We start from the raw sequence: 48177 nt of genomic DNA on the forward strand, positions 1-48177 counted from the left end.
TATTGGATTTATATCTTTTTAATAATCTGGAACAGGTAAGGAGAATAACCGAAGAATGGTTAACGATTTATAACACCGAAAGACCACATGAGGCATTAAATAACATGACACCAATTGAGTATAAAACATTAAAACAAGCAGCATGATTTTCTACGTGAGTTGTGTACTAAGTTTGGGATATTTACAGTATCGCTTACGCTCTACCTGCCCTAGGGCGGAAATACAGGCTTACCAAGTTCCATTATTATCACACAAATAATTAAGATGCTGTCTGTTCGCCGATAGTGTTATGATGACGTATCCCCAATCTAAAAAGAGATATTCAACTATGTACCTTTTGGTTAGAGCTTGTCAGTAGCTTAAGCTCTTCAACTATCACGACGTTTATCAACAGTTCACTTACTTTTATCTTTTTATTTAGCCTAGCCCCTCATGGCATGCTATTTGCCATTACTTAATGTTACCTCACGGTACGCATTAAACTTGCTATTTTCAAGGGGGTACATTGTCAGGAAGCTCCGCACCAGATCGTTACCAGTCTCGCACTTTCACCTAATTTATAAGCAATTGTGCTTCAACAATGATAATAACAGCTTATGCACTTATAACTTCACAATAGGTCAATTCTAGCTTAAACTATACGCTGATAGGTTCTTTCGTTTCCTTGGTCGATTCAATAAATTCTTATCGAACTCCTTGGAATCTTCCAGAATATCAGATATGATTAATTGAATTGTCCAAAGAATTGTTCTTTAAAGTATGAGAGTTGTCTCCCATGGACTTTAATATATTCTTTACCGAGTACAGGTTATACAATATCCTTTCAGACATGTATAACGCCCTACTCGGATATTGTGAGGGTGGCTAATTAAAGTTGTTCACCTTAATTAACCCAACTAACTTTTTTATTAAAAATCAAATAGTTAGGTGCAATAAGTGCGCTCTTGTCGCACTTAGATTTTAGTTGTGAATGTACGAGCAATAACGTCGCGTTGTTGTTCAGCAGTTAGTGAGTTAAAACGTACTGCATATCCAGAAACACGAATGGTTAATTGTGGGTATTTTTCTGGATGTTGAACAGCGTCTTCTAAAGTTTCACGACGAAGAACGTTAACGTTTAAATGTTGACCACCTTCAACTTTAATAGTTGGTGCAACGTCTAATGGTACTTCACGATATTCGAATTGACCAAGTTCTGCAGTTGGGATAATTTGGTCTTCTTTATAAATTGATTTAGCTGCAACACAACGAGCTTCTTTAGTTGTGTCATCTAATAACCAAAAAGAGTTAAGAAGTGCAGCGTTGTTTGCTTTAGTAATTTGGATACCTGTAATCATTTTAAATCCTCCTAACGGGCTTTATTGCCCTAAAATAACTAAGGTTAATATAGCACTTTAAAAATTTGATTAAAGTCAAAAAAAGCTATTGATTCGATAAGTAATACCTTTAGTTTTAATTTTTGCTTTTGTTGGGTTATTATGTCTTAAGCTGAATTAGCTTTTGCTAAGCAATATAGGCATTATCAATAAGTGGTATAAAATATGACGACAAATTTAACTTGGCATGATGTTATCGGGGGTGAAAAAGAAAAGCCCTATTTTCAACAAATAATGCAATTTGTGGCTTCAGAGCGAGCCAATGGCAAAGTTATTTATCCTCCTCAGCATAATGTTTTTAATGCGTTTCGGTTTACGCCATTTGATAATATTAAAGTGGTTATTATTGGTCAGGATCCGTATCATGGCCCTAATCAGGCTCATGGTTTATCTTTTTCTGTGTTACCGGGTGTTAAGCCACCACCATCGTTATTGAATATTTATAAAGAGCTATCAACAGATATTGATAGTTTTGAGATGCCTTCTCATGGTTATTTAGCTTCTTGGGCAACTCAAGGTGTGTTGTTGTTAAATAATGTACTAACGGTTGAAGCAGGGCAAGCGCATTCTCATGCTAAAATTGGTTGGGAAACCTTTACCGATCATGTTATTGCGACAATTGATCAGTATCTTGAAGGCGTTGTTTTTTTGTTGTGGGGATCACCTGCACAAAAAAAAGGGCAATTTATTAATCGGCAAAAACATCATGTTTTGACCTCTGTGCATCCGTCACCGTTGTCTGCACATCGTGGCTTTTTTGGTTGTAAACACTTTTCTAAAGCAAATGATATTATTGTGCAACAAGGCAAAACACCCATTGATTGGCAACCAAAACTACCGGAAGATCATAAATGAGTGGGAATAAAAAACGTCGAACAAGTTTGCAAGAGATCGCCAATTTAATTGGGATTAGTAAAATGACGGTAAGTCGTTTTTTGCGTGATCCCAATTTGGTCTCTAAACATCTTCAATTACAAATTTCAGCTGCGATTGATGAGCTTGGTTATATTCCTAATAAAGCACCTGATATGCTGTCTAATGCAAAAAGTAATGCCATCGGGGTTGTATTTCCTTCTTTAACCAATCAGGTTTTTGCCGATATTCTAAAAGGTATTGAAATGGTGACTGATGCTAGAGGGTATCAAACCATGATTACTCATACTGGATACAGTGCAGAAAAAGAAGAGTCCCGTTTGCGTTCATTACTTTCGTATAATATTGATGGTTTGATTTTAACCGAAAGAACACATACTCCCGCAACATTAAAGATGATCGAAATGGCTGGCGTGCCAGTGGTTGAGATTATGGATAGTGTTTCGCCTTGTATTGATATGGCGGTTGGGTTTGATAACTTTACTGCTACTAGAAATATGATCCATCGCATGATAGCTAAAGGGCGGCGTAATATTGTTTATTTTAGTGCAAGGCAAGATCAGCGTAGTATTATTCGTCAAAAAGGTTATGAAAAGGCTATGGAAGAGGCCGGACTAACGCCAAGAACGTTAGCGACTAAGGAAGCATCATCTTATAAGTTAGGGGCTAGATTTTTACAGCAAATTTTAATCGAGTTCCCTTGTGTTGATGGTATTTTTAGTACTAATGATGACTTGGCTTTAGGTGTATTACTTGAGTGCCAACGAATGGGAATTGAAGTTCCAAAACAAATAGCGATTGTTGGTTTTCATGGACATCAAATTGGTCAATTTATGAATCCGAAATTAGCTTCTATACAAACACCAAGAGTTGAAATGGGGAAAATTGCCGCAGAACTGTTATTAAAACGAATTAATGGTGAAAAAGTAGAGCAAAAAGTGATTGATTTGCCTGTTGAGTATTTAGATGGAGAAAGTATTTAAAAGGTAGGAGATAATGTTGATAATGATTTAACCTTACCACGTTTAGTGATAAGGTTATTAGTAAATTATAACCCTTTAGGGTTTTCACCGTATTGGTTACTGCCAGGTGTTGAATCAAGGCATGCAAAAACAAATAAAACAATTGAACCAATCAATGGAATAATAACAATTAATAGCCACCAACCAGATTTATCTATATCATGTAAACGTCGTACTAAAACAGCCAAACCTGGAATAAATAATGCTACCGAAGCGACAAAAGTAATAATATTTGCTACTGGCATTAAAGAGGTACTAATTGAAACAAGGATCATGTTGACAATAATCAAAGCAAGATTTAAAAGAAAATTAAAAAGAAAAAACATCCAATATTCTTGACGACGCGCTCGCCCATTAAAATTTGCATAATTTTGTGTAATACAACTAATAAACCAATTCATCCTTATATATATCCTTTTTTGATAAGTTTTGTAAAATAATTTAGGTTTGTTATTTTAATGAAAAAAAATCGAAAATAAAACTGATTTTTATCATTGAATTAAATATTTTTTATTTTTTATCAAAATTTAATTGCCATTGACTTGTTGATTTCCAGTTTTTATAAAGTGGATATCTATTTTTAAAATTACCGCTCAGTGGTTATTTATACCAACTAATGCCATAAAATTGGCTTAATGTGTGAACAAGATATTAGTACCAAAAGAGTTTTGCGATCTTGATATAGTGTAGTTGGTTGTTTGCTAACGATAAAGTAACAGTAGGTCTACCAAAAAATAACGGTAGTTTGGTGACTAGGCTAATTAACAAACTACATCCCTTTAGGGTTTTCGCCATATTGGTTAGAGCCCGGAGTTGAATCGGTACACATAAGTTTTAATAGCGTATAAGGTGTTGCAGTCCAAAAGTACCGACCCAGTTTATCAACATCATGCAAACGGCGTACTGTAACTGCGAAATGAGGAACAAATAAAGTCAACACCAAGCTCAAAGTTAAAACGAGGTTATTTTTCATCATATTATCAATAATTATCATCAAAATAATTAGAACAATATAGATCGAAGAGAATATCCAATATTCTTTACGGCAAGCGCGCCCATTAAAATTTGCATAATTTATTGTAATACAATCAATAAACCAATTCATTCCCTATCCCTTTTTATTTAATAACTGACAACGATTCTAATGAAAATAAAACGAAAATTAAACTGATTTTTATTGTTGATATTTTTACTAATATTTACACTGTCGATAAACCTGTTGATTTCATGTTTTCATAAAGTGGGTATCTATGCTAGAATTACCGCTCAGTGGTTATTTATACCAACTAACAGATTATAGAAAATAACACTGAGGTTCCCCCCATGAAAATAGTTGAAGTTAAACATCCCCTCGTTCGTCATAAAATTGGTTTAATGCGTGAACAAGATATTAGCACTAAAGACTTCCGCGATCTTGCCAGTGAAGTTGGCAGTTTATTAACGTATGAAGCCACAGCGGATCTTCCTACCGAAAAAGTAACCATAAATGGTTGGTGTGGACCTGTTGAAGTTGAGCAAATTAAAGGTAAAAAAATTACGGTTGTGCCTATTTTGCGTGCGGGTTTAGGTATGATGGATGGTGTGCTTGAGCATATTCCAAGTGCGCGTATTAGTGTTGTGGGTTTTTATCGTAACGAAGAAACGCTTGAACCAGTTCCTTATTTCCAAAAACTAACCTCGGATATTGAAGAGCGAATGGCTTTAGTTGTTGATCCAATGTTAGCAACAGGTGGGTCAATGGTGGCAACCATTGATTTGCTTAAAAAAGCAGGTTGTAAAAATATTAAAGTATTAGTGTTAGTGGCAGCGCCAGAAGGTATCAAGGTATTAGAAAAAGCGCACCCTGACGTTGAACTTTATACCGCATCGATTGATGAGAGGCTGAACGAAAAAGGTTATATATTGCCAGGACTTGGCGATGCTGGGGACAAAATTTTCGGCACAAAATAAAATCTCAATTTTTAGACCGGTTTATCCGGTTTTTTTATGCTTGTAAATCAAGCAAGTTAGATAACAAACTTAGTTAAGTAAGAGAGGCGAGATGTGAACAACATCACAACAAATAAAACAAAAAATATAACATCACAGCATAAGCATTCATGGCAAGATATTTTTACCGGCGCACAGATGTTATTTGTCGCCTTTGGGGCTTTGGTATTAGTTCCTCTTTTAACAGGATTAAACCCAAATGTCGCTCTTTTTACTGCTGGTGTTGGTACGTTGTTATTTCAACTGACAACTAAAGGGAAAGTTCCTGTATTTTTAGCGTCATCATTTGCTTTTATTGCCCCTATCTCATTTGGTGTTGCTCAATGGGGCGTTCCTGCCACTTTAGGCGGTTTAGTGGCTGCGGGTTTTGTTTTTATGTTTTTTGCTTTTTTAGTAAAAATCAATGGTAGCCATATTATTGACCGTATATTACCACCAGTTGTAACTGGTCCAATTATTATGGTTATTGGTTTATCACTTGCACCTGTTGCGGTAGGAATGGCAATGGGTAAAGATATTAAGGTGCCAGTCGAAAATTATCAATTAATTATAATATCCATGAGTTCATTATTAACGACTTTAATTGTGGCAATTTGGGCAAAAGGGTTTTTAAAATTATTACCTATTATTGCGGGTATTGTAGTTGGATATACGCTCTCTTGTGTGTTTGGTATTGTCAATTTCCAGCCAGTTATTGACGCACCATGGTTTAAAGTACCCGATTTCACGTTTCCTGAGTTTCATTGGCAAGCAATTTTATATATGATTCCAATTGTTATTGCACCAACCATTGAGCATGTAGGTGATATTATGGCGATTGGTTCGGTAACGGGTAAAGATTATACTCGTGATCCCGGTTTGCAACGCACATTATTAGGTGATGGATTTGCAACTTCGGTTGCCGGCCTTTTTGGTGGACCACCTTGTATTACTTATGCTGAAGTAATTGGCGCTGTAACCTTAACCCGAAATTTTAAAACTCGCGTAATGACATGGGCAGCGGTTTGGGCTATTTTAATGTCTTTTGTTGGTAAGATTGGTGCATTTTTAAGTTCAATTCCAACGGTGGTTATGGGCGGTATTATGGTGTTGCTATTTGGCTCTATTGCATCAGTAGGTATTAATATTTTAATCAAACATAAAGTCGATCTGTCTGTATCACGTAATATGTGTATTGTTTCACTAGTTTTGGTGTTTGGTATTGGTGGTATGATTTTTGACTTTGGATCATATGCATTACAAGGTATAAGCTTGTGTGGAATTTTAGCCATTGTATTAAACCTGATCTTACCTCATCAAGAAAAGTCGACTAATACTCATTAAATTCCTTATATATCGTTGGTTATTTTTATAGCCAACGATATTGATAATATCACTGTATTAACCTGTCACTTTTTGGCTTTTCCATTTGTTTAGGGTAAGTCAGTTTTATGTATTTTTAATTGAATGGTAGTTATGCCTGTTTTAACAAATAACTGCTGTAAATTAATAATAAATCACGAAACGGTACAGACTCCTGAATATTTTTTACAAGAACATGATCTAAAAAATAATTAGTTGTTTGTTAAAACAATTTCAGGAAAGTATGTGTTTGAGTATAAAAACACACTTATCAAAAAATAAGTGTGTTTTTAGTGATAAGCGGTTTTATTTGATTGGACGCATGGTTGGGAATAAAATAACGTCACGAATCGTGTGACTATTAGTAAATAGCATCACAGTACGGTCAATACCGATCCCAAGCCCTGCCGTTGGCGGTAAGCCGTGTTCAAGTGCGGTGATGTAATCTTCATCATAGAACATCGCTTCATCATCTCCGGCATCTTTTTGTGATACCTGATCGGCAAAGCGTTGAGCTTGATCTTCGGCATCGTTAAGTTCTGAGAATCCATTGCCAATTTCACGACCACCAATAAAGAACTCGAATCGGTCTGTTACAAATGGGTTTTCGTCGTTACGGCGAGCAAGCGGTGATACTTCTGCTGGGTATTCGGTAATAAAAGTTGGTTGAATTAAGTTTGATTCAGCCACTTCTTCAAAAATTTCAGTCACAACACGACCAAGTCCCCAACCTTTTTCAATTTTAATGCCAATTGACTGTGCAATAGCACAAGCTTTATCAAAATCATCTAAGTCTGCATTATTGGTTTCTGGACGGTAATGGCAAATAGCCTCACGCATGGTCATTTTGACAAAAGGTTTACCAAAATCAAAAGTATGATCGCCATATTGCACAACCGCATCGCCTGTTACTGCAATTGCTAAACGACGGAATAATGCTTCTGTTAATACGATCAGATCTTTGTAATCAGCATAAGCCATGTACATTTCCATCATGGTAAATTCTGGGTTATGCCTTGGCGATACACCTTCGTTACGGAAGTTACGGTTGATCTCAAATACTCGCTCAAAACCACCTACGACTAAACGTTTTAAGTAAAGTTCAGGTGCAATACGCATATACATGTCTAAATCAAGCGCATTGTGATGTGTAATAAATGGTTTAGCTGATGCACCACCCGGAATTACCTGCATCATTGGCGTTTCAACTTCCATAAAGTGGTTTTCAATCATAAAGTTACGAATTTCGCTGACTACTTTTGAACGTGCTTTAAACGTTTCTCTTGATTCTTGATTGGTGATAAGATCTAAGTAACGTTGACGATAACGCATCTCTTGATCAGCAAGTCCATGAAACTTATCTGGTAATGGGCGAAGTGCTTTGGTCAGTAAACGAATTTCTTCACAGTGAATAGAAAGCTCACCTGTTTTAGTTTTAAATAGGTAACCTTTAGCACCAACAATGTCCCCTAAATCCCACTTTTTAAATTGTTCATTATAAAAACCTTCTGGTAAATCATCACGGGTAACGTAAAGTTGGATTTGCCCAGCAACATCTTGTAAAGAAACAAACGAGGCTTTACCCATAATACGACGCATCATCATACGTCCTGCCACCGTTACGGTAATTTTCTGTTCAATAAGCTCTTCGTTGGTTTTATCGCCATATTGTTGATGAAGATCGTTTGAAATCGCATCACGGCGAAAATCATTAGGAAATGCAATACCTTGTTCACGAAGCTGTGCGAGCTTTTCACGACGTACTTTTAGTTCGTTATTTAACTCTTCAATTTGGTTTTGTTGATCTTGCTGCTGTGTTGACATAGTTTTACCTTTTATTTATAACCAAGCGGTTTATAAACCTGCTTTTAAGCTTTCTTCAATAAATTGATCTAAATCGCCATCTAATACGGCTTGCGTATTACGGGTTTCGACGCCTGTGCGTAAATCTTTAATGCGTGAATCATCAAGCACATAAGATCGAATTTGACTTCCCCAACCAATGTCAGACTTGTTTTCTTCCATTTGCTGTTTTTCGGCATTCTTTTTTTGCATTTCAAGCTCATACAGTTTTGCTTTTAACTGTTTCATGGCTTGATCTTTATTGCTGTGTTGTGATCGGTTATTTTGGCACTGTGTTACAATGCCTGTTGGAACATGGGTAATACGTACTGCAGACTCGGTTTTATTAACATGTTGACCACCAGCTCCCGATGCTCGGTAAACATCAATACGAAGATCGGCTGGATTAATATCAATATCAATATCGTCATCAATTTCAGGATACACAAACACTGAAGCAAACGAAGTATGACGTCGATTACCCGAATCAAATGGACTTTTTCGTACTAAACGATGAACCCCTGTCTCGGTGCGTAACCAACCATAAGCATAATCACCCGATACTTTAATTGTTGCTGATTTGATGCCAGCAACATCGCCATCTGAAACTTCCATTACTTCGGTTGTAAAGCCTTTTGATTCAGCCCAACGTAAATACATTCTAAGTAACATTTCAGCCCAATCTTGCGCTTCTGTGCCCCCAGAACCTGATTGAATATCCAAATAACAATCTGCACTGTCGTAATTGCCTGAAAACATTCGTCGAAACTCAAGCCCTGCTAATTTTTTTTCTAATTGTTCAAGTTCGAACAGGGTTTCGTCAAAGGTGTCTTGATCTTCGGCTTCGATAGCCAGTTCAAGCAAGCCTTCTACATCATCAAGACCTTGATTTAACGAGTTGATCGTGTTGATGATTTCGTCAAGTGCAACGCGTTCTTTACCTAATGCTTGTGCTTTTTCAGGATCGGCCCAAACTTCGGCTTGTTCTAGTTCGGCATTAACTTCTTCTAGCCGTTCTTTTTTGACATCATAGTCAAAGATACCCCCGAATCACAGCAGTGCGCTCGGTAAGTTCAGCTATTTTGGTTTTTACTGGATTAACTTCAAACATATTTTTATTTGGATTTTATTGGCTTTGATTTTTTTAAGAATCGCTCATTGTAGCGGATTTAGGCATGATTTAGCAATGACCAATTTTAGGTCTGTAAGGTTAACTTATTGATAAATTAAAAAATAAAAATGACGCATAATACGTCATTTTTAATAAAAATTTATTTTTATAATAATTATTATTTAGCTTGAGCATAAAGTTCGGCAACTTTATCCCAGTTGACTACATTCCAAAAGGCACCGATGTAATCAACACGGCGATTTTGATATTTTAAGTAATAAGCGTGTTCCCAAACATCAAGCGTTAAAATTGGCGTACCAGAAACACCCGCAAATTTTTCGCCCATAATTGGAGAATCTTGATTAGCAGTAGATACAACAGCAAGTTTGCCATTTTGTAGTACTAACCAAGCCCAACCTGAACCAAAGCGAGTGGCTGCCGCTGCTGCAAATTTTTCTTTAAACGCATCAACCGAACCAAAATCCTTTTCGATTGCTGCTTTAAGTTCACCTTTAAGCTCGGTACCAACTTTTAACAGTTCCCAGAATAAGGTGTGGTTAACATGTCCACCCACATTATTTTTGATAGCGGTTAATTTGTCAGCGGGGACTTTATCTAAATTTTTTAATAATTCGCTTGGGCATAATTCTTTTAGTTCAGCAGACAATGATTCAATCGCCGCATTCGCATTATTCACATAAGTTTGATGATGCTTGTCATGATGAAGATGCATGGTTTCTGAATCGATATAAGGTTCTAATGCATCATAAGCATAAGGTAGGGGCGGTAAAGTATAAGCCATGGTATTGTTCCTTTCTGGTATTATTAACTGCTTTATTTCAGCAGTATACGGGCTATTGAAATTACTAACAATCTATTAGATAGATAGCTAATGACTATCTATTTTATTAACTTTCATTATTTTTTAAATAGGGTACATACATCATAATGGCGTGATTTTCACTAATTAACTTTTCTTCAACATGATTGTCAATTAAATGTGTTTTACGTTGCCATATTTTATTATGTCTGGTGTACCCTCCCCACCATTGTTGTTCAATGCGGTGATCGGTCTCAAAAACTTGATAAGTATAAGATAAAGGCGTATCAGCAAGTAATTCGCCATGTAAATATTCATCATCAAGCCAAAGATTAAGTCGATAAGTGGTATTGGTTTTGTTTAGTAATTGTAAATCCACATAGTTATACGATAAAGTTGCACCACAGGCGAACGGAATGGTACGATTAACATCAGGAAAAACATCAAAGCTATGTCGCCAACGCTCAACTATAGTCAAATCAGAATGTAATACAATCCAATAAATTAAGTTACCTAATTGGCACAAACCGCCGCCAATATCTTTACCAATTTGTCCATTATGCAGCGATAATCCTTCTAGAAATCCTCGACGTTTTGATGGGCGTCCTACTTTGTGCCAGATCGAAAACCGTTGATTCGGTTTTATGATTGAGCCATTGAGTTTTTCAATCGCTAAACGAAGATTTGTGACTTTGTTGTACTGTAAATACATATCAACGTCTTTTAATTGGCGTAACAAAACAGACCGGTGTTTTTTATGTGAATAACGGCATGTATTGTCATTAATATCAACCACACTATAGGATTTGCGCTGTCGCCACCAATCAAGTTTGCGTTTTAATATAAAGTACTCTTTGCCTAATTTTAGTCTTAAATTGCTGCGTTTTTCTGGTTTTTCAACAGCACTATTTTGCATAATATTTAATTTCCTTATCTGTAAATATCTAAAGTTTTATTTATTTAATGATGCTTGATAGTGTTGGCTTAGCTTATTAAGAAATTTGTAAAGTGTTTGATTCATTTCAGTGTAATCATGAGAACGAAGCTTATCTGGTGTATCAACAAAGCGATATTTTTCAGCTTGGCTAAGCTCTTTTTGTGAATGAGCAATAAGCGCTTCAACGATATTTGGGGTAAATTCCAAATGGCATTGAAAGCCATAGACAAGTTTATCATAAGCAATGATTTGACGAGGACACCCTTCACTATAAGCGATGATTTGGGCGTTATTGGTTAAACCTGGCATATCATTGTGCCAATGTCCTACCGCTAAGGTATGATCAAAGTCAGCAAATAGAGGATGTTCTTTGCCGATTTGCGTTAATGTAATCGGGAATTTACCAATTTCTTTTTCGGGACTTTGAGTATGACTTGCACCTAATGCCTCACCAATTAATTGTGCCCCTAAACACACTCCAATAACCATTTTACCGGCATTGATTGCCGATAAAATAACGGTTTGTTCTGCCTGTGAATCAAAATAAGCACACTCTTGTTTGGTTGTTGATGGAGATTGAGGACCACCCATGATAATTAGTAAATCAATACCATTAACGCTTTTCGGCAGTGATTCGCCAAGATAAACACGAGAGTAAGTTATTGTGTGATGATGATTTATTGCCCATTGCTCATAAGCCCCCGGTGCTTCAAAATCTTCATGAATAATAAAATGGATATGCATTGGTAAATTCTCCCGTTCTATCAATATGATGATTGGATAAAATCTATATCGTTAATTTTGATAAAGTTACTAAAATAGTATGAACAAGTTATTTACAAATACAATAGTATTTTTTAGATAAATAGAATAAATAATTTTTAAGAAACAAATCGATATTTTGATAGTTTTTATGGGAAAATAAAGGAGGTTAGTTTTTTGAAAGTTGGCTCCTCCAACAGGACTTGAACCTGTGACATACGGATTAACAGTCCGCCGTTCTACCGACTGAACTATGGAGGAACCGAAATGTAGCGCGCATATTATAGATTTAATGGCGCTATGTCAATAGTTAAATTATTTGAAATGCTTTTTTGTGTAAAATTTCCTCTTTTTATTATTATTCAAGTGTTAGGATTGTCTTGAATAAATGGCGTTGTCTGAGTAATTGTTGTGGGTGTGATCCTAGTTCTTGTTGTGGAATAACCTGATTTAGATCTCGATAATAATCAACCCAATAAGACAAAATTTCATTTGTTGTTAAGTCATTAAAATTCATCGGATATAATGCAAAATAGTCATTACCTTGTTCAGTTTTAAAGGCATAAGTAATCAGTTCGCTACAATAAAAGCCATCTGCATTGGGATGAAAGCTGTGATTGTAAGGTGAACCTAAGCATTGTTTTACTCGTCTTAGTGCATTTTGAATAACAACTAAGTCATGGATTCTACCAATGATATTGTGCTTAGCTGCACAAATAAAATTAGTCAATGATTGTTCAATCACGCCATAGTTTTGTGTTGCTTCAATGACAATATTATTTCCAACGTATAAACCAACATGATTAATGCTTTTGGTTATTTCATCTATGTTTGGTACTGCTCCTGAACGGCTTACAGCACCATTAAAAGCATTATTTTTTTTAAGGCTTTGGAAGATAATATCTCCGCATTGGATATTATTGTTTTTTAGCACGATAACGCCATAGTGAAAACATTACACAAGTCGCGATAATAAATTTAAGCGCATCAACACCAACAAATGGCAGATACCCCACTTTTAAAGCGTCAATAAGCGTAATGTGTAAATAACCCATTAAATAGACAACACCAAATACAAATAACAATTGATGCGCGCAAGCGAATGCAATTAATCCTAAAATAAAGTGACGATCATAACCCTTTTCAGCTGCAAAACCTGCTAAATAGGCACTAAATACATAGCCATATAAGTAACCTGAAGAAGGTGATGCTAACGCTATAATTCCACCACTACCATTGGCAAATAGTGGTAACCCAATCGCCCCTAAAAAAAGGTATTGAATTATTGTTAATGCACCTAACTTACGACCTAAAAAAGCGCCAATTAACAAAACGGCTAATGATTGTAATGTAAAAGGCACGGGATAAGTTGGTATGCTAATATTAGCTGCCAGTCCTAAAAGGAGCGCTGCACTGGTGGTGGTTAATAGTTTACGTTGCCAAGAAGATAAATTTACCAGGGTTGTGATAAATGTTGGATAATATGAAGTGGATTGTTGTTTCATTGCTTTCTACCTTTGATATATAAATAGTAAATCAATAATAGCGCAATGCATTTCAATGTAAACTGTTTTTTGTTAAAATTGTTTACATTGAAATTAAAATAGTTGTTATTCCCTATAAAATAAAGGATACGATAACAACGTGAATATTTAATTTAAACTAAATAAGGATTGCTGTTCCGTTCATAACCAAAACTTGACATTGGGCCGTGTCCTGGTACAAAAAGAAAGTTATCACCAAGTGGAAATAACTTATTTTTTATGGACGAAATTAAATCAGTATAGTTACCACGAGGAAAATCAGTCCTCCCTATACTGCCTTTAAATAATACATCACCAACAAAGGCTAGTGTGTCTGAATGATTAATAAAAACAATATGTCCCGGTGTATGTCCCGGACAAAAAAGTACATCAAGTTCAATTTTACCAACTTGAATTTTATCGCCTTCCTTTAACCAGTGATTTGGTAAAAAACTTTCAATATGAGGAAAGCCAAATTGTATACATTGTTGTGGCAAATTGGTGAATAGAAATTCATCTTCGGCACTAGATCCCATTATTCTTACATGATAATGTTTAGCCAACTCGGCTGCTGCACCAACATGATCTAAATGTCCATGGGTTAATAAAATTTGCTTAATATTAACACCTAGCTTCTCAACTGCTTTTTTCAAGAGTTCGGGTTCGCCACCGGGATCGATAATTGCACCTTCCATCGTTTCATCACACCAAATAATGCTACAATTTTCTTGAAAAGCGGTAACGGGGATGATTTGGTATTGGAACATAGATTTATCTCCTTGTTTCTTGGTGATGAGTGGTTAGATTTTGTCCGTCTTCTTTTTTTAGTTGTGCGAAAATAAAGCTTGATAGCACTGTAACTACTCCAAGTATAACAAATGTTAATTGAAATGCGTGAAGAGTACTCGTTGAGTTGCTAATCAATCGCAGTAAAACTGCGCCAAAACCTGTACCAAAACTGATTGCTAATTGTTGATTTACTGCCATTAAACTATTGCCACTACTTGTGTTATCTTTTTCTAAGTTAGCAAGAGTTATGCTATTCATGGCAGTATATTGCATGGAATTGATGCCGCCGATACAAAATAGCAATAAACTGATAAGGATAAGAGGTGTCGATAAATTTAACTGGGACATTAAAACAATCATTACACCAGCTAAAATTGTATTGGTAACGAGTACGAAGCGGTAACCTAAACGCGCTAAAATACGTGGAATAAATATTCGGGTACAAAGTGAGGCAATAGCCATTGGCACTAGCATAATACCAGCAAAGATAGCAGAGTAGCCAAATCCTATTTGTAATAATAACGGAATTAGAAAAGGTACACCTGATATTCCTAATCGGCAAACTAGATTGCCAATAATACCGATTTTGAATGTTCGAATCTTAAAGAGTGATAATGGAAATAAAGGGTTGTGTTTCTTTCTTGCATACCTGCGATAAATCAATAAAAATAGTAGGCAGATTATTGCAAGTAGTAATGGAACAGAGTATGTCTGATCTTGGCTTAAAATTTCGACACTTAACGTGGCACTTATAAAGCTAATAACAATAAAGATAAAGCCAAATAAGTCAAAAGGCATATGTTGACCTTTTAAATTAGGCATATATTTCCAACTGATTATCACACCTAAAATACCAATGGGTAAATTAATAAAAAATACCCAATGCCAACTGACCACATCAACCAAATATCCCCCCAAAACTGGTCCTAAAACAGGACCAATTAAACCTGGAATTGTGGCAGTATTTAAAGCCGCTAAAAAATCACTACGCTTAAAAGATTTTATCAATACTAAACGTGATATAGGTACCATCATCGAACCACCAATACCTTGAATAACACGTGATATATCTAAAAAAATTAAAGAATTGGATAAAGCGCAAAGTAGTGAACCTAGCGTAAATAGTGAGACGGCCATGACAAAAATATTTCTAGTACCAAATTTATCCGATAAAAAACCACTAACAGGAATAAATAAGGCTAAGGTTAAAGCATAACTTATCACAGCAGACTGCATGTTTAAGGGCGACTCATTAAGATCCTTAGCCATGACCGGTAGTGCGGTATTTAATATCGAGGTGTCGAGCGATTGCATAAAAAAAGCAAATGCCGCAATCCATGGTAATATGCGATACACAAAAGGGGAAAACTGTGATTCACTATTCATTTTAATTTAGCCTAAAATAATTTAAATGCTATGGTTTGGTAAAATAATTCTGTAACGTTTATGAAGTTATTTTAGCTTTTTTTTATACTATTGATTCTGTTAAATAACGTCAAAGTGTTTGTTAAAATTGTGTTGAGTATGTGATCTGACGGCTCATTGCGTAATTGCGTTAAGATCTTAAACACCTCGGTAATGTATTCAGGGCGATTTGGTTGACCTTGGCGTCCACTTAATGGCATATCCGGTGCATCTGTTTCAAGTACTAGGCTTTCAAGTGGTAATTGAGCAATTGTGTTGCGAGTCTTATTTGCTCTAGAATAACTAATTACACCGCCCACTCCAATATAATAACCGAGTTTAACAAATTGCATTGCTTGCTGATAGCTACCTGAAAATCCATGTATCACGCCACGACAAGGTAAATTGGCTCGATGTAGTTCATGATAGATAATATCATGTGTTTTACGAGAGTGAATCAAAACAGGTAAATCAAACTGTTTAGCAAGCGATAATTGTTCCCTGAAAATTATAAGTTGCTCTTGCCAATCGATAGTTAAATTGTGTCTATCTAAGCCAATCTCACCAATGGCGACAAGTTTTTGGGGATTAGTTTTTAGTATACTTATTAATTGTTGTAGATCAGCCTGAGTATGCCGATAAATAGGATGTAAGCCTAATGCTGTATAAATTTCATCATAAGTTTCAGAAAGCTGTAAGATTGTATTAAAGTGCGAAGCTGAAACAGCGGGAATAATTAATCCTGTAATATTCGCTTGTTGAATCTGATATATCGACTCAGCAATATGCTGTGTAAACAGTGGAAAATTAAAATGGCAATGCGTATCGATAAACATTATACCTCCTATTCTACTGCTTTTTGATGTAATAAAATTGGCAATAAAAATCGCTCAGCAGCAAATATAATTTGCTCAATGAGTTTATCGGTTAATTCAGGATAAAGACGAGTATAATAACTATCACTCTCAGCGGATTGATTAAATCCTCCTTGCCATGAATTTAAAAGCTGATTGATAGCCCTATCGCTAGCGATAATTTTACCTGTTTTTTTGTCATAAGCTGTAATTAACCAACTCCATGAACTTTTTAATGGCATTAATAATGGTTCATTGATACCTTGTAAATAGCCTTCAACTAAATTAGTTAATATAGTTAAAGCTTGATCTGCATTTAAATGTGAAAATCGCCATTCATTATCTTCTCTACCATATATACGACTTTGACTCTCAATTTTATTGGGATTTAAAATGCAATAAACCAAATGATCAATCCATAATGAAATACCATCACGAATGGAAAGCTTAGATGGCTGCCATGTTAAAATACCATCTTGTTGAATATGGGTTAACCAACCTTGTAATTGGTAATGTTGTTGATTCAGTAAAATAGTCAAATTAACTTCTTGCGTTGTCATGTCCAAGCGTTCTTGGCAGATTTTATCAGCTAATGATTGCATTGTTTCATTTTGCTCATGGTAAATAATCTGACCAAATGCACCGTCAGGTAAATCACCCGTTAGTGCTAAATGTTGATATAAATCATCTGAACGTTGAGGTTCTTTGGCAATAAGTTGATTTAAAATCTGCAAATTCAATTGGTAACGCTGTAAACTATCAAGATTAAAGTTTTCCGCATCTGGTAACGTATCATCAAGATAGTTAAGATAAAAATTAAAGCGCTTTTGTAAAAATAGTCTAATTGGATGTTGGTAAAATCGTTTTAACTCATCAAGACTGATATTATCGACACTGATAGCGGGTATTTCACTAATAAATTCCTGATTTTTCCCTTGCTGTAATGCGGCTGGTAACCATTCATCGGCATAACTCTTGGGATTTTCTAGAAAATTTAGGGGATTAAATGGTGTACGAGTGTGGTTGACCCGTAAAAAATCCAAGTTGTTAGTAATGTTATCAATCTGATTTACAGGAATATTATAATATTGTGCAATATATTCCCAAAATTCATCAACGAGTATTGAGGGATAACGTTCACTATCATCTTTTATATCTCGTCCAATATAACTGATATAGAGCTGATTTTGCGCCGATAAAATGGCTTCTAAAAAAAGATAGCGATCATCATTACGACGACTGCGATCGCCTCGCCTTGGGTGATGAGCAATAAGATCAAAATCAAGTGGTAGTGATGTTCTTGGATAATCACCATCATTCATACCCAATAAACAAACAACTTTAAATGGAATAGAGCGCATTGGCATCATAGTACAAAAGTTTATTTTACCGACTAAAAAACGATGTGCTAAATGATTCTGTTCTAAGCGGGATTGCATAGCATCATGCAAAATAGTGATAGAAATATTATCTAAATAGTTAGCCGATAAACCACTATTGATTAGTTTTTGCCATTCTTCTTCGATCATCATTAAAATAGATTCACGTTGATGATTACTGACAAAAAAATCGTTGATCAATTCAAGACAGCAACTTTGCCATTCAATTAATGGTTTATCTTCACTTAGGATCGTGAACCATTTACTTACGACTTTAATAAACTCTGCCAATTGACCAATTAATTCCGCATCTAAACCTGTTGCACCATCATACGGCAATATTTGTTGCCAACCACCTTGTTCGCTATTCATGGTGTAGCCAAGTAATAATCGCTCAAGTCCAAATAACCAACTATGTGCGTTTTCAAGACCAAAGCGAATACCGGATTCAACAATCCATGTGCGCAACAATGTTAATTGAGATTCACTAATTGCAAATTTTTCTGAAATTGCTGGTATTTCTAATAAGTTAAACAGTTCTTCAGCCGTAAATCGACTTTGTGGGAAATCTAGAATAGTAAAAAAACCTTGAACAATCGGATCAATATTTCGGGCTTTTTGATCAGAAATAGTAAAAGGCAAATAACGCTTTCCATAAGCATTACCAAAAACAGCCCGAATATAAGGAACATATTTATCAATATCGGACACCATCACAATGCAATCGCGTAACTCTAGTGTAGGATCTTCATCAAAAACAGATAAAAGATAATCATACAGTACTTCAACTTCACGTTGTTCACTATGACAAGCATGAAACGATAGTGATTTATCTATGAGTTCAATTGGTTTTTGAACATCAGCTATTGGATAAAGTTCAAGAATATCTTGCTGAATTGCATGTAATAGACAATCTCGGTTTTGATCGACAAATACATCAATATCTTGTTTATCATTAAATTCTTGTAACAAAAACAGATTATCACGTCCAAGTTTTCCCCACGAAGTTAAAAGTGGATTAGGGATTTTGTCTGGGGTGTTTAATATATCCGACAACTGCTTTTCAACAATATCACCCCAATACCATTTACACGGATTATTAAACATTAAATGCACATCAATATGTTTTCCTAGTGCTGCAAGAAGTGAAAGGTAAATCGGCGGTAGCGAGGTAATACCAAAAATAAAAATACGATTGGGTAACGAATTTAAACGTGAGCGATCAAAGCTATCATCTGATAAAATTTCAAGCATTTGTTGATAAATATTAGCACGATGATAAGGTTGACTGATTGATAGCAACTTCCTCCACAGCTCTGCTTGCCATACTTCATCAGAATGATTGTTTAATTCAGCTACAGTTTGGTTTGCTTCCCATTTTGCTAACCAATCAGGACGATAAACTAAATATTGGTCAAATAACCGAGCGATTCGTATTGCTAATTGATACTGTTTTCTATCTTGTTTATCAATATCAAGATAATGTTTAAGTGAAGTAAATTCAGGTTGTTTAATAACTTGAGGCAACAAATAATACAAACGCCAGCTCATTGATTCAACATTATAACTATTTTCAATTGGTGCCTCGGGTAATAATGTTTGATAAAGTTGCCAAATAAACTGCGTTGGAAAAAGAAAATCAACATTAGCCACAATACCTAAATCATCTGCCAACGCAATTTGTAGCCATTGTGACATACCTTGGCTTTGTACCATAACAATATCGGGCGTAAATACGTTCTCTAATGGTTGCCTACGCATTAACTCGCTCACGAGTGATTTAAGTAGATCGACTTGATTTGAATGGTAAATGGTAAACATAGTTGTGTTAATGTTGATAAGATTTATTTAGATTATCGCTGATAGCAACCAATAAATCTAGTTAGTGTTACGTTTCAATCTAACTTTGGTAAGCTAAAATTAAAAAAGGTTACTTAGCAATGTAAGCAACCTTTTTATATATAGTAGAGCATCAAATGTAAATTATTGACCTATACGGCGCGTTAATTCTATAACACGAATTTTTGCTAAAGCTTTTGACAGTTCGGCAGAAGCTTGGGCAAATGTCATATCATCACTTAGGTGATTGATGTGTTCTTGTGCTTGTCTCACTGCTTCTTGTGCTCTTGCTTCATCTAGGTCTTCGCCACGAATCGCTGTATCTGCTAAGATGGTTACGATATTAGGTTGAACCTCTAAGATGCCACCGGATAGATAGATAAACTCTTCTTCGCCATTTGCCTTCACAATCCCAACCATTCCTGGTTTTATGGTTGTGAGTAGGGGAGTATGCCCAGGGTAAATTCCTAATTCACCTTCTCTACCTGTTACTCTGATTCGCTGAACATCACCTGAAAATAGGTGAGATTCAGCACTAACAACTTCTAATTGATAGGAAGTTAGTGCCATAATACGATCTCCATTAATATGATCTTAGTTCAATGAATCTCTTAGAGAGATTTTGCTTTCTCAATTGCTTCATCAATTGAACCAACCATATAAAATGCTTGTTCAGGGATATGATCATAATCACCGTTCATGATTCCTTTAAATGCACTAATAGTGTCTTTTAATGGTACATATTTCCCTGGTGATCCTGTAAATACTTCTGCAACAAAGAATGGTTGAGATAAGAATCGTTGAATTTTACGAGCACGCGCAACGATCAATTTATCATCTTCTGATAGCTCATCCATACCAAGAATTGCAATAATGTCTTTTAATTCTTGATAACGTTGTAGAATCGATTGAACGCCACGAGCACAATCATAATGTTCTTGCCCAACAACTAAAGGATCTAATTGGCGACTTGTTGAATCTAATGGATCTACCGCAGGATAGATACCTAAAGAAGCAATTTGACGACTCAATACGATTGTTGCATCTAAGTGCGCAAAAGTTGTTGCTGGTGACGGGTCAGTTAAGTCATCCGCTGGTACATATACCGCTTGGATTGATGTGATTGATCCCGTTTTTGTTGAAGTAATACGTTCTTGTAATAACCCCATTTCTTCGGCTAATGTCGGTTGGTAACCTACTGCTGATGGCATGCGACCTAATAGCGCGGATACTTCGGTACCTGCTAAGGTATAACGGTAAATATTATCAATAAATAATAAAACGTCTTTACCTTCGTCACGGAATTTTTCAGCCATGGTTAACCCTGTTAACGCAACACGTAAACGGTTTCCTGGTGGCTCATTCATTTGACCATAAACTAACGATACTTTATCAAGTACGTTTGATTCTTTCATTTCATGATAGAAGTCATTACCTTCACGAGTACGCTCACCTACACCAGTAAATACAGAGTAACCAGAGTGTTCGATCGCAATGTTACGGATTAGCTCCATCATGTTAACGGTTTTACCTACACCAGCACCACCGAATAGACCGACTTTACCACCTTTAGCAAATGGACAAATTAAGTCGATAACTTTAATACCTGTTTCAAGTAATTCTGTTGAGTTTGCAAGTTCTTCATAGGTTGGTGCTGCACGGTGAATCGCCCAACGTTCTTCTTCGCCAATTGGACCTGCTTTATCAACAGGATCACCAAGTACGTTCATAATACGACCTAGTGTTTTTGTACCAACCGGCACTTCGATGCCGTGACCTGTGTTTACTACGCTAAGTCCACGTCTTAAACCATCAGATGAACCCATTGCGATACAACAAACAACGCCACCACCTAATTGTTGTTGAACTTCCAGAACTAATTTCTCAGTGCCTGTTTCCACTTCTAATGCATCATATACCTTTGGTACAGCATCTTCTGGGAACTCGACATCAACCACCGCACCGATGATCTGGACAATCTTTCCAGTAGCCATTTTTAATCCTCTACGTCTTTTTCTTAACTATAAGCCAATATTTAGCACTAACCTGAAACAGCAGCTGCACCCGATACAATATCAATTAATTCATTCGTGATAGCACCTTGACGGGCTTTGTTATACACAATTTGTAATTCATTGATTAAGTTTGCACCATTATCTGTTGCTGCTTTCATGGCCACCATTCTTGCTGCTTGTTCACTCGCTAAATTATCAACAACTGCTTGATAGACTTGTGATTCAATATAGCGACGTAAAATTACATCTAATAATGATTTAGCATCAGGCTCATAAATATAATCCCATGATGAAGCTTTAAGCTCTTTATCCTCTGATGGCGGTAATGGTAATAACTGCTGGATTGTTGGCTTTTGCGACATGGTATTAATAAATTTATTAGTAACAATATATAATTTATCAATTTTACCGTTATCGTATGCCTCAAGCATTGTTTTTACCGGGCCAATTAAATCAGATAAAGTTGGTTCATCACCCAAGTTAGTTACTTGAGTCAAAATATTTGTTTTTACTGATGTAAAAAACGAAACACCCCGCGAACCAATTAAAGCAACATCTGCTTCAACACCCTTTTCCTGCCATGCTGACATATCAGCAATGACAGTTTTAAAAAGATTGATATTTAAACCACCACATAAACCACGATCGGTTGAAATGATAAGATAGCCAACTCGCTTTACATCTCTTTCTTCTAAATAAGGATGTTTGGCGCCTATCTGAGCTAACGCTAAATGTCCAATTACTTCACGAATCATTTCGGCATATGGTCGACTAGCAGCCATTCTATCTTGTGTTTTACGCATTTTAGAATTGGCAACCATTTCCATCGCTTTAGTGATTTTTTGCGTACTTTGGATACTGGCAATTTTTGTTCTAATCTCTTTTGCATTAGCCATTTTTTACCTCACCCTTACCATGTTTGAGTTGATTTAAAGCTTTCGAGTAACTCTTTTAGCTTAGCTTCAATCTCATCATTGTAATTACCTGTTTCGTCAATTGATTTGACAAAATCGGCATATTGACTATGGGCATAAGCAAGTAATGCTGTTTCAAATGGTAATACTTTAGCCAGTTCAACATCTTCAAGATAACCACGCTCAGCGGCGTAAAGTACTATTGATTGTTCAGCAACTGTCATTGGTGAGTATTGCTTTTGTTTCAATAGTTCAGTGACTTTTTCACCGTGGCTTAATTGGTTTCTTGTTGCTTCATCTAAGTCTGATGCAAATTGAGAGAACGCAGCTAATTCACGATACTGTGCAAGTGCAGTACGAATACCACCTGATAATTTTTTCATTATCTTAGTTTGTGCTGCACCACCTACACGAGAAACCGAAATACCAGGGTTAACTGCAGGGCGAATACCTGAGTTAAATAAGCTAGTTTCAAGGAATATCTGACCATCGGTAATTGAAATTACGTTAGTTGGTACGAATGCTGAAACGTCACCAGCTTGAGTTTCTATGATTGGTAATGCTGTTAATGAACCTGTTTTACCTTTAATTTCGCCTTTGGTGAATTCTTCAACATAAGCTTCGTTAACGCGCGCAGCACGTTCAAGTAAACGAGAGTGAAGATAGAATACATCACCAGGATAAGCTTCACGTCCAGGTGGACGGCGGAGTAATAACGAAATTTGACGATAAGCAACGGCTTGTTTTGATAAATCATCATAAACAATTAATGCATCTTGACCGCGGTCACGGAAGTATTCACCCATTGCACAACCTGCATACGGTGCTAAATATTGTAACGCAGCCGATTCTGAAGCAGATGCAACAACCACAATCGTGTTCTTAAGTGCGCCATGCTCTTCAAGTTTACGCACTACATTAGCAATAGTTGATTGTTTTTGACCAATCGCAACATAAATACATTTAACGCCTGAATTACGTTGATTGATGATAGCATCGATTGCTAATGCGGTTTTACCTGTTTGACGGTCACCGATAATAAGTTCCCGTTGACCACGGCCAATTGGAATCATTGAGTCAACCGCTTTATAACCAGTTTGTAAAGCTTGGTCAACAGATTTACGATCGATAACACCAGGGGCAACAACTTCTACTGGCGAGAAACCATCATGTTGAAGCGATCCTTTACCATCAATTGGTTCACCTAGTGTATTAATTACACGTCCTAATAAACCTTCACCAACGGGTACTTGTAAAATACGACCAGTACATTGTACTTTCATACCTTCAGACAAGTCTTCGTATGGTCCCATAACTACCGCACCGACTGAGTCTCTTTCAAGGTTAAGTGCCATTGCATAGCGCCCCCCTGGTAATGCAATCATTTCGCCTTGCATTACGTCGGTTAATCCGTGGATTCGAAGAATACCATCACTTACAGATATGATAGTCCCTTCATTGTGAGCATCACTCACAATATTGAACTGAGCTATTCGCTCTTTAATTAGTTCACTTATTTCAGTTGAATTTAGCTGCATTATCAGTCCCCTTAAGACTGTAGAGCGTCATTTAAACGATTTAAACGCCCTCTGATACTACTATCAATAACCATATCGCCCGTACGAATAATAAAACCAGAAATGAGCGATTTATCTATATGACATTTTAGTTTTACTTTTCGTGATAAACGTTTTTCGACAGCGACAGAAATTTTATTAAGTTGTTCATTTGTGAGCTCATCAGCAGAAATAACATCTACATCTGCTTGAGAATCTCTATCCAAACAGTATTGTTCAAACAAAGTTAGCACTTCCGGAAGAAGTGATAATCGTTTGTTCTCAGCCATAATTTTAATAAAATTGGTACTAAACTCATCCAACACGTCTTTACAGATGTTGATGAGTAGGTTAGCCACCGAATCAGTTTTCATGTCAGATGTTAAAATACTTCGGACTTGTGGGTCTTGGCTCACTTGTGAAGTTAACACCAACATTTTATGCCATGATTCGATGCCGTTTTTTTCTACCGCGAAATCGAAAGCAGCTTTAGCATAAGGGCGAGCAATTGTAATTAAGTCAGCCATTGCTCTATTCTCCTTATAGTTCAGCTACGAGTTTATCAATGATGTCGCTATTTGCGGCTTCATTAACAGAGCGTTGAATAATTTTTTCTGCCCCAGCAATAGCAAGTGTTGCAACTTGTTGTTTGAGTTCTTCTCTTGCTCGTTTGCGTTCGGCGTCTACTTCGGCAAGTCCTTGAGCAACAATTCGCTCTTTTTCACGCACAGCTTCTTGCTTTGCTTCCTCAAGAATAGCTGCTTTACGTTTGTTTGCTTGCTCAATAATTGCATTAGCCTCAACCTTAGCCTGTTGCATTATGTCAGATGTATTTGCTTTGGCTAATTCCAAATCTTTTTTTGCTGTTTCTGCTGAAGCAAGGCCATCTGCTATCTCTTTTTGGCGTTTTTCAATCGCACTAATAACTGGCGGCCAAACAAACTTCATACAGAACCAAACAAACAATACAAATGTAATTGCTTGGCCGAGGAGAGTTGCGTTCATATTCATGACACGATTCCTCTTAAATTTTTATTAACCTGCAACAGCAAAGATAACGTAAAGCGCAATACCTACACAGATCATTGGGATTGCATCAACTAGACCCATAACGATAAAGAATTGAGTACGTAACATAGGCATTAATTCAGGTTGACGCGCAGCACCTTCTAAAAACTTGCCACCTAATAAGCCAATACCAACTGCACCACCAATTGCAGCTAATCCCATCATAATGCCTGCGGCTACAAATAACATACTATCCATTATATACTCCAGTTTATTAACAAAAAAATATTAAAATTAATGATCTTCCGTTGCCGACGCCATAGCTAAATAGACGATCGTCAACACCATAAAAATAAAAGCTTGTAACGTAATAATTAAAATATGAAAAATGGCCCATGGTAACGATAGTACCCATTGTGACCACCAAGGCAATAATGCAGCGATAAGGATGAAGATAAGTTCACCTGCATACATATTACCGAAAAGTCGAAGCCCTAAAGAAACTGGTTTAGCTAAAAGGCTGACTAGCTCAAGCACTAAATTGATTGGTGCAAATGCCCAGTGATTAAAAGGATGTAAGGTATATTCTTTAATAAACCCTGAAATTCCTTTGTATTTAATTGAATAAATTATAATAAGTGCAAATACCCCTAAAGACATTGACATAGTAATGCTAACATCTGCCGTTGGTACTACTCTTAAGTGTGACAAGCCTAAATATTGACCTGCATAAGGTAGAAAATCAACTGGGATAAGATCCATTAAATTCATCAAAAAAACCCAAATAAATACCGTTAATGCTAACGGAGCAATGAGCTTATTTTGACCAGTAAACATGTCTTTGACTGTATTATTGACAAATTCAAAGATCATTTCGACTGCACATTGTAATTTACTTGGCACTCCGCTAGTTGCTTTTTGGGCAACACGATGAAATACCCATAGAAAGATAACACCAAGCAGAATTGAAAAGAACAACGAGTCAAGATTTAAGGTCCAAAAACCAGAACCTACTTGCAAGTTCTCAAGATGGTGCTTGATATAAGCTTGTGGTGAAGCTGGAGAGGAAACTGACATATAACCCTCTTAACCTATTCCTAAAAATAAAACATTGCTTATATTTTGTTTAAAAAAATATAAGCAATCGCTGCAACAAGAAGTTACTATTTTAAACCTAATTGCCTATATTAAGTCAACCTTTGATTAACCAAATTAAGAATTTAGACACTTTTTACTAAAATTATGTAAATATTTACAACTTCAATTATTATTTTACTTCTAATATCGTGCTATTGATGGTTCAATTAATGGGTATAAATGACGCTATTTTTAGGCTTTAACTGCTATAGCAATAGCCTCGGCCAATTTTTGCACTTCTGTTTCGTTATTTCCCTCCACCATTACGCGAATAAGCGGTTCTGTTCCTGATTTACGGATCAGTACTCGCCCATTGTTACCAAGTTGTTTTTCTGCTTGTGCTATTGCCGATTTTACCTGAATACTATTTAGTGGATCATGTTCACCTGAAAATCGAACATTAATTAATACTTGTGGTAGCATTGTCATGCCACTGCATAAATCTGCTAATGACATATCATTACGGACCATTGCCGCAAGTACTTGTAAACCGGCAACAATACCATCACCTGTTGTCGTTTTATCTAATAATAAAACATGCCCCGAATTTTCAGCACCTAGACGCCAGTTTTTTTCAACTAGTTTTTCAAGCACATAACGATCCCCAACTTTGGCCCGAACAAAAGGAATACCAAGATTTTTAAGTGCTATCTCAAGCCCCATATTGCTCATTAATGTACCGACAACACCACCTTTTAATTGACCTTGCCTTAATGCCTCACGGGCAATGATATAAATAATTAAATCACCATCAATTTTTTGACCTTTATGATCAACCATAATAATACGGTCACCATCACCGTCTAAGGCAAAACCTAAATTTGCTTTTTCGTCAATAACACGTTTAGCAAGTGCTTTAACATCTGTTGCGCCACAGTTTTCGTTGATATTAACACCGTCTGGCTCACAGCCAATTTTAATTACTTGTGCACCAAGTTCTCGTAATACTTTAGGCGCGATGTGATAGGTGGCGCCATTAGCACAATCGACAACAATTTTAAGTCCAGCTAAACTTAAATCATGATCAAACGTGCTTTTACAAAATTCGATATAACGGCCTGCGGCATCGGTGATACGGCTTGCTCGTCCAAGTTGTTTGGATTCGACGCAGTCGATCTCCTTTTCAAGTTCAGCTTCGATTTCTAATTCAATGGCATCATCAAGTTTTTTTCCTTCGGTTGAAAAAAACTTAATACCATTATCATAAAAAGGATTATGTGAGGCAGAAATAACAACGCCGGCATCAGCACGAAAGGTGCGTGTTAAATACGCAATAGCAGGTGTTGGCATTGGCCCAGTAAAGGCTGCTGCAACTCCTGCCGAGGCAAAACCAGCTTCTAGTGCTGATTCAAGCATATAACCTGAAATACGGGTATCTTTACCGATTAATACTTTTTTAACACCATCTTTAGCTAGCACACGACCTGCTGCCCAACCTAATTTGAGTGCAAAATCTGGTGTGATAGGATACTGTCCAACTTTACCCCTAATCCCATCTGTACCAAAATATTTTCGATTAGACATTCTATTCCCTCACACTAACATTTGTTATTTTTAACCACGTTGTTAAACAATAATGCTTTGTTTTAAAGCTATATAGCACTATTTTTTAAAAAACGACTTTTTGATAAACAGTATATTTTAATTTGTAAAAAAACTTCAGAAAAATACACCGGTTAATATAAAGTTATTCTCGATTATCATTGGCAAATTTTAATAATCCTTGACTCTCTTTGATAAAGCGATTGGCATAACTACCAAACCACTGAGTAACTTCATTAAAGTTCTTTATAAACTTAGTTTTGTCACGTTGTTCAATTAAATTAACCATTTCCCCAAAACATTCATAATAACGTTTGATTAATTCAATGTTATCATCAGATGCCATGATAATATCAGCATAAAGTTCAGGATCTTGCGCAAATAGGCGTCCAACCATCATCAGTTCAAGCCGATAGATCGGTGACGATAATGCAATAAGTTGTTCCAAATCTGCTTGTTCACGTTGTAAATTTACACCATATGAAAAAGAGGTAAAATGGCGTAATGCCTGAATGAATGACATACATTTATCATGCTCTTTGGGCGTAATTGCACATAGATTAGCGCCCCAGATCCGTATTTGCTCAATTAACCATTGATACTTCGCCTGTTCGCGTCCATCACAATAAACAATGATTTGTTTAGCTAAGTTTGGCACATCAGGACCAAACATTGGGTGCAAACCAACCACAGGGCCTTGATGCTTATCAAGCATTGCTTTGAGTGGTTTAGTTTTTATGGATGTAAAATCGGTCAAAATACAATCTTTGGGTAATGGTGGTAATTGTTTAATGATTTCGCAAGTTTTATTGATTGGCACGGTCACAATAACAGCAATTGCATCGGCAACAACTTCGGCTGCTTGATGCATTGTTTTTGAACCCAATGTTTTAACCTGATAGCCCGATAAAGTAAATAACCGAGCAAATAACCGACCCATTTGCCCATTACCGCCAACAATCACGACAGACCCTTGACCTGTATAGACTTTTTTAAAGCCCTTGTCGTTTTCGCTAATATAAGATTCACGCATCAAACGGCGTAAAATATCTTCAATTAAAGCAAGAGAAACACCTTGCTTTTCAGCCTCTTGCCGTCTTTTAGTGAGCATATCGGCTTCACGTTTAGGATCATAAATGGGAATACCATGCTTGCTTTTTACTTCGCCAACTTCGGCAACTAACGCTAATCGCTTTGCAATTAAAGATAAAATAGATTGATCAACTTCATCGATTTTATCGCGTAAGGCAAGTAGTTCCGTAGACATATTGGGTAGTTCCTTATTATCACAAAGAGTTGCTTTTTCTGTAATAGCTTAACAGTATAACGTATTTTTGGTACGATGCGTATTTAGAACATCAAATCCAAGACAATAAATCAACATGAATGTTATCTCATTTAATATTAACAGCCTTCGTGCTCGAATTCACCAATTAGCAGCTATAATTGATAAATATCAGCCTGATGTAATTGGTTTACAAGAAACGAAAGTTCATAATGATCAGTTTCCTATTGCTGAGCTTGAACCATTTGGTTATTACCTAAACTATCATGGACAAAAAGGACATTACGGAGTTGCTTTACTAACAAAGCAAAAACCATTGTCAGTGCAATGTGGTTTTCCAACCGATGATGATGAAGCTCAGTGCCGTTTAATTATGGTTGAATTACCTACTAGTAAAGGAAATTTAACCGTAATTAATGGTTATTTCCCGCAAGGCGAAAGTTTACATCATGAAACTAAATATCCAGCTAAACGTAAGTTTTATCAAGATCTGGTTTGCCATTTACAAAAGCACCAATTAAATAATCAATTAACTTTAATTATGGGCGATATGAACATTAGCCCAACGGATTTGGATGTTGGTATTTCAGAAGAAAACCGTAAACGCTGGCTTCGTATGGGTAAATGTTCATTTTTACCGCAAGAGCGTGAATGGATGAGCAATTTAATGTCACTTGGCTTTATAGATACTTATCGTAACGAACATCCAACAAAGCAGGAATATTCATGGTTCGATTACCGCTCAAAAGGGTTTGAAACAGATACAGGACTTAGGATTGATCTAATTTTAGCTAGCCAAAAATTACTATCACATTGCCAACAAACAGGGATTGATTATACTATTCGAGCAATGGAAAAACCCTCAGACCATGCACCTATTTGGGCTAAATTTGATTTAGTATAAATCTGTATCATCGCAACAAAGGATCATCACATGCAAAACAGCTCGGTTTTATCGGTCAAAGATCTTAATCAAATTGTTAAAGATTTACTGTCTGATGCAATTGGGCAGGTCTGGTTAGTGGGCGAAGTTTCTAACTTTTCACGCCCATCATCAGGTCATTGGTATTTTTCGTTAAAAGACGATAGTGCACAAGTACGTTGTGCGATGTTTCGCAACAGTAATTTTCGGGCTGGTTTTACGCCACAAAATGGGCAACAAGTTTTAGTTAGAGCAACAGTAACCTTATACGAAGCTCGTGGTGAATATCAACTGGTTATTGATAAAATTCAGCCCGCAGGTGCGGGGTTATTACAACAAAAATTTGAACAGTTAAAGAAACGACTTTCAGATGAAGGGGTATTTGATGCCATTTATAAAAAACCACTTCCTGAAAATATCCGCACCGTTGGTATTATTACATCATCAACGGGGGCTGCGTTGCATGATATTTGCCAGATATTAAAACGTCGTGATCCAAGTTTGCATTTGATCATCTACCCAACGCAAGTACAAGGCATTGAAGCGGCTGAACAAATTGCTAAAATGATTCAAATTGCCAACATTCGTCAAGAATGTGATGTCTTAATTGTTGGGCGAGGTGGAGGATCGATTGAAGATTTATGGTCATTTAACGAAGAAATCGTTGCAAGGGCTATATTTGCAAGTCAACTACCGATTGTCAGTGCGGTGGGGCATGAAATTGATTTCACCATTGCTGATTTTGTTGCCGATATTAGAGCTGCAACACCATCGGCCGCTGCCGAATTAGTTAGCCAAGATAGCCTAGAGCAGGTCAAGCGCTTACAAGTTCAACAGCAGCATTTATCTATGGCGATGGATTACTACTTAATACAGAGTCGAGAAAAACTAAATAAATGGTATCATCGGTTGCAAACTCAGCACCCACAAACAAAGTTAGCAAAACAGCTAAACACGCTGCTCACTTATCGCCACACATTATACGATAATATTCAGCAATATTTGCTCAGACAATCAAACTACTATAATCAATTAGATAAACGGTTATCACGTGTTTCGCCACAAAATAAAATTTACCATTTTCAGCAGCTTGTTAGTCAAAAGCAGCAACAAATTATTCATTTAGTACAGCAAAAACTGACTCAATCTCAACACCAATTTGTTTTACAAACCTCCCAACTTAATAGCGTCAGCCCACTTGCGACACTTGGAAGAGGTTACTCTGTTACGACAAATCAAAATAACACAGTGGTTCGCCTTCCTGAAGAAGTTGCTGTTGGTGAATTAATTATTACAAAGCTAAAAAAAGGCAGTATTGTTAGTCAAGTTACCCAAATTGATAAGTAAAAATATTATTTAAAAATGATTTATGAGTCGTTTATAAATCGTTTATTACTAAGTGTTTGTCTGATTTTTGCAATTTAGGTGAGCATTAGTATATAATCCAAGCAATAAAAAATTGCGATATTATTCAGAGAGTTTATGCATTATCCAATCGGTATTGATTTAGGTACGACAAACAGCTTAATTTGTGTTTGGCAAGATGGCAAACCAGTCCTTATCCCTAACTCAATTGGTGAAGTTATTACACCATCTGCAGTAAGTATTGATGAAGACGATTCTATTTTAGTTGGACACGCGGCGTTGTCTCGTTTAACTACACATCCTAATCGTAGCGCAGCGGCTTTTAAACGTTTTTTAGGTTCAAATAAAGTATTTGAATTAGGTGACAAAAAATTTACACCAACTGAACTTTCAGCCATGGTTTTAAAATCACTTAAAGCTGATGCCGAAGCGTTTTTAAAACAAGAAATTAATGATGTGGTCATTTCGGTTCCTGCTTATTTTAATGATGAACAACGCAAACAAACACGGTTTGCTGCTGAGTTAGCAGGATTAAATGCGGTACGTTTAATTAATGAACCAACCGCCGCAGCCATGGCATATGGATTACACGAAGAACAAACTGGCAATACATTAGTATTTGATTTAGGTGGTGGCACATTTGATGTGACTGTACTTGAATATGCCATGCCGATTATTGAAGTGCACGCTTCTGCTGGTGATAACTATTTAGGTGGTGAAGATTTTACGCATGACCTTGTTAAAGCTTGTTTGAGTGAATGGAACCTTAAAAAGCAAGATATTCCGACCGATGATTATGCTCGCTTATTAGATTTAGCCGAACAACTAAAATGTAAATTAAACGGTGAACAGTCACACACCTTAACTTGGGTTTGGCAGGATAAGCAGTGGCAATTTTCTTTAAACGAAAATCGAGCTAAAACGCTATGGTTACCATTACTTAATCGCTTACGAGCACCAATTGAACAAGCATTAAATGATGCACGCTTAAAACCTAATCAGCTTGAACATATTGTCTTAGTGGGCGGTTCATCACAATTGGGTGTGGTACGTGAGCTAGTGACCAAATTATTTGGCAAATTACCGTATCGCCATATCAATCCGACAACGATCGTGGCACAAGGTGCTGCAGTTCAAGCGGCGTGTCGATTGCGAAATGCCGACGTTGAAGAAGTTATTTTAACTGATGTGTGCCCTTATACGCTCGGGATTGAAAGTTGTTCAAATAATGTCAGTGGGTTATTTTCACCCATTATTGAACGTAATACCATTGTACCGACATCAAAAGTAAAAACATTTTACACAACACACCCTCAGCAAAAAGTGATATGTATTTCGGTTTACCAAGGCGAAAACCCTCGCGTTGAAAACAACGTTTTAATTGATGAGTTTGAAGTGCCCCTAACGCCGATGGAAAGAACACAAGGAATTGATGTTCGCTTTAGTTATGATCTAAATGGCTTATTAGAAGTCGATGTGGTTTTGCTTGAAACCGGTAAGCAACATGGCAAAGCGATTGATCATAGCCCAATAGGCTTAACAGACAAACAAAAACAAGACAGTCATGAGCGCTTGAAAGCACTTAAAATTCATCCTCGTGATGAAATGCCAAATCGTACTTTATTGGCAAGGTTAGAACGTGCATGGGCACAATCACTGGGTGATGAACGACTATTAATTGGGTCATATATCGAAGTTTTTATGGATGCATTAAATAGACAAAATCCTGAAGAAATTAACGAAATTCGTTGTGAAATTGAAGCTAATTTACAAGATTTGAATCGATAACCAATAAAATTTTAAAAATATAAAAAGTCCTCTTTTTTAGAAATAAAAAGAGGACTTTATTTTGTTTACTTTTCCTTTTCTTTGGTTGCTTTTTCTACTGGCGGTCCAAAACGGTTAGTGTATTTGATGCCAGAAATCCAAAATGGCGCAAAAAATAAGAGATAAGTCAATATTTCGGCCACAAAACCGATGAGTGGTTCTCCTCTATTGATATCATTAAAACGTCGTTTTAAAGCAAAAACCATATTGGTCACAGCAATGGAATAACAAATCATAGAAAAAGTAGGACTATTCAATTCAAAATTGTTGTTAAGTACGTTCATCAAGCCTAACACGATGAAGCTACAACATAATTGTATAATAAAACCTTTTATATTGGTTCGCCCTTTCCAACGCCAAAACTGCCACCATTTATTTTTAGGTAATGACTGTGATTCCAGTTTTTGTCGATTTTCATTATTTTTTGCTATAAGTAATGACGCACAAAGCCGTAAGACTAAATCATTGTCACTACTGTTTTTAAACTTGTCTAATGTTTCAAGTTCATCGTCATCACATATACCGTAATAGCTAGACAAACAACGTTCAGCAAGGTTTGTTATTTTTGTTAATTGTTTAGGATAACTGTTTTTTTGGCGATCAAAAGATGGTGTAATCCAATTCTTTTGTAGAGCTTTGGCTATTTTAATTAACTCTTTATTATCACCAGTAATATTTTGTAACATTGTATCTAATTTATTTTTTTGCTCAGGTTTATTTAGTACAATTATGTACAACAGCATTAAATAAATTGGATCTCTATTCGCCAGTTTTTGTGTCCATATTTGCTCTATTTTTTGCTCAATATCGTCAAAATCAATGTAGTTAGGTGAATCAATATACCATTCAATAGAATCTGGGTAATTAATTAAAACACAATTAATTAGTTCACTATCATTATTTATCAGGTTATATAGCTCTGTTTCATTTTGCCAGTTGCCATGCTTAAATATCTCTATTAATGGTTTAAACGGGTTATCTTCCTCGATAATAAAAGTATTGTTTTCTTGTTGAAGAAATTTTGCCATTTCTAATGGAACCCAATTAATGGCGACAATTAATAAATAACGACGATACCATTGCCAATAAGCTTCTTTATTATTAGCGATAACCGAAAGTTCTGGGGATTTTGGTAATTGATAATAATCATTGAATTTTAAAAATATAGACCAATCAAACATTTCCATATTTGAATAATGAATGCTTTGATATAAATGTGACTTAGCAATATCAGGAATATCGTTAAACCTATCTAACCATAAACGGCCATATAAAACTTGCTTACCATCTTTATCGGGATCGAATTGGGGCGGAATTTTGGCTTTTTCATTGTTATCAAATAACCATGCCTTAAATTCTTGCACGGGTGAAAGCTTTGTAAGCCATGCAAGATGTTGCCTTGCTTGGCGTTGCAAATGTTGCAAAATAAATTGTTCAAATGGATCATCGCTTTGATCGTCTAAAATTTCTTGTAATAATATTTCATTACCGTGACGTAACATAATGGCATGTCGATATAAACGATATAATCGATTATTGCCGTCATCAAGTAACAATGTTGATAAGACTTGTTTGTAATTCCAGTTTGTATCCAAAGCCCAATTAACAAAATCGATAATTTCTTTTGGATACTCGTCAATATTCTCTAATGCGGCTAATCGTGCTGTTGTGGTTGCCGTTATTTGCGGGATAGTATGTAAATAATTTTCTGTTTTATCGACAGCGACACAATAACTATTGTTCAGCGCCATAACTAATAATGGGAAGTAATTTTTTTCAAAATAAACACACCACCCCGCTATATAGCTTTCTGCTTTTTGTTGATAATGACCTGAATAATACAACTCTAACCAAGCTTGTAAGGCATTTTGTTTGTCTTCGAGCAAAGTATATTGGATAGCGGCAATATATTTCCATTCGATAATAATACTTTCGTCTTCATCGCCTTCATCAATACATTTTAAAGCATAATCCAAAATAGATTGATTTTTTAGGTTCGCACTACTATACCAATGAGAAAACTCAAGCATAAATTTCTTATCGTCAGGAAGATAAATAACTGTATCTTGAGATAAAAATGCACAAACATTTTCCGAACTACGTTCCCAAAATAACCATTTGGCATAAAATATATAATCGATAGTTACATTTTGTAGTGTTTTATTGGTTGTTGGCAAGCATGTGTAATCAAATAAATCACCGCGATCAATGTTATTTAAATAATTATCATATTTTTCATATTCATCAGTGAATTGTGTCATGAGTTGCTGACGCCAGCGTAAATTATCAGCTAAAATTTTGACACATGACTCAGATATATCTGTTGTTTTGTAACTTAATTCTAATAGTCGCCATTTTACCGAATCTATAACTGTCATGGGATAGTCATAGAATGAACCGATAAATTTTTGCCATTCATCAATGTTATAGCATCGCATTGGATCGGTTAACAGGGCTTGATAAGCCTCGCAAATTTCATTTGCTTTGATTTGTTCTTCTGTTAGTTGTGGCGCTGTTTGTTCTGAATTCTGTGTCATTTCATCAACAGCTGTTTCGGGCGATTTAGCATAATTCATTGCCGATTCATAAGCTTCACGCAGTGCTTTAAAGCCATCGGGATCCGTTTCAGGATGATATAACGGTAACTTTACACGATATGCTTGACGAATAACCGCGGTGTCTGTTGTTTTTTCGATGCCTAATAATTGCCAAAAATTTGTACTCATGACCAATCATACTCCGCTAGTGATTCTGGTTTTTCTAGTTCGACGATTTCTGTATACCAAGGTAGGCGATTACAAGGTGAATCCTTGTCGTTAGTTAATATTTTCATGGTATATGTTTGTGATGATCGGGTTAATTCGCAGCGTAATGCTTCTAGATCTTCTTTATTGTTGAGATTTTCCCAATATTGAAACCCAATCGACCAACCAGCAAAATAGTGATGCCAAGAACTATAAAAATATTGAGAACGCTCGGCAATTTTTGAAAAAATCCACAGAGCTTCTTCTTCAGTAATATATTTATTGGTTGTGCCATTGCGTAGCAAATATCCCATACGGGCATAATCCCAACTACGAATGCCACCGTAGCCGCATACACAAAAAGTTTGTTCAACGAACGTCATTAATATTTTTTGATAATCATCTTGTGCTTGGTAATAATCACGCCATTGTGATTCAGACACTCTAGAATACATTGCATAATATCGAGATAATGGTGGTGCATGCCCATCATCAACCATATCAAACACACAGTTTAGTAATTTTTGTCGAGAATCTATTCCCCAATCATCCTCCATATCAACAAATGTTCTGTCGGGGAAAAAAAATGGTGACGTATAACTTGCACCATATCTCTTATTTAAAGCGACCATTGGCGCAGATAAACCATATAGCCAATCGATACAATCTTGATTCATATTTCAATTCCAATCATCTGATTTATTTTACTTCTTGACAAAAGATAGCAGATTTTTATTAAAATAAAAATCGAAATTCAAGTAAAAATTATGATGATGTTAAGTCTAATGAAATGCTAAACCCATGCTACATACTGGCATAAATTATAAAATTATTTTGCAAATCAACCTCTACAAGGCATAATAAAGCCAAATATATTGGGATTTGATTATTACAGGATAATAAATCATAAGGAGCTATAATGAAAAAGATCGCCATAATGGCAATGTTAATCTCTTGTACATTAATGTTGCAAGGCTGCGTTGCTGCCGTTATAGGGATTGGTGCAGGGGCTACGGCCAAAGTTGCTACGGATCCTCGTACTGCGGGTACCCAAGTTGATGATACAACACTTAGTTCACGCATGAGTATGAAAATTAAAAACAATGGGCCGTTCTTTATTGGATCGCGCATTATTATGAGCACTTATAATGGCAATATTCTTTTAACTGGGCAAGCAAATAATGAACAAATCGAAAAAGCCGAAAGTCTAGCTTATCAAGTTGAAGGAGTAAAAAAAGTCTATAACCAAATTCGTATTGGTGAACCGGTTGGAGCAGGAACTATTACCAATGATGCTTGGATAACTACTCAAGTTAAATCTCAACTGATTTTGAATTCGCAAACCAAAGCACGCAACATTAAAGTTGTTACTGAAAATAGCGAAGTATTTTTAATTGGTATTGTCTCATCACAAGAAGGTAAAACAGCGGCAGAGCTGGCAAGTAAAGTTCGAGGTGTGAAGAAAGTTGTCACCCTATTTACTGATATTAACAATTAACCAATAACAAAAAATAGACTATAAATAGGAGGCTAATTAGCCTCCTATTTATAGGACCGACTCAATGCGCTCAATCAATTTTTCCAGCCCTTGCAAACGAGATTGGCTCAGTTCGTCAGTAATTTTTAATTCATGCAAAACCGATTGGAAATCAATGGCAGCTATTTGCTGTGCTGTTTTGTGATTAGCAATACTGATTAACACAGCCAATAACCCTTTCACAATTCGGCCTTCGCTATCGCCGCTAAAAACATAGGTATTATCAGCCTGTTTTTGATAAGTCAGCCAAACGCGATTTTCACAGCCATTCACTTGGTTTTCTATTGTTTTTTGGGATTGAGGAAAATCAGGCAATTGCTTTGCTAACATCACAAGCTGCCGGTAACGATCTTGCCAAGAATGTTGCTGTGAAAATAATTCGATTAAAGCTTGCTGTGATAGCATAATATTGACCTATTTATGGTTGATTATTGTGTAACAAATATTCAAAATCAGATACCGATTAGTATAACATTACACCAATATTTCAATCGTACTTTGTAGCACTGAAATAAATTTATCCACATCTTGCTGATTATTATATGGCATCAATGAAACACGCACTGCACCGTGGCAACCTAATTTATTCATCAAAGGCTGAGCACAAAGTTCGCCAGTACGAATAGCAATATTTTGTTCACTTAACAAAATAGCAATATCATTATGATGAATATTATTAATATTAAAAGTGATTATCGGGCTATCATCCTCACTATAAAATTGAATATCGGCAAATTGGCTTAGTTGCGATTTTGCATAATAAGCTAGCTGTTTTGTATAGTTTTCTGCTTGTCTATTATCCCAACTTTTTAACCACTCAAGTACCGCATTAAAACCAACAATACCGGCAATATTAGGTGTGCCGGCTTCAAATTTATAAGGAAGATCTTCTTGAATAAAATCATCAAACGAAGCGTTTTTTAGCATTTTACCGCCGCCATGCCAAACTGACATCTGCTCAAGTAATGCCTTTTTACCATATAAAACCCCAAGTCCCGTTGGACCGTACAACTTATGGGTAGAAAAGGCATAAAAATCGATATCTAACTGGTTAACATTAATTGCATGATGAACAACACCTTGCGCACCATCCACCACCAAAACGGCATCATATTGATGAACAATATAACTAATTGCAGCTAAATCAGGACAAAAACCCGTCACGTTTGACATTTGGGTAATTGCAACAATTTTAGTCTTCGCTGACATTAACGACGACAACGCATTAACATCCGATGACCACTTAACGACTTTAGCGCCGGTTTGCTCAGCCACAATCAACCAAGGTAACAAATTGCTATGATGCTCTAATTCACTCACAATAATTTCATCATCAGGTTGCAATAATGGGCGAGCATAGCTCTGGGCAATTAAGTTAATTGACTCGGTTGCCCCCCGAGTCCAAATAATTTCAGCGCTGCTTTTAGCATTGATGAAATCGGCAACATTTTGCCTTGCCTTATCAATTGTGGAAGTGACTTGCAACGCATCTTGGTGCAAACTGCGTTTTGCTGTAGCCGTATTTTGAGCATAATACACCCGTGTTGCATCGACCAAGGCTTGCGGTTTAAGTGCCGTTGCTGCCGAATCAAGATATACGCTATCATGATTGAGCGCAGGAAAATTTTCTCGAAACTGTTCAGGCAGAAAATGCTTATTGGGTAAGTTCAAGTCCGGCAATCCCATTCCAGTAACCATTACAGTCTCGTTTATGTTCAATTGTCAGTGGATTTAACCCATCTTCGTTAGCTTTGAACTGCTTTACAACATCAAGCGTTTCAACACCAAGAGGCGAAATACGAACAATATCGACTAATCCTTTCATCTCTTTAAGATTATTGCCTAAATTGTAACAATAACCGCTTTGAGTCTGGATACCGTTTAACACAAACACCTTTTGCTGTTCTTGCGAAAACACCTCACGCCCAACAGGATACTTAATACAACAAGTTTCACACTTATCTTTAGGTTTATCTTCCGATCTTGCCGTAAAACAGCGAGCTGAATAAGCCAAAGGTAAATAACCATAACTGAACACTTCGACTTCAAAATTTTGTGCAATATTCAAACTTTCAAACTGTTTAAGCACATTACTCAACCAATCGCGCGACAGCTCAACCGGCATACACCAACGCACCATGCCTTGTTTTTGTAATAATTTTAACGTTAAAGCGTTATAACAGTTAATGGCAGGACCTGCAACAAACGGCAACTTATGTTCTTGCGCAATATTAATTGCCGCCAAATCATTGGCCTCGACTAAAAAATCGCCATTATTTACTAATTGTCGCAACTCATTAAGTTCTGAGGGCGCCTCAAGTAAAGCCAGTGTTGACAGCACGACTTGCTTGCCAGATTTAGCAATCTCTTTTGCCAGCTCAAGCCAATTGGCGACTTTCATTTCACGGCGCTTAGTACAAACCGTCTCGCCCATATAAATAATATCCGCTTGACTCTCTTTAGCGGCATAATAAAAAGCTTCTGTTTCAGTTTTAGGCCAATAATAAAGCACTGGTCCTAATGCGTATTTCATGGTTTTGCTCACTATATTTATGTTAGATCTTTTTCAATGATTTACGTTGATGCTGTTAGCACATTACCTATTGCTAACTCACCTTATTGCCATTTACGGTGATAAGCGCCTAATGTTGTTTGTGTGCCTTCTGACACCGAACCGAGCGTATCCATCCAACGTTGTTCGGCTTGGAACGATTGCGGATTGGCTTTATAGCGATCGATGGCTTGTCGCCACACTTTAGTGACTTGCTCAACATAAGCAGGACTACGCTGACGGCCTTCTATTTTGACCGATGCAATATTTGCGGCAAACAGTTCAGGCAATAGCTCAATGGTATTTAAACTTGTTGGTTCTTCAATAGGGTGATAAAGCTCCTGACCAACAAAATAGCGTCCTTTACATAGCGTTGGGTAACCTGCATTTTCGCCTTTTTTATGGCAATCAATTAACACATTATTCAGTCTTGATTCCAGTCCTTTTTCGGTCTCTTCCCAACGAACAAATTTGGCAGGCGAACATGCGCCAACGGTATTAGGGGATTCGCCAGTCAAATAGGATGACAAATAGCATCGCCCCTCGGCCATAATACACAAGCTACCAAAAGCAAACACCTCGAGCGGAACCGGTGACACTTGTGACAACTGTTTAACTTGATGCATTGAAAGCACACGCGGCAAAACAATACGATGGACTTGAAAGTTATTATGATAAAACTTAATCGACTCCTCATTGGTCGATGACGCCTGCACAGAAACATGACGCTCAAGATGGGGGTACTTTTCAGCCGCATAATCAAGCATAGCAAGATCAGCAATAATTAATGCATCAGCACCAATATTGGCCGCAGTATCAACTGCATATTGCCAACGTTCAAAATTATCGGGGTGGGCAAAGGTATTAATGGCAATATGTAGCTTTTTGCCACGTTTATGCACATAATCCGATGCCTCAATCAAACGCTTCTCGTTAAAATTCAAACCAGCAAAATGACGGGCATTGGTATCGTCTTTCAAACCAATATAAACAGCATCAGCACCATTATCAATGGCGACTTTTAGTGATGGTAAAGATCCTGCTGGACAAAGAAGTTCCATAATTATTCCTAACTTAAATTTGGTCTTTTATACGCTGTGTATTATGCAATAATTCTGAGTTTAATGCGAATGGAAAGCGGTTGTTATGTTTAAAAAATGGATAGTGTACTCTAACCACCGTCAAAAATATGACATGAGTAATTTAACTTTTTATAAATGGAGGAAAAAATACGGTGGGGTATTTACAAATCCATCATCGCCACGGGAGGAATAAACCACGCCTTGCCGTCAGTTGATAGATTGGATAGTTTCGGTGTATTCGCATTGCTTTGTTCTGTGCTGGTTGTTTGAGCTTGCGCTTGTGCTTGTGCCACTCGTTGCCACCACAGTGAGGGTTTAATGCGTTGCGCTTTTTCTAGTTGCCAATTTTTTTTGACATGTTCATGCGCTTCGTCTACTTTTTTCATCGCAATATCACGCTGATAATGCTGGGTGATGCCCCACTCATCTAATCCCACTTCAATCAGCGTTTTTTGTTGTTGTTTTTCTTCTTCAAATAAGTCATCAATTTCATTCCATTTGCTTAACGCTTCATCGGCATACCATTCACTTTCATATTTTACCAGTAAATGCCCTATCAACTCCGCCGTCCAGCTTCTGCGTAATCCTTCTTTTAAATCGCTATCCGTAAAAGTCGGCGGCGGTAGGTTCTTTTTCCGTTGGGTTGAATATATCAGTGTCCCTGTCAAAATTTGGTGTAGTGCCTTCATCGCTGGCGTGTAATCGGCTAAATCTAATTTCGCCACTCTATTCTTGCCAATCTTGTCTGATAATTCACCAACCGAGGCTTTTTCTTCTATCGTTTCAAACCCTGGCCAGTGCCATGGACTACGTCGTTTGATATGCGCTTGCGCATTGTCTTTTATATTCACCCAACCTTGTATCGGCAGGCTTTACTTATTATCTCCGAGTAACCTTAATTCACTAAAAACTATCATTTTGTATCATTTTTTAATCTGGCGAAAGTTTGGTTATTAGTTTTGTTCTATTTTCTTGATTAACAAATGTGTAATAAGTCACTCCTCCATCAAAATATTGTACAATCTCTAGCTTATTTTCCCCTTTCCATTTATATTCGACTTCAACTCTCAGATAATCATCTTCATAAATGTCCGAAAAATCTTCCCCTATTTTGATCTTTTTTCTAAATACGTTTGAAGGATCAAAGCTCATTGCTTCATATACATCCAATATTGTCATGTTTTGATAATAACAAGTATGAGTGGTCTCCATATCAACTTGTTTGTATTGAAGGCAATTTTCATTTCTTTTTAAATTATTTATTTTGTTTTCATCTGTATTGACTAATTGTTTGTAGAAAATTAGATGTTGTTTATAAGGAATCATTAATTCATTATCATTAAGTAAAATGATCGTTGTATAACTGAATCCAATACACATTTCAGATAGATTTGATGAATCTATTAAAAAAAGTTCATCAAAATCATTTAACAATAAATTATATTTGTTTAATTCTTCATCATAATTTTCAAAAAAATTGATTTTTTTTAATTGATTATTGATGTTTTTTTTATTTCCTTCAAAACGTTTAAAATCACAACCTGAAATGCTAATTTTTTGTTTATTACCAGTAATCAAATTGTCTAAAGCTCCGATGAACCAATCTTTTTCTTGTTTTTCTACATTAATTTTATCTTTCATTATCAAATAATAATGATTTTTATTAGAATCAATATTAGAAGCATAAGCTAAAGGTGGTAATAAAATTAATAACAAAATGTTAAATAAAAAGTTTTTCATCTTTAACTCCTAATTACTAAAGTTCCACCCCAAAAGTACTTTGATACCCTTCTTTTAACAATTCCAAAGGATCTATTAAATCTGAACGTCTTTGGTAAGGTAAGTTTGCTCTATCAGTCAACGGTTTTTTCAAATCTAGGCCACCTTTTCCTGAATAATACTCTAAATGTAACATGTAAATGACTTTTCCGTTTTTGACAACTTCCGGTTTACCAGCTTTTATTAATTTTCCTGTTTTTGCAAGTACAGTACCTTGTTTAACAACATCACCAACTTTAACTTTAATACTATCGTGATCTACTTCACCATAACGAATAATAAATTGACGCCCACTGCTCGTTTTATGTCTTATTGTTATTTGATCGGTTTCTGAATAAAATCCGCTAATTTGTAGCACAACACCATCACATACTGCGACAATCTCCGTATAAGGTTCTGTATATAAATCACGTCCCGCATGTTTCCTTTTACCTCCACTACGATTCGCTCAAAACATTGTTTGATTATCATTTTTAGTCCAATTAAATCTTTTACCAAATTGCATATCAAAATTGTTTATTGGTTTTACTTTTAATGGGAAAATAATTTCAGTACTTCTAATATTAAAATAATCCATCATTGCCACGGGATGAATAAACCACGCCTTGCCGTCAGTTGATAGATTGGATAGTTTCGGAGTATTAGTATTGTAGTACTTTATCTATTAATTCAAATTTGCCAGACTGAGGATTAATTTTATATTTATTCCAATTATCAGCTGTTGTGGATTCCAAATCATAAGTGAAATATAACATCCATAAATTATAATCATTCAAATAATATAATTTTTCTGTAGCTAAACTGTCATTAGGATCATTGATATATTCATAACATATTATAGAATCTACTCTTTCATTATTTTTATAAGAGATTAATTCTATTTCTATAAAAAATGGATTGTTAGTTTGTTCTTTTTTCAATTTTAATTCAATGTTATTTTTTAGTTTGGAAATTGTTATTTCATCATTAGTTAGATTATTAAATTGAAGATAATAATCTTTTTTTATTTTTGAAATTGCACATCGTTCAGAGACATCTTTTTTACAAGTTTTATTTATAGATAACATAAACTCTTTACTTGATATCAATTTTTCCCCGCGAAAATTATCATATGCTAAAGAATCTTTGTCTATGTTCCCCGCATATACTATTTTAATATTGTAATCAGAAAATATTGTTATCAATAACAATATTAGGATATTAATTAGATTTTTCATATTGTTTTATTTCCTTTATAAAACTATCATCAAAGCCCGAATGTAAATGTGTATCATGGAGAGTTCTTCCTACTTCTTGCGTTGCATTATCAAATTTTTTCTTATGTTTTCCTGTTATCTGTTTATTAAAATGAAATTTATGCATGGCATTAATAAACTTTTGTTCATCAACATCTTTTAAATAAAGAGTATCAATACTTTTACCGTTTACGTGCTCGGCACTAGGAAAACAGGATGCTTCAGCAAAACAACTTCCAGTTGTAGTTAACTGTAAACCTGTTTCAGCTAAAGCGCCTATAAAACCTGCCAAAACACTTGGTTCGGTATAGCGTCTTTTTGTGTTAGAAAAAATATATCTAACCACCACTTTGTCGTTAACATATTGAATTTTATCAGGCATTCTAACTAACTGAATGTCTTCATCCAATGCTCTATATAATCTCCAAATATAACCTTTATCTTTGGAATGCCAGCCATACTCAGCAATATCTCCATTAGCATATTTAATTCTTTTCTGAGTATTCCCTTCGTTGACATTTTCCTTATATTCAATAATATTAGGATCATTTCGATTTGGTGCATTTACTGTTATACCGTCTTTTTTCTTTTTAGTTGTATGCCAATCTACTATACATATTTCATGCTTATTATTATCTTTATCATGATAAACGTATTTATATTTTTGTTCATAACCTTCTAATATTTCTTGTGGGATATGTTTTTCGATTTTTCCATTATGATAGATATGATAAGTAACGATACCTGCTCGATCAGCTGCGCTATTAAAATAATCAATCATCGCCACCGGATGAATAAACCACGCTCTGCCATCAGTTGATAGATTGGATAGTTTAGGGGTATTGGCATTGCTTTGTTCTGTGCTGGTTGTTTGGTTTTGAGTTTGCGCCTGTGCCACTTGTTGCCACCACAGTGACGGTTTGATACGCTGCGCTTTTTCTAGTTGCCAGTTTGTTTTGACATGTTCATGTGCTTCGTCTACTTTTTGCATAGCAAAGTCACGCTGATAAGCGCGGGTTATACCTAGTTTATCTAACTCTACTTCAATCAGTGCTTTTTGTTGTCGCTTTTCATCTTCAAACAAGTCATCCACTTCGTTCCATTTGCTTAACGCTTCATCGGCATACCATTCACTTTCATATCTTACCAGTAAATGCCCTATCTGCTCCGCTGTCCCACTTGTTCGTAACGCCGCTTTGAATTGTTCTTTGGTAAATGGATTCTTATTATTTATTTCTAATAATTGTAAAAACTCTTTGACTTTATTTTTTCCCTTATCCGGTAGAGATTTCCATAAATAATGGTTATAGCCAGATTTCGCTAAGATTCGCAGTACCGTTAACATCGCTTCTGTACAATCTTCAATATCTAGCCTTGCACTTCGATTTTTACTAAGTTTCTTTGTTAATTCACTTATTGTTGCCTTTTCTTCTATCGTTTCAAACCCTGTCCAGTGCCATGGACTACGCCGTTTGATATGCGCTTGTGCATTGTCTTTTATATTCACCCAACCTTGTATTGGTAGCATTTGCTCATCAAGTGCCGTCACTTGTGCCCATTTGGTGTTTTCATCTTCTATCGCTATCAAACCTTCACGCGCTAATGAACTTAGGGATACGGTACGAGGATAACATACCGTATTGCGTTTTTTTTCCTGAGGGGAAAGACTGCTGTTTAATGATAACGGAAATTTATTCCAGTAACTTATACTTGAAGTAAGTTGCCCATTTTGTCCATTAAGGTGTGATACCGCACTGGATTCTATCCAGTATGGTTTATTTTCAAGCATAAAACGAATCGTATAAAAACCCTCATGATTTGCAGGCTCAGAATCTACACTCAGCAGCGTAACATTTAGCACAAACCATAAATAATTCGCCAATTATCCGAATATTTTTTCATCAACTATGACTGATGACGTAATTAAATTCAGGAATGATAAAAATAAAATGTAATTTAATTATTGTTGGTTTTTTCTTTAAGGTATCCATCTTGATTTAAATAATAATGCTTAATTGTTAAATTATTATCATATTCTGTTGTAACGGTAATGATAAAATCCTTTGAGATAGTAAAATATGTTTTTTCAATTAGATTTTCATTATTTCCTGGTTCGTACCATTCACCTTCAACGTATAAATCTGATCGTATTTGATTATCTTTTATTGTCAATAAATAAAGTCTGTAAGGAAAATCACCACAATCCTGTGGTACCAAAATCATATTCATGTCATTTTTTGATGGTAGAGGTATATAACGAAAATCTATTTCACAATTCCATGATGCCAAATCTTTAATCTTACAATTTTCATTATTGGTTAAATTATATTGTTTATTTTTATGTGCTTTATTTAATGGTAAAGTATCTGTGCTTTTTTCAAAACAGAGATTTTTATTATTTTGTTGAATAGGGGGCTCTTGTGCATATGCAAAAAAAGGAATTACACCGAATACTAAATAAATTATATAGTTATTTATCATAATATATCCTAAAATTATTCATTAGCTATTTTTTACAATAATGAAGCCAATGGCTTATCATTTAACGTTTCAGAATCTTTACAAAAATATTCATCTTTTAAATAAATTTGATCAAACTCTCTTACATCATAATGTACCCAACTCGTTGCTCCTTTTCTAGCTGATTCTAAATTAAACATATTTTCTTGACCGGCTAGCCAATCCCATTTTGCTCCTAAATATTTATTAAAAATATCTTTCCTCAACTTATTCATATCGTCGCATGATCTTGTCCTGACACCATTTTTATTAAAATGTATATCTAAAGCTTTTCCTTTATGGTTTGTAGTTCGTCTATTTGTTTGAAGATTTCGATCATAACACCTATATCCTGATGAAATTTTTCTAAAACTATAAACTGAATTTTCTTTTTGTAAGTAAAATATTACGGCTTTTAATGCCCATAATAATGATCTGTGTATACCAGGATACTCATACCTATGAGTTGCTTCTAATTTTACACCGTAGTACATATCTTTATGTCTACTTTTACCAAATCCATCACACAATCCACAGGGACAAAACATTTGTTCGTCATCAGTAAGAGGTTTTTTTACCCATTCATTGCTTGGTAAATCATATTTATCAGAAAACTCATCTATAGCCTTTATCACATTCATATCCACAATACCCGTTTCATCGACTTGCATATAATCACGTTGAAACTGTTTGATCATATTTTCGGTTCTTTCAGTAAATTCATCTGTTGGCACATTGCCACCAAATCCAGCAAGTCTGATATTAATTTCCCGAATAATTTCATCTTTATCACCCTTTTTGAAAAGGATATTGTTTCCTGCAAAATAATCCATCATTGCAACCGGGTGAATAAACCACGCCTTGCCGTCAGTTGATAGATTGGACAGTTTAGGGGTATTAGTATTAGTATTAGCATCGCTTTGTTCTGTGCTAGTTGTTTGAGTTTGTGCTTGTGCCACTTGTTGCCACCACAGTGACGGTTTAATGCGTTGCGCTTTTTCTAGTTGCCAATTTTTTTTGACATGTTCATGCGCTTCATCTACTTTTTTCATCGCAATATCACGCTGATAAAGCTCGGTGATTCTCCACTCATCTAATCCCGCTTCAATCAGCGTTTTTTGTTGTTGTTTCTCTTCTTCAAATAAGTCATCAATTTCATTCCATTTGCTTAATGCTTCATCGGCATACCATTCACTTTCATATTTTACCAGTAAATGCCCTATCAACTCCGCCGTCCCACTTGTTCGTAACGCCGCTTTGAATTGTTCTTTGGTAAATGGATTCTTATTATTTATTTCTAATAATTGTAAAAACTCTT

At 35.9% G+C, this 48177-nt stretch carries 45 protein-coding genes, 1 tRNA gene and 1 pseudogene; 9 read left to right on the forward strand and 38 right to left on the reverse strand.

The genetic code is table 11. From position 1 onward, the window contains the following. Window positions 1-146: integrase core domain-containing protein (locus GQ594_RS09560; RefSeq protein WP_160412641.1), on the forward strand; the 146-nt coding region annotated here is incomplete at its 5' end. A gap of 807 nt (window positions 147-953) precedes the next feature. Here GQ594_RS09560 and grcA read toward each other — a convergent pair. Beyond that, a complete protein-coding gene (gene grcA, locus GQ594_RS09565) occupies window positions 954-1337 on the reverse strand; it encodes an autonomous glycyl radical cofactor GrcA (RefSeq protein ID WP_160412644.1) in 384 nt (127 codons plus the stop codon). A 204-nt stretch (window positions 1338-1541) separates the two neighbouring features. On the opposite strand from grcA, the gene ung reads away from it, so the two are divergent. Both ung and gntR read left to right on the forward strand, forming a co-directional pair. Next, on the forward strand, window positions 1542-2231 hold the full coding sequence (gene ung / locus GQ594_RS09570) for a uracil-DNA glycosylase (RefSeq protein ID WP_160412647.1): 690 nt from the start codon (window positions 1542-1544) through the stop codon (window positions 2229-2231). After that, a complete protein-coding gene (gene gntR, locus GQ594_RS09575; RefSeq protein WP_160412650.1) occupies window positions 2228-3232 on the forward strand; it encodes a gluconate operon transcriptional repressor GntR in 1005 nt (334 codons plus the stop codon). The genes ung and gntR overlap by 4 nt, the downstream gene beginning before the upstream one ends. Window positions 3233-3297: 65 nt before the next feature. Here gntR and GQ594_RS09580 read toward each other — a convergent pair whose 3' ends face one another. Beyond that, window positions 3298-3672 (reverse strand): DUF805 domain-containing protein, encoded by a 375-nt coding sequence (locus tag GQ594_RS09580; RefSeq protein WP_160412653.1) that lies wholly within the window; start codon window positions 3670-3672, stop codon window positions 3298-3300. A gap of 368 nt (window positions 3673-4040) precedes the next feature. Further along, complete coding sequence (locus GQ594_RS09585) at window positions 4041-4376, reverse strand: DUF805 domain-containing protein (RefSeq protein ID WP_160412656.1); 336 nt, start codon at window positions 4374-4376, stop codon at window positions 4041-4043. Window positions 4377-4594: 218 nt separating this feature from the next. Here GQ594_RS09585 and upp point away from each other — a divergent pair, with 218 nt between their 5' ends. Together upp and GQ594_RS09595 are read left to right on the forward strand one after the other, a co-directional pair. Beyond that, a complete protein-coding gene (upp, locus tag GQ594_RS09590; protein ID WP_160412659.1) occupies window positions 4595-5221 on the forward strand; it encodes a uracil phosphoribosyltransferase in 627 nt (208 codons plus the stop codon). Window positions 5222-5323: 102 nt separating this feature from the next. Further along, a complete protein-coding gene (locus tag GQ594_RS09595) occupies window positions 5324-6583 on the forward strand; it encodes a uracil-xanthine permease family protein (protein WP_442903535.1) in 1260 nt (419 codons plus the stop codon). A gap of 324 nt (window positions 6584-6907) precedes the next feature. On the opposite strand, the gene lysS is transcribed toward GQ594_RS09595, so the two are convergent. The 22 genes from lysS to tyrA all read right to left on the reverse strand — a co-directional run bounded on the left by lysS (window position 6908) and on the right by tyrA (window position 29300). Continuing rightward, entirely contained in the window at window positions 6908-8425 is a 1518-nt protein-coding gene (lysS, locus tag GQ594_RS09600) for a lysine--tRNA ligase (protein ID WP_160401130.1), read from the reverse strand. A gap of 30 nt (window positions 8426-8455) precedes the next feature. Next, window positions 8456-9554, reverse strand: a protein-coding gene (gene prfB, locus GQ594_RS09605) for a peptide chain release factor 2 (RefSeq protein WP_160401129.1) whose coding sequence is annotated in 2 segments (ribosomal slippage) — window positions 8456-9478 and window positions 9480-9554 — 1098 coding nt in all. Because the reading frame shifts where the segments join, the coding sequence is not laid out codon by codon here. Window positions 9555-9732: 178 nt separating this feature from the next. Then, the gene (locus GQ594_RS09610) at window positions 9733-10356 is read right to left on the reverse strand and encodes a Fe-Mn family superoxide dismutase (protein WP_160401128.1); all 624 of its coding nucleotides are present in this window, start codon (window positions 10354-10356) and stop codon (window positions 9733-9735) included. Window positions 10357-10462: 106 nt separating this feature from the next. Further along, window positions 10463-11290, reverse strand: a complete 828-nt coding sequence (locus tag GQ594_RS09615; protein ID WP_160412662.1) for a VanW family protein — start codon at window positions 11288-11290, stop codon at window positions 10463-10465. A 36-nt stretch (window positions 11291-11326) separates the two neighbouring features. Continuing rightward, a complete protein-coding gene (locus GQ594_RS09620) occupies window positions 11327-12055 on the reverse strand; it encodes a type 1 glutamine amidotransferase (RefSeq protein WP_160401126.1) in 729 nt (242 codons plus the stop codon). A gap of 203 nt (window positions 12056-12258) precedes the next feature. After that, window positions 12259-12334, reverse strand: a tRNA-Asn gene (locus GQ594_RS09625). A gap of 97 nt (window positions 12335-12431) precedes the next feature. After that, window positions 12432-13007, reverse strand: coding sequence for a YiiX/YebB-like N1pC/P60 family cysteine hydrolase (locus GQ594_RS09630; protein ID WP_160401125.1), 576 nt, complete (start codon window positions 13005-13007; stop codon window positions 12432-12434). Continuing rightward, window positions 12991-13578 (reverse strand): biotin transporter BioY, encoded by a 588-nt coding sequence (locus tag GQ594_RS09635; RefSeq protein WP_160412665.1) that lies wholly within the window; start codon window positions 13576-13578, stop codon window positions 12991-12993. Before GQ594_RS09635 ends, GQ594_RS09630 begins: the two co-directional genes overlap by 17 nt. A 152-nt stretch (window positions 13579-13730) precedes the next feature. Further along, window positions 13731-14363 (reverse strand): MBL fold metallo-hydrolase, encoded by a 633-nt coding sequence (locus tag GQ594_RS09640; protein WP_160401123.1) that lies wholly within the window; start codon window positions 14361-14363, stop codon window positions 13731-13733. 4 nt (window positions 14364-14367) lie between these two features. Next, the gene (locus GQ594_RS09645; RefSeq protein WP_160412668.1) at window positions 14368-15771 is read right to left on the reverse strand and encodes a DHA2 family efflux MFS transporter permease subunit; all 1404 of its coding nucleotides are present in this window, start codon (window positions 15769-15771) and stop codon (window positions 14368-14370) included. Between the two features lie 71 nt (window positions 15772-15842). After that, a complete protein-coding gene (locus tag GQ594_RS09650; RefSeq protein WP_160412672.1) occupies window positions 15843-16625 on the reverse strand; it encodes a TatD family hydrolase in 783 nt (260 codons plus the stop codon). An 8-nt stretch (window positions 16626-16633) separates the two neighbouring features. Next, complete coding sequence (gene recC / locus GQ594_RS09655; RefSeq protein WP_160412675.1) at window positions 16634-19843, reverse strand: exodeoxyribonuclease V subunit gamma; 3210 nt, start codon at window positions 19841-19843, stop codon at window positions 16634-16636. Between the two features lie 162 nt (window positions 19844-20005). Beyond that, the gene (locus tag GQ594_RS09660; RefSeq protein ID WP_160401119.1) at window positions 20006-20431 is read right to left on the reverse strand and encodes a F0F1 ATP synthase subunit epsilon; all 426 of its coding nucleotides are present in this window, start codon (window positions 20429-20431) and stop codon (window positions 20006-20008) included. A 41-nt stretch (window positions 20432-20472) separates the two neighbouring features. Then, window positions 20473-21855 (reverse strand): F0F1 ATP synthase subunit beta, encoded by a 1383-nt coding sequence (atpD, locus tag GQ594_RS09665; protein ID WP_160401118.1) that lies wholly within the window; start codon window positions 21853-21855, stop codon window positions 20473-20475. Between the two features lie 47 nt (window positions 21856-21902). Then, complete coding sequence (gene atpG, locus GQ594_RS09670) at window positions 21903-22772, reverse strand: F0F1 ATP synthase subunit gamma (RefSeq protein ID WP_160401117.1); 870 nt, start codon at window positions 22770-22772, stop codon at window positions 21903-21905. Window positions 22773-22786: 14 nt separating this feature from the next. Continuing rightward, entirely contained in the window at window positions 22787-24328 is a 1542-nt protein-coding gene (gene atpA, locus GQ594_RS09675; RefSeq protein ID WP_160401116.1) for a F0F1 ATP synthase subunit alpha, read from the reverse strand. A gap of 11 nt (window positions 24329-24339) precedes the next feature. Beyond that, on the reverse strand, window positions 24340-24873 hold the full coding sequence (gene atpH / locus GQ594_RS09680; RefSeq protein ID WP_160401115.1) for a F0F1 ATP synthase subunit delta: 534 nt from the start codon (window positions 24871-24873) through the stop codon (window positions 24340-24342). Between the two features lie 13 nt (window positions 24874-24886). Beyond that, complete coding sequence (atpF, locus tag GQ594_RS09685) at window positions 24887-25357, reverse strand: F0F1 ATP synthase subunit B (protein WP_160401114.1); 471 nt, start codon at window positions 25355-25357, stop codon at window positions 24887-24889. Window positions 25358-25381: 24 nt separating this feature from the next. Further along, complete coding sequence (gene atpE / locus GQ594_RS09690) at window positions 25382-25612, reverse strand: F0F1 ATP synthase subunit C (protein WP_034901511.1); 231 nt, start codon at window positions 25610-25612, stop codon at window positions 25382-25384. 36 nt (window positions 25613-25648) lie between these two features. Then, entirely contained in the window at window positions 25649-26431 is a 783-nt protein-coding gene (gene atpB / locus GQ594_RS09695; RefSeq protein ID WP_160401113.1) for a F0F1 ATP synthase subunit A, read from the reverse strand. A 252-nt stretch (window positions 26432-26683) separates the two neighbouring features. After that, window positions 26684-28015, reverse strand: coding sequence for a phosphoglucosamine mutase (gene glmM / locus GQ594_RS09700; protein WP_160401112.1), 1332 nt, complete (start codon window positions 28013-28015; stop codon window positions 26684-26686). Between the two features lie 163 nt (window positions 28016-28178). Further along, window positions 28179-29300, reverse strand: a complete 1122-nt coding sequence (gene tyrA, locus GQ594_RS09705; protein WP_160412678.1) for a bifunctional chorismate mutase/prephenate dehydrogenase — start codon at window positions 29298-29300, stop codon at window positions 28179-28181. A 115-nt stretch (window positions 29301-29415) separates the two neighbouring features. On the opposite strand from tyrA, the gene xthA reads away from it, so the two are divergent. The 3 genes from xthA (at window position 29416) to GQ594_RS09720 (ending at window position 33393) form a co-directional block, all read left to right on the forward strand. Continuing rightward, on the forward strand, window positions 29416-30222 hold the full coding sequence (xthA, locus tag GQ594_RS09710) for an exodeoxyribonuclease III (protein ID WP_160401110.1): 807 nt from the start codon (window positions 29416-29418) through the stop codon (window positions 30220-30222). A gap of 30 nt (window positions 30223-30252) precedes the next feature. Continuing rightward, entirely contained in the window at window positions 30253-31587 is a 1335-nt protein-coding gene (gene xseA / locus GQ594_RS09715) for an exodeoxyribonuclease VII large subunit (protein ID WP_160412680.1), read from the forward strand. 135 nt (window positions 31588-31722) lie between these two features. Further along, entirely contained in the window at window positions 31723-33393 is a 1671-nt protein-coding gene (locus tag GQ594_RS09720) for a molecular chaperone HscC (protein ID WP_160412683.1), read from the forward strand. A 65-nt stretch (window positions 33394-33458) separates the two neighbouring features. On the opposite strand, the gene GQ594_RS09725 is transcribed toward GQ594_RS09720, so the two are convergent. Both GQ594_RS09725 and GQ594_RS09730 read right to left on the reverse strand, forming a co-directional pair. Next, on the reverse strand, window positions 33459-36158 hold the full coding sequence (locus GQ594_RS09725) for a hypothetical protein (RefSeq protein WP_160412687.1): 2700 nt from the start codon (window positions 36156-36158) through the stop codon (window positions 33459-33461). Then, window positions 36155-36853, reverse strand: coding sequence for a DUF1266 domain-containing protein (locus GQ594_RS09730; RefSeq protein ID WP_160412690.1), 699 nt, complete (start codon window positions 36851-36853; stop codon window positions 36155-36157). The genes GQ594_RS09725 and GQ594_RS09730 overlap by 4 nt, the downstream gene beginning before the upstream one ends. A gap of 242 nt (window positions 36854-37095) precedes the next feature. Here GQ594_RS09730 and dolP point away from each other — a divergent pair, with 242 nt between their 5' ends. Next, entirely contained in the window at window positions 37096-37674 is a 579-nt protein-coding gene (dolP, locus tag GQ594_RS09735) for a division/outer membrane stress-associated lipid-binding lipoprotein (protein ID WP_160412693.1), read from the forward strand. A 48-nt stretch (window positions 37675-37722) separates the two neighbouring features. Here the strand turns inward: dolP and csdE are convergent, their stop codons facing one another. The 11 genes and pseudogenes from csdE to GQ594_RS09785 all read right to left on the reverse strand — a co-directional run. After that, window positions 37723-38118: a cysteine desulfurase sulfur acceptor subunit CsdE gene (csdE, locus tag GQ594_RS09740; protein WP_160401104.1), complete on the reverse strand. Its 396-nt coding sequence runs from the start codon at window positions 38116-38118 to the stop codon at window positions 37723-37725. Between the two features lie 69 nt (window positions 38119-38187). After that, window positions 38188-39411, reverse strand: coding sequence for a cysteine desulfurase CsdA (csdA, locus tag GQ594_RS09745; RefSeq protein WP_237398513.1), 1224 nt, complete (start codon window positions 39409-39411; stop codon window positions 38188-38190). Continuing rightward, window positions 39368-40246, reverse strand: coding sequence for a U32 family peptidase (locus GQ594_RS09750; protein WP_160412696.1), 879 nt, complete (start codon window positions 40244-40246; stop codon window positions 39368-39370). Before GQ594_RS09750 ends, csdA begins: the two co-directional genes overlap by 44 nt. An 83-nt stretch (window positions 40247-40329) precedes the next feature. After that, the gene (ubiU, locus tag GQ594_RS09755; RefSeq protein WP_160401102.1) at window positions 40330-41325 is read right to left on the reverse strand and encodes a ubiquinone anaerobic biosynthesis protein UbiU; all 996 of its coding nucleotides are present in this window, start codon (window positions 41323-41325) and stop codon (window positions 40330-40332) included. Window positions 41326-41507: 182 nt separating this feature from the next. Then, complete coding sequence (locus GQ594_RS09760; RefSeq protein WP_160412697.1) at window positions 41508-42071, reverse strand: hypothetical protein; 564 nt, start codon at window positions 42069-42071, stop codon at window positions 41508-41510. Between the two features lie 205 nt (window positions 42072-42276). Further along, window positions 42277-43086 (reverse strand): hypothetical protein, encoded by an 810-nt coding sequence (locus GQ594_RS09765; RefSeq protein ID WP_160412699.1) that lies wholly within the window; start codon window positions 43084-43086, stop codon window positions 42277-42279. Window positions 43087-43102: 16 nt separating this feature from the next. Continuing rightward, a pseudogene (locus GQ594_RS09770) lies at window positions 43103-43537 on the reverse strand (M23 family metallopeptidase); the annotation flags it as partial. A gap of 229 nt (window positions 43538-43766) precedes the next feature. Further along, window positions 43767-44342 carry a hypothetical protein gene (locus GQ594_RS09775; protein ID WP_160412701.1) on the reverse strand — a complete coding sequence of 192 codons (576 nt, stop codon included), beginning with the start codon at window positions 44340-44342 and terminating at the stop codon, window positions 43767-43769. Next, a complete protein-coding gene (locus GQ594_RS12050; protein WP_202112604.1) occupies window positions 44326-46149 on the reverse strand; it encodes a hypothetical protein in 1824 nt (607 codons plus the stop codon). Before GQ594_RS12050 ends, GQ594_RS09775 begins: the two co-directional genes overlap by 17 nt. 167 nt (window positions 46150-46316) lie before the next feature. Then, a complete protein-coding gene (locus GQ594_RS09780) occupies window positions 46317-46841 on the reverse strand; it encodes a hypothetical protein (protein ID WP_160413170.1) in 525 nt (174 codons plus the stop codon). 32 nt (window positions 46842-46873) lie between these two features. After that, window positions 46874-48177: peptidoglycan-binding domain-containing protein (locus GQ594_RS09785; protein ID WP_160413168.1), on the reverse strand; the 1304-nt coding region annotated here is incomplete at its 5' end.

It is taken from the genome of Gilliamella sp. Pra-s52 (assembly GCF_009795805.1).
In the GTDB taxonomy this organism is placed as follows: domain Bacteria; phylum Pseudomonadota; class Gammaproteobacteria; order Enterobacterales; family Orbaceae; genus Gilliamella.

Excerpts from the sequence above, each read along its gene's own strand:
- GQ594_RS09660 (WP_160401119.1), bottom strand. The coding sequence starts at position 20,431 with ATGGCACTAACTTCCTATCAATTAGAAGTTGTTAGTGCTGAATCTCAC.
- GQ594_RS12050 (WP_202112604.1), bottom strand. The coding sequence starts at position 46,149 with ATGCTTGAAAATAAACCATACTGGATAGAATCCAGTGCGGTATCACAC.
- atpE (WP_034901511.1), bottom strand. The coding sequence starts at position 25,612 with ATGGATAGTATGTTATTTGTAGCCGCAGGCATTATGATGGGATTAGCT.
- GQ594_RS09635 (WP_160412665.1), bottom strand. The coding sequence starts at position 13,578 with ATGAAACAACAATCCACTTCATATTATCCAACATTTATCACAACCCTG.
- recC (WP_160412675.1), bottom strand. The coding sequence starts at position 19,843 with ATGTTTACCATTTACCATTCAAATCAAGTCGATCTACTTAAATCACTC.
- atpG (WP_160401117.1), bottom strand. The coding sequence starts at position 22,772 with ATGGCTAATGCAAAAGAGATTAGAACAAAAATTGCCAGTATCCAAAGT.
- GQ594_RS09765 (WP_160412699.1), bottom strand. The coding sequence starts at position 43,086 with ATGAAAAACTTTTTATTTAACATTTTGTTATTAATTTTATTACCACCT.
- atpF (WP_160401114.1), bottom strand. The coding sequence starts at position 25,357 with ATGAATATGAACGCAACTCTCCTCGGCCAAGCAATTACATTTGTATTG.
- GQ594_RS09620 (WP_160401126.1), bottom strand. The coding sequence starts at position 12,055 with ATGCATATCCATTTTATTATTCATGAAGATTTTGAAGCACCGGGGGCT.
- GQ594_RS09725 (WP_160412687.1), bottom strand. The coding sequence starts at position 36,158 with ATGAGTACAAATTTTTGGCAATTATTAGGCATCGAAAAAACAACAGAC.
- GQ594_RS09615 (WP_160412662.1), bottom strand. The coding sequence starts at position 11,290 with ATGCAAAATAGTGCTGTTGAAAAACCAGAAAAACGCAGCAATTTAAGA.
- GQ594_RS09720 (WP_160412683.1), top strand. The coding sequence starts at position 31,723 with ATGCATTATCCAATCGGTATTGATTTAGGTACGACAAACAGCTTAATT.
- atpB (WP_160401113.1), bottom strand. The coding sequence starts at position 26,431 with ATGTCAGTTTCCTCTCCAGCTTCACCACAAGCTTATATCAAGCACCAT.
- GQ594_RS09580 (WP_160412653.1), bottom strand. The coding sequence starts at position 3,672 with ATGAATTGGTTTATTAGTTGTATTACACAAAATTATGCAAATTTTAAT.
- dolP (WP_160412693.1), top strand. The coding sequence starts at position 37,096 with ATGAAAAAGATCGCCATAATGGCAATGTTAATCTCTTGTACATTAATG.
- GQ594_RS09780 (WP_160413170.1), bottom strand. The coding sequence starts at position 46,841 with ATGATAAATAACTATATAATTTATTTAGTATTCGGTGTAATTCCTTTT.
- grcA (WP_160412644.1), bottom strand. The coding sequence starts at position 1,337 with ATGATTACAGGTATCCAAATTACTAAAGCAAACAACGCTGCACTTCTT.
- GQ594_RS09750 (WP_160412696.1), bottom strand. The coding sequence starts at position 40,246 with ATGAAATACGCATTAGGACCAGTGCTTTATTATTGGCCTAAAACTGAA.
- lysS (WP_160401130.1), bottom strand. The coding sequence starts at position 8,425 with ATGTCAACACAGCAGCAAGATCAACAAAACCAAATTGAAGAGTTAAAT.
- gntR (WP_160412650.1), top strand. The coding sequence starts at position 2,228 with ATGAGTGGGAATAAAAAACGTCGAACAAGTTTGCAAGAGATCGCCAAT.
- xseA (WP_160412680.1), top strand. The coding sequence starts at position 30,253 with ATGCAAAACAGCTCGGTTTTATCGGTCAAAGATCTTAATCAAATTGTT.
- atpA (WP_160401116.1), bottom strand. The coding sequence starts at position 24,328 with ATGCAGCTAAATTCAACTGAAATAAGTGAACTAATTAAAGAGCGAATA.
- csdA (WP_237398513.1), bottom strand. The coding sequence starts at position 39,411 with ATGGTTACTGGAATGGGATTGCCGGACTTGAACTTACCCAATAAGCAT.
- tyrA (WP_160412678.1), bottom strand. The coding sequence starts at position 29,300 with ATGTCTACGGAACTACTTGCCTTACGCGATAAAATCGATGAAGTTGAT.
- ubiU (WP_160401102.1), bottom strand. The coding sequence starts at position 41,325 with ATGGAACTTCTTTGTCCAGCAGGATCTTTACCATCACTAAAAGTCGCC.
- glmM (WP_160401112.1), bottom strand. The coding sequence starts at position 28,015 with ATGTCTAATCGAAAATATTTTGGTACAGATGGGATTAGGGGTAAAGTT.
- ung (WP_160412647.1), top strand. The coding sequence starts at position 1,542 with ATGACGACAAATTTAACTTGGCATGATGTTATCGGGGGTGAAAAAGAA.
- upp (WP_160412659.1), top strand. The coding sequence starts at position 4,595 with ATGAAAATAGTTGAAGTTAAACATCCCCTCGTTCGTCATAAAATTGGT.
- GQ594_RS09610 (WP_160401128.1), bottom strand. The coding sequence starts at position 10,356 with ATGGCTTATACTTTACCGCCCCTACCTTATGCTTATGATGCATTAGAA.
- GQ594_RS09730 (WP_160412690.1), bottom strand. The coding sequence starts at position 36,853 with ATGAATCAAGATTGTATCGATTGGCTATATGGTTTATCTGCGCCAATG.
- csdE (WP_160401104.1), bottom strand. The coding sequence starts at position 38,118 with ATGCTATCACAGCAAGCTTTAATCGAATTATTTTCACAGCAACATTCT.
- GQ594_RS09775 (WP_160412701.1), bottom strand. The coding sequence starts at position 44,342 with ATGAAAAATCTAATTAATATCCTAATATTGTTATTGATAACAATATTT.
- atpD (WP_160401118.1), bottom strand. The coding sequence starts at position 21,855 with ATGGCTACTGGAAAGATTGTCCAGATCATCGGTGCGGTGGTTGATGTC.
- xthA (WP_160401110.1), top strand. The coding sequence starts at position 29,416 with ATGAATGTTATCTCATTTAATATTAACAGCCTTCGTGCTCGAATTCAC.
- GQ594_RS09585 (WP_160412656.1), bottom strand. The coding sequence starts at position 4,376 with ATGAATTGGTTTATTGATTGTATTACAATAAATTATGCAAATTTTAAT.
- GQ594_RS09650 (WP_160412672.1), bottom strand. The coding sequence starts at position 16,625 with ATGTTTATCGATACGCATTGCCATTTTAATTTTCCACTGTTTACACAG.
- GQ594_RS09640 (WP_160401123.1), bottom strand. The coding sequence starts at position 14,363 with ATGTTCCAATACCAAATCATCCCCGTTACCGCTTTTCAAGAAAATTGT.
- GQ594_RS09645 (WP_160412668.1), bottom strand. The coding sequence starts at position 15,771 with ATGAATAGTGAATCACAGTTTTCCCCTTTTGTGTATCGCATATTACCA.
- atpH (WP_160401115.1), bottom strand. The coding sequence starts at position 24,873 with ATGGCTGACTTAATTACAATTGCTCGCCCTTATGCTAAAGCTGCTTTC.